At 63.6% G+C, this 55,117-nt stretch carries 56 protein-coding genes (2 of these 56 only partly in view); 31 read left to right on the top strand and 25 right to left on the bottom strand.

The window, feature by feature from the left end; translation table 11 throughout:
* Together GH663_RS01635 and GH663_RS01630 are read left to right on the top strand one after the other, a co-directional pair.
* A protein-coding gene (locus GH663_RS01635) for a formate dehydrogenase subunit gamma (protein WP_153129996.1) crosses the window boundary here: on the top strand, positions 1-893 show its 3' portion. 115 nt of this gene lie to the left of the window's left edge; the window shows 893 of its 1,008 coding nt (coding positions 116-1,008); its start codon lies off the left edge, out of view; its stop codon occupies positions 891-893.
* 16 nt (positions 894-909) lie between these two features.
* The gene (locus GH663_RS01630; protein ID WP_153129995.1) at positions 910-1,245 is read left to right on the top strand and encodes a formate dehydrogenase; all 336 of its coding nucleotides are present in this window, start codon (positions 910-912) and stop codon (positions 1,243-1,245) included.
* A 78-nt stretch (positions 1,246-1,323) separates the two neighbouring features.
* Here GH663_RS01630 and GH663_RS01625 read toward each other — a convergent pair whose 3' ends face one another.
* The 4 genes from GH663_RS01625 to GH663_RS01610 are packed head-to-tail and all read right to left on the bottom strand — an operon-like array spanning position 1,324 to position 4,941.
* The gene (locus tag GH663_RS01625; RefSeq protein WP_153129994.1) at positions 1,324-1,677 is read right to left on the bottom strand and encodes a DsrE/DsrF/TusD sulfur relay family protein; all 354 of its coding nucleotides are present in this window, start codon (positions 1,675-1,677) and stop codon (positions 1,324-1,326) included.
* Between the two features lie 14 nt (positions 1,678-1,691).
* On the bottom strand, positions 1,692-3,251 hold the full coding sequence (gene phnE, locus GH663_RS01620) for a phosphonate ABC transporter, permease protein PhnE (RefSeq protein WP_153129993.1): 1,560 nt from the start codon (positions 3,249-3,251) through the stop codon (positions 1,692-1,694).
* Positions 3,242-4,069 (bottom strand): phosphonate ABC transporter ATP-binding protein, encoded by an 828-nt coding sequence (locus GH663_RS01615; protein WP_153129992.1) that lies wholly within the window; start codon positions 4,067-4,069, stop codon positions 3,242-3,244. Before GH663_RS01615 ends, phnE begins: the two co-directional genes overlap by 10 nt.
* On the bottom strand, positions 4,066-4,941 hold the full coding sequence (locus GH663_RS01610; RefSeq protein WP_153129991.1) for a putative selenate ABC transporter substrate-binding protein: 876 nt from the start codon (positions 4,939-4,941) through the stop codon (positions 4,066-4,068). Before GH663_RS01610 ends, GH663_RS01615 begins: the two co-directional genes overlap by 4 nt.
* A gap of 239 nt (positions 4,942-5,180) precedes the next feature.
* Here GH663_RS01610 and GH663_RS01605 point away from each other — a divergent pair, with 239 nt between their 5' ends.
* From GH663_RS01605 to moeA, 4 genes are read left to right on the top strand one after another with little or no spacing between them, the layout of a single operon-like run.
* Positions 5,181-5,876 carry an ABC transporter permease gene (locus GH663_RS01605; protein WP_153129990.1) on the top strand — a complete coding sequence of 232 codons (696 nt, stop codon included), beginning with the start codon at positions 5,181-5,183 and terminating at the stop codon, positions 5,874-5,876.
* On the top strand, positions 5,876-6,595 hold the full coding sequence (locus GH663_RS01600; RefSeq protein ID WP_153129989.1) for an ATP-binding cassette domain-containing protein: 720 nt from the start codon (positions 5,876-5,878) through the stop codon (positions 6,593-6,595). The genes GH663_RS01605 and GH663_RS01600 overlap by 1 nt, the downstream gene beginning before the upstream one ends.
* A complete protein-coding gene (locus GH663_RS01595; RefSeq protein WP_153129988.1) occupies positions 6,571-7,377 on the top strand; it encodes an ABC transporter substrate-binding protein in 807 nt (268 codons plus the stop codon). Before GH663_RS01600 ends, GH663_RS01595 begins: the two co-directional genes overlap by 25 nt.
* 4 nt (positions 7,378-7,381) lie before the next feature.
* The gene (gene moeA, locus GH663_RS01590) at positions 7,382-8,614 is read left to right on the top strand and encodes a molybdopterin molybdotransferase MoeA (protein WP_153129987.1); all 1,233 of its coding nucleotides are present in this window, start codon (positions 7,382-7,384) and stop codon (positions 8,612-8,614) included.
* A 109-nt stretch (positions 8,615-8,723) separates the two neighbouring features.
* Here the strand turns inward: moeA and GH663_RS01585 are convergent, their stop codons facing one another.
* Complete coding sequence (locus tag GH663_RS01585) at positions 8,724-9,611, bottom strand: LysR family transcriptional regulator (protein WP_153129986.1); 888 nt, start codon at positions 9,609-9,611, stop codon at positions 8,724-8,726.
* 111 nt (positions 9,612-9,722) lie between these two features.
* Between GH663_RS01585 and GH663_RS01580 the strand changes: the two genes are divergently transcribed.
* From GH663_RS01580 to GH663_RS01570, 3 genes are all read left to right on the top strand, one after another.
* The gene (locus tag GH663_RS01580; protein WP_153129985.1) at positions 9,723-10,736 is read left to right on the top strand and encodes a zinc-binding alcohol dehydrogenase family protein; all 1,014 of its coding nucleotides are present in this window, start codon (positions 9,723-9,725) and stop codon (positions 10,734-10,736) included.
* A gap of 31 nt (positions 10,737-10,767) precedes the next feature.
* Complete coding sequence (locus GH663_RS01575; protein WP_153129984.1) at positions 10,768-11,853, top strand: NADH:flavin oxidoreductase/NADH oxidase; 1,086 nt, start codon at positions 10,768-10,770, stop codon at positions 11,851-11,853.
* A gap of 78 nt (positions 11,854-11,931) precedes the next feature.
* Positions 11,932-12,600: an HD domain-containing protein gene (locus GH663_RS01570; RefSeq protein WP_153129983.1), complete on the top strand. Its 669-nt coding sequence runs from the start codon at positions 11,932-11,934 to the stop codon at positions 12,598-12,600.
* Positions 12,601-12,637: 37 nt separating this feature from the next.
* On the opposite strand, the gene GH663_RS01565 is transcribed toward GH663_RS01570, so the two are convergent.
* A complete protein-coding gene (locus GH663_RS01565; RefSeq protein ID WP_153129982.1) occupies positions 12,638-13,645 on the bottom strand; it encodes an SRPBCC family protein in 1,008 nt (335 codons plus the stop codon).
* A gap of 297 nt (positions 13,646-13,942) precedes the next feature.
* On the opposite strand from GH663_RS01565, the gene GH663_RS01560 reads away from it, so the two are divergent.
* Positions 13,943-14,686, top strand: coding sequence for an alpha/beta fold hydrolase (locus tag GH663_RS01560; RefSeq protein ID WP_153129981.1), 744 nt, complete (start codon positions 13,943-13,945; stop codon positions 14,684-14,686).
* Positions 14,687-14,883: 197 nt separating this feature from the next.
* On the opposite strand, the gene GH663_RS01555 is transcribed toward GH663_RS01560, so the two are convergent.
* From GH663_RS01555 to GH663_RS01515, 9 genes are all read right to left on the bottom strand, one after another.
* On the bottom strand, positions 14,884-15,426 hold the full coding sequence (locus GH663_RS01555) for a HEPN domain-containing protein (protein WP_153129980.1): 543 nt from the start codon (positions 15,424-15,426) through the stop codon (positions 14,884-14,886).
* 40 nt (positions 15,427-15,466) lie between these two features.
* The gene (locus GH663_RS01550) at positions 15,467-15,949 is read right to left on the bottom strand and encodes a hypothetical protein (RefSeq protein ID WP_153129979.1); all 483 of its coding nucleotides are present in this window, start codon (positions 15,947-15,949) and stop codon (positions 15,467-15,469) included.
* A 178-nt stretch (positions 15,950-16,127) separates the two neighbouring features.
* Entirely contained in the window at positions 16,128-16,925 is a 798-nt protein-coding gene (locus GH663_RS01545; protein ID WP_153129978.1) for a DUF3800 domain-containing protein, read from the bottom strand.
* Between the two features lie 265 nt (positions 16,926-17,190).
* Entirely contained in the window at positions 17,191-17,571 is a 381-nt protein-coding gene (locus GH663_RS01540; RefSeq protein ID WP_153129977.1) for a DUF2784 domain-containing protein, read from the bottom strand.
* A gap of 71 nt (positions 17,572-17,642) precedes the next feature.
* The gene (locus GH663_RS01535) at positions 17,643-18,008 is read right to left on the bottom strand and encodes a hypothetical protein (protein WP_153129976.1); all 366 of its coding nucleotides are present in this window, start codon (positions 18,006-18,008) and stop codon (positions 17,643-17,645) included.
* A gap of 33 nt (positions 18,009-18,041) precedes the next feature.
* On the bottom strand, positions 18,042-18,404 hold the full coding sequence (locus GH663_RS01530; RefSeq protein ID WP_153129975.1) for a hypothetical protein: 363 nt from the start codon (positions 18,402-18,404) through the stop codon (positions 18,042-18,044).
* A gap of 21 nt (positions 18,405-18,425) precedes the next feature.
* Positions 18,426-19,772 carry an RNA helicase RhlE1 gene (gene rhlE1, locus GH663_RS01525; RefSeq protein ID WP_153129974.1) on the bottom strand — a complete coding sequence of 449 codons (1,347 nt, stop codon included), beginning with the start codon at positions 19,770-19,772 and terminating at the stop codon, positions 18,426-18,428.
* A 50-nt stretch (positions 19,773-19,822) separates the two neighbouring features.
* Positions 19,823-21,085: an Hsp70 family protein gene (locus tag GH663_RS01520; RefSeq protein WP_153129973.1), complete on the bottom strand. Its 1,263-nt coding sequence runs from the start codon at positions 21,083-21,085 to the stop codon at positions 19,823-19,825.
* Between the two features lie 63 nt (positions 21,086-21,148).
* A complete protein-coding gene (locus GH663_RS01515) occupies positions 21,149-21,838 on the bottom strand; it encodes an SIMPL domain-containing protein (protein WP_153129972.1) in 690 nt (229 codons plus the stop codon).
* A 126-nt stretch (positions 21,839-21,964) separates the two neighbouring features.
* Between GH663_RS01515 and pncC the strand changes: the two genes are divergently transcribed.
* Complete coding sequence (pncC, locus tag GH663_RS01510; RefSeq protein WP_153129971.1) at positions 21,965-22,465, top strand: nicotinamide-nucleotide amidase; 501 nt, start codon at positions 21,965-21,967, stop codon at positions 22,463-22,465.
* A 51-nt stretch (positions 22,466-22,516) separates the two neighbouring features.
* Here the strand turns inward: pncC and GH663_RS01505 are convergent, their stop codons facing one another.
* Complete coding sequence (locus GH663_RS01505; protein WP_153129970.1) at positions 22,517-22,957, bottom strand: DUF302 domain-containing protein; 441 nt, start codon at positions 22,955-22,957, stop codon at positions 22,517-22,519.
* A gap of 176 nt (positions 22,958-23,133) precedes the next feature.
* Here GH663_RS01505 and GH663_RS01500 point away from each other — a divergent pair, with 176 nt between their 5' ends.
* Entirely contained in the window at positions 23,134-23,529 is a 396-nt protein-coding gene (locus tag GH663_RS01500) for an Hpt domain-containing protein (RefSeq protein WP_170291311.1), read from the top strand.
* Positions 23,530-23,595: 66 nt separating this feature from the next.
* Here GH663_RS01500 and GH663_RS01495 read toward each other — a convergent pair whose 3' ends face one another.
* Together GH663_RS01495 and ubiB are read right to left on the bottom strand one after the other, a co-directional pair.
* A complete protein-coding gene (locus GH663_RS01495; protein ID WP_153129968.1) occupies positions 23,596-26,874 on the bottom strand; it encodes a DEAD/DEAH box helicase in 3,279 nt (1,092 codons plus the stop codon).
* 6 nt (positions 26,875-26,880) lie between these two features.
* Positions 26,881-28,401, bottom strand: coding sequence for a ubiquinone biosynthesis regulatory protein kinase UbiB (gene ubiB, locus GH663_RS01490; protein ID WP_153129967.1), 1,521 nt, complete (start codon positions 28,399-28,401; stop codon positions 26,881-26,883).
* Between the two features lie 224 nt (positions 28,402-28,625).
* Here ubiB and GH663_RS01485 point away from each other — a divergent pair, with 224 nt between their 5' ends.
* From GH663_RS01485 to trmB, 9 genes are read left to right on the top strand one after another with little or no spacing between them, the layout of a single operon-like run.
* The gene (locus tag GH663_RS01485) at positions 28,626-30,143 is read left to right on the top strand and encodes a GGDEF domain-containing protein (protein WP_153129966.1); all 1,518 of its coding nucleotides are present in this window, start codon (positions 28,626-28,628) and stop codon (positions 30,141-30,143) included.
* A 10-nt stretch (positions 30,144-30,153) separates the two neighbouring features.
* Positions 30,154-30,654, top strand: coding sequence for a DNA-deoxyinosine glycosylase (locus GH663_RS01480; protein WP_170291310.1), 501 nt, complete (start codon positions 30,154-30,156; stop codon positions 30,652-30,654).
* 51 nt (positions 30,655-30,705) lie between these two features.
* A complete protein-coding gene (argS, locus tag GH663_RS01475; RefSeq protein WP_153129965.1) occupies positions 30,706-32,469 on the top strand; it encodes an arginine--tRNA ligase in 1,764 nt (587 codons plus the stop codon).
* Positions 32,470-32,481: 12 nt separating this feature from the next.
* Positions 32,482-33,132, top strand: coding sequence for an SPOR domain-containing protein (locus GH663_RS01470; protein ID WP_153129964.1), 651 nt, complete (start codon positions 32,482-32,484; stop codon positions 33,130-33,132).
* A gap of 3 nt (positions 33,133-33,135) precedes the next feature.
* A complete protein-coding gene (locus tag GH663_RS01465) occupies positions 33,136-33,774 on the top strand; it encodes a thiol:disulfide interchange protein DsbA/DsbL (protein ID WP_153129963.1) in 639 nt (212 codons plus the stop codon).
* Positions 33,775-34,545, top strand: coding sequence for an SDR family oxidoreductase (locus GH663_RS01460; RefSeq protein WP_153129962.1), 771 nt, complete (start codon positions 33,775-33,777; stop codon positions 34,543-34,545). It begins immediately after the preceding gene.
* A 4-nt stretch (positions 34,546-34,549) separates the two neighbouring features.
* Complete coding sequence (gene thiS, locus GH663_RS01455) at positions 34,550-34,753, top strand: sulfur carrier protein ThiS (RefSeq protein ID WP_066887179.1); 204 nt, start codon at positions 34,550-34,552, stop codon at positions 34,751-34,753.
* Between the two features lie 15 nt (positions 34,754-34,768).
* Complete coding sequence (locus GH663_RS01450; RefSeq protein ID WP_066887182.1) at positions 34,769-35,551, top strand: thiazole synthase; 783 nt, start codon at positions 34,769-34,771, stop codon at positions 35,549-35,551.
* A complete protein-coding gene (gene trmB / locus GH663_RS01445; RefSeq protein WP_153129961.1) occupies positions 35,548-36,333 on the top strand; it encodes a tRNA (guanosine(46)-N7)-methyltransferase TrmB in 786 nt (261 codons plus the stop codon). The genes GH663_RS01450 and trmB overlap by 4 nt, the downstream gene beginning before the upstream one ends.
* 18 nt (positions 36,334-36,351) lie before the next feature.
* Here trmB and GH663_RS01440 read toward each other — a convergent pair whose 3' ends face one another.
* The gene (locus GH663_RS01440; protein ID WP_153129960.1) at positions 36,352-37,086 is read right to left on the bottom strand and encodes a hypothetical protein; all 735 of its coding nucleotides are present in this window, start codon (positions 37,084-37,086) and stop codon (positions 36,352-36,354) included.
* A gap of 141 nt (positions 37,087-37,227) precedes the next feature.
* Between GH663_RS01440 and GH663_RS01435 the strand changes: the two genes are divergently transcribed.
* From GH663_RS01435 to GH663_RS01420, 4 genes are read left to right on the top strand one after another with little or no spacing between them, the layout of a single operon-like run.
* Entirely contained in the window at positions 37,228-37,503 is a 276-nt protein-coding gene (locus GH663_RS01435) for a hypothetical protein (RefSeq protein WP_153129959.1), read from the top strand.
* Positions 37,504-37,515: 12 nt separating this feature from the next.
* Positions 37,516-38,433 (top strand): recombination-associated protein RdgC, encoded by a 918-nt coding sequence (locus tag GH663_RS01430; protein ID WP_153129958.1) that lies wholly within the window; start codon positions 37,516-37,518, stop codon positions 38,431-38,433.
* Positions 38,430-38,834: a YchJ family protein gene (locus GH663_RS01425; protein WP_153129957.1), complete on the top strand. Its 405-nt coding sequence runs from the start codon at positions 38,430-38,432 to the stop codon at positions 38,832-38,834. The genes GH663_RS01430 and GH663_RS01425 overlap by 4 nt, the downstream gene beginning before the upstream one ends.
* A gap of 39 nt (positions 38,835-38,873) precedes the next feature.
* The gene (locus GH663_RS01420) at positions 38,874-40,550 is read left to right on the top strand and encodes an ABC-F family ATP-binding cassette domain-containing protein (protein ID WP_153129956.1); all 1,677 of its coding nucleotides are present in this window, start codon (positions 38,874-38,876) and stop codon (positions 40,548-40,550) included.
* A gap of 64 nt (positions 40,551-40,614) precedes the next feature.
* Here GH663_RS01420 and GH663_RS01415 read toward each other — a convergent pair whose 3' ends face one another.
* Positions 40,615-41,517, bottom strand: coding sequence for a LysR family transcriptional regulator (locus tag GH663_RS01415; protein ID WP_153129955.1), 903 nt, complete (start codon positions 41,515-41,517; stop codon positions 40,615-40,617).
* A 139-nt stretch (positions 41,518-41,656) separates the two neighbouring features.
* Here GH663_RS01415 and GH663_RS01410 point away from each other — a divergent pair, with 139 nt between their 5' ends.
* The 3 genes from GH663_RS01410 to GH663_RS01400 all read left to right on the top strand — a co-directional run bounded on the left by GH663_RS01410 (position 41,657) and on the right by GH663_RS01400 (position 44,202).
* The gene (locus GH663_RS01410; protein ID WP_153129954.1) at positions 41,657-42,256 is read left to right on the top strand and encodes an FMN-dependent NADH-azoreductase; all 600 of its coding nucleotides are present in this window, start codon (positions 41,657-41,659) and stop codon (positions 42,254-42,256) included.
* A gap of 69 nt (positions 42,257-42,325) precedes the next feature.
* On the top strand, positions 42,326-43,192 hold the full coding sequence (locus GH663_RS01405; RefSeq protein ID WP_153129953.1) for a pirin family protein: 867 nt from the start codon (positions 42,326-42,328) through the stop codon (positions 43,190-43,192).
* Between the two features lie 83 nt (positions 43,193-43,275).
* Positions 43,276-44,202 carry a VTT domain-containing protein gene (locus GH663_RS01400; protein WP_153129952.1) on the top strand — a complete coding sequence of 309 codons (927 nt, stop codon included), beginning with the start codon at positions 43,276-43,278 and terminating at the stop codon, positions 44,200-44,202.
* Between the two features lie 30 nt (positions 44,203-44,232).
* Here the strand turns inward: GH663_RS01400 and GH663_RS01395 are convergent, their stop codons facing one another.
* On the bottom strand, positions 44,233-44,841 hold the full coding sequence (locus GH663_RS01395; protein ID WP_153129951.1) for a YIP1 family protein: 609 nt from the start codon (positions 44,839-44,841) through the stop codon (positions 44,233-44,235).
* Between the two features lie 302 nt (positions 44,842-45,143).
* On the opposite strand from GH663_RS01395, the gene GH663_RS01390 reads away from it, so the two are divergent.
* Positions 45,144-46,229, top strand: a complete 1,086-nt coding sequence (locus tag GH663_RS01390) for a DUF3616 domain-containing protein (RefSeq protein WP_153129950.1) — start codon at positions 45,144-45,146, stop codon at positions 46,227-46,229.
* A 293-nt stretch (positions 46,230-46,522) separates the two neighbouring features.
* Here the strand turns inward: GH663_RS01390 and GH663_RS01385 are convergent, their stop codons facing one another.
* From GH663_RS01385 to GH663_RS01370, 4 genes are all read right to left on the bottom strand, one after another.
* Entirely contained in the window at positions 46,523-47,872 is a 1,350-nt protein-coding gene (locus tag GH663_RS01385) for an ABC transporter substrate-binding protein (protein WP_211371036.1), read from the bottom strand.
* The gene (locus GH663_RS01380; RefSeq protein ID WP_153129949.1) at positions 47,869-50,841 is read right to left on the bottom strand and encodes an EAL domain-containing protein; all 2,973 of its coding nucleotides are present in this window, start codon (positions 50,839-50,841) and stop codon (positions 47,869-47,871) included. Before GH663_RS01380 ends, GH663_RS01385 begins: the two co-directional genes overlap by 4 nt.
* Positions 50,842-51,158: 317 nt before the next feature.
* Positions 51,159-52,283 (bottom strand): MBL fold metallo-hydrolase, encoded by a 1,125-nt coding sequence (locus GH663_RS01375; RefSeq protein ID WP_153129948.1) that lies wholly within the window; start codon positions 52,281-52,283, stop codon positions 51,159-51,161.
* 100 nt (positions 52,284-52,383) lie between these two features.
* Positions 52,384-53,391: a LysR family transcriptional regulator gene (locus GH663_RS01370; protein ID WP_153129947.1), complete on the bottom strand. Its 1,008-nt coding sequence runs from the start codon at positions 53,389-53,391 to the stop codon at positions 52,384-52,386.
* 137 nt (positions 53,392-53,528) lie between these two features.
* Between GH663_RS01370 and GH663_RS01365 the strand changes: the two genes are divergently transcribed.
* Together GH663_RS01365 and GH663_RS01360 are read left to right on the top strand one after the other, a co-directional pair.
* A complete protein-coding gene (locus GH663_RS01365; protein ID WP_153129946.1) occupies positions 53,529-54,359 on the top strand; it encodes an alpha/beta hydrolase in 831 nt (276 codons plus the stop codon).
* Positions 54,360-54,475: 116 nt separating this feature from the next.
* Positions 54,476-55,117 carry the 5' portion of an efflux RND transporter periplasmic adaptor subunit gene (locus GH663_RS01360; RefSeq protein ID WP_153129945.1) on the top strand. The gene runs 522 nt beyond the window's last position, so 642 of the gene's 1,164 nt are visible here — the first part of the coding sequence; it begins with the start codon at positions 54,476-54,478; the stop codon falls past the right edge of the window.

Genomic DNA, 55,117 nt, shown 5'->3' with positions numbered 1-55,117 from the left:
CCGAGCGGCAGCAGACCCAGCCCGGCAACAATGCGCCGATGTGGCGTGAGGTGCGCCAGGACAAGGCGCATTTCACCAACAATCCGGGCAACGAAGCCGGCGTGCTGATCCAGACCGGCGGCGACGCCTGGCGCCATCTGCGCAACGGTCCGCTGACGCTGTACGGCGGCTGGCTGGTCGTGCTGGTCGCCGCGGCCATCCTGATCTTCTACAAGATCAAGGGGCCGCTGACCAACCACGATCCGCTGACCGGCAAGCTGATCCAGCGTTTCCCGCGTTATGAGCGGGTCGTGCACTGGATCACGGCCGGCACTTTCCTGGTCCTCGCCGCTACCGGTCTCGCCATCTTGTTCGGCAAGCATGTGCTGATCCCGGTCATCGGCCACAGCCTGTTCGGCTACCTGATGGTGCTCGGCAAGAACGTGCACAATTTCATCGGGCCGCTGTTCGCCGTCTCGACGCTGGCGATGATCGCCATCTGGGCGCGCGACAACGTCTGGCAGAACATCGATGCGCTGTGGATCCGCAAGGCCGGTGGTTTGCTGACCGGCGAGCATGTACCGTCCGGGCGCTTCAACTTCGGTGAAAAGACCTGGTTCTGGATCGGTGTCACCATCCTCGGCCTGACCGTGGCGGTCTCCGGTTTCGTCCTCGACTTCCCGAACTTCGGGCAGGGCCGGGCCGACATGCAACTCGCCAACCTGGTTCATGCCGTGGCGGCCATCGTCATGTTGCTGCTCGCCTTCGGCCATATCTACATGGGCACCATCGGTGTTCATGGCGCGCTGGATTCGATGAAGACCGGCTACGTCGATGAAACCTGGGCTCGCGAGCACCACGAGGAATGGTACAGGGACGTCAAGGCCGGCAAATCCGGTCATCCGCAAGGTTAATGGGAGGAAGATCACGATGAAGCACAGCAAATTTGCCCTGATTCTGGCCCTGAGCTTGGCCAGTGCCGGCGCCTGGGCCAAGCTGCCGCCGCCGAGCGAAGAAGCCAAGGCCAAGGCCGAGGAAGCCAAGCTTGTCGCGGCCGAAAAGGCCAAGGCCGAGGCCGAGCAACTCGGCAAGGCGCAGGACCGCGTGGCCGAGAAATACATCAAGGAGCAGAAGGCCAAGGGCATTACCGTCAAGCCGACGCCGATCGCTCCGCCGGCACCGCCTGCGGCAGCCGCTCCCGCTCCTGCGCCGGCGGCACCGGTTGCTGCTGCGCCGGCTCCGGCGCCTGCCGCAGTGAAAAAATAGCGGCTGCAGCAAGCAGTCTGCCAAAAGAAAACCCGGCCTGAAGCGCCGGGTTTTCTTTTGCTCGGTAGTTGCCGAATATTAGAAGGTGATCACCTTGTCGGCGGCCAGCGTTGCCTCGGCCAGCTCGACCAACGTGCCGATGCTGACGCCGGGAATCTGCGGCAGTTCGGCCAAGCCGCGGGCAAGCGCGCAGGTCCGGCAGGAACGGATCTCGACGCCCTGGGCGACGAGTCCCTCGACCATGCCCTGCAGGCCGTTGCCGCTACCATCGACCTGATTGGGCAGGCCGAGCACGGTGGCGTCGGACATCAGGAAGATGCGGACCGCCGGTTTCTGGTCGTTGCCGGCCAGCGCCGTCGCCAGGCGCAGCGCGGACAGGCAGCGCTCGCTGCCGTAAGGTGGGGCGTGAATGATGATCAGGATGTGCTGCATGCATAAATCTCCGTTTATCGCAGGCGCTGGCGCAGCCAGGCACTGGTCTGGTCCACGGCAATCGACAGAATCAGCATGGCGATGATCACGGTCGACGCCTGGGCGTGGTGGAACAGCGAGAGTTCGAAATAGAGCAGTTGCCCCAGACCGCCGGCGCCGACGAAACCGAGGATGGCCGCCATGCGGATATTCATTTCCCAGCGGTACAGCGTATAGGCGATCAGTTGCGGCGCCGCGCCGGGCAGCGTGCCGTAGAGGAAGCTCAGGCCGGCGGGGGCGCCAGCCAGGCGAAGGGCGTGGCCGGGGGCGGCTGGTGCGTTGTCGAGGGCTTCGGCATAGAGCCGGCCGAGCACGCCGGTCGTGTGCAGGGCCAGGGCCAGCGCGCCGGCGAACGGGCCGAGGCCGACGGCGAGTGCGGTAATCGTCGCCCAGACCAGTTCCGGTACCGAGCGCAGCGTGTTGAGCAGGAAACTGAACGGCGCCCGCCATTTCGGCAGGGCGAGCAGCAGGCCGGCGACGGCGGCGAGCAAGGTGCCGACCACCGAAATGGCCAAGGTTTCCCAGATGCCCAGGCCGACGCGGGCCAGCCAGTCGCTGCTCAGGTCGGGCGGGAAGAAGCCGGCGACGAATTCGCCGATGCTGTGGGCGGCACCGGCGGTGAACAGCTCGCCAAAGTCGATTTCCAGCCAGTGGAAGCTGGCAATGACCGCGCTCGGCAGGACGAGCAGAAAACTGATGCTGCGCCAGCCGAAAGGCGAGGCGCGGGCGGCTGGTGGCGTGTCGAGCGCCCGGCGCAGCCAGCCGGAAACGCCGTCGGCGGCGAAAACTAGCAGCATGAAGGTGAGCAGGATGCTGGCTGCCTCGCCGCCGTTGAGCATCTTCATCGCCTGATCCATTAGCTGGCCAAGGCCGCCAGCGCCGACGAAGCCCATTACCACCGAGGCGCGAATGGCGCATTCCCAACGGTAGACGGTGTACGAAGCGAGTTCCTTCGAGGCCTGCGGCAACAGACCGTAGAGAATGGCGAGTAGCCGGCCGGCGCCGCTGCGGCGCAGGGCGTGGGCCGGTGCAGGATCGACCGATTCGAGGATTTCGGCATAGACCTTGGCCAGCATGCCGCCGTAGGTCAGGCCCAGCGCCAGCACGCCGGCCGCCGGACCAAGCCCGAAGATACGGACAAAGAGCAGCGCCCAGACCAGTTCGGGAATGCCGCGCAGCACGGTCAGCAGGCTGCGCGTCAGCGGGTTCAGCGTCGGTTGCTCGCGCCCGGCCGCGGTCGCCAGGTAGCCGAGCGGCACCGCGATCACGCAGGCCAGGGCCAGGCCGGCGGTGGCGATGGCCAGCGTTTCCAGCGTCGCCTTGCCGAGATAGGCGAGGAATTCGGCGCCCCGTTCCGGCGGCAGGAAGCCGGCCAGGAAGTGGCCGATGACCTTCAGGTTACTGCTGTCGAACAGGGCGCCGGGCTTGAATTCGGCGGCCCGGAACAGCGGCCAAAGGATGACGAGGGCTAGCAGGGCGCCGCTCAGGCGGCCGCGGGCGGCCGGGTCGCGCGGCGGGGCCGGATTCAGCAGCATGCGGCGCGCGTCGCCGGGTCGTTGGCGGCGGCCAGGGTGGTGAAACGTGGTTCGTTGGCCAGGGTCGGCAGGGTCTGGCCCTCGCTGGCGTAGAGGTCGTGCAACAGGGCTTCGCTGACTTCGCCGGCCGGCAGGTCGAAGGCGATGCGCCCGGCCTTGATGCCGACGATGCGCGGAAAGCAGTTGAGGGCGAGGTCGACCGCATGCAGGCTGGCGACCAGCGTCGCGCCGCGCGCTTCGGCATCAGCGGCCAGTTGGCGGGCGGTGGCCAGGGCCAGCGCCGGGTCGAGGGCGGAGACCGGCTCGTCAGCAAGGATCAGCTCGGCTTGCTGGTAGAGCACGCGAGCGATGCCGACCCGCTGCAACTGGCCGCCGGACAATTGATCGCAGCGGGCGAAGAGCTTGTCGGCGAGGTCGAGGCGTTCCAGCGTGGCGCGGGCGCCGGCCACGTCGAGTGGGTAAAGCAGTGAAGCGAGCGACTTCCAGGCCGGCCACTGACCGAGCTTGCCGGCCAGCACCGCCGTTACTACCCGCTGCCGGCCGGGAATCGGCGGCGCTTGATGGATGGTGCCGATGCGGGGGCGTAGCGCTTTGAGTCCTGCGGTCAACCGGAGATTTTGGCCAAAATCCAAAATCTCGGCTACACCCGCCGTTGGTGCCAGCGCCGTGCCGAGCACCGAGAGCAGCGAGGTCTTGCCGGCACCGGAGGGGCCGATCAGGGCGATCCGCTCGCCCTTGTTCGCCCGCAGCGTGATGTCGCTTAGCGCAGTGAAGCCGTTGGCGTGGGTCAGCCCAACGCCATCCAGCGCAAAACTCACTTGAGCAGGCCGGCCGAGTGGGCTGCCTTCTCGATACCTTCGTAGTTTTCCTTCTTGGTCGGGATGAACTTGGCGGCGCGTTGCAGGCCGAGAATTTCCTTGTGTTCCGGATTGGCCGGGTCGAGCTTGAGGAAAGCGTCGGTCAGTTTCTTGACCAGAGCCGGGTCAAGATCGCCGCGCACCGTCCAGTTGTAGTCGAAGTAGGGCGGCGTGGTGGCAAAGACGTGCACCTTGTCGGTGTCGACCTTCTTCTGCTCGACCAGCTTGTCCCAGACCGAAGCGTTGAGCACCCCGGCCTCGGCCTTGCCGGCGGCAACGAAGGCGACGGTGGCGTCATGGGCGCCGGAGAAGGCGACGTTCTTGAAATCCTTTTCCGGGTTCAGCCCGGCCTGCTGCAGGAAGAAGCGCGGCATCAGGCTGCCCGAGGTCGAGGACGGGGCGCCGAAGGCAAAGGTCTTGCCCTTGAGGTCGGACAGCGCCTTGATCGTCGGATCGGCGGTGATGAACCTGGAGGTGAACACCGCATCCTCGGCGCGCTGGACGATGGGGATGGCGGTGCCGTTGGTGCGGATCTTGGCCTGCACGAAGGTGAAGCCGCCCAGCCAGGCGAGGTCGATCTTCTTGGTCGCCAGCGATTCGACGACGGCGGCGTAGTCGGAAACCGGCGTGAAGACGACCTTCATGCCGGTTTGCGCTTCGAGGTATTTGCCGAGCGGGGCGAACTTGCGTTGCAGTTCGGTCGGCGCTTCGTCGGGAATGGCCGAAACGCGCAGCACGGCGTCGGCGGCAAGGGCGGAGGAGGCAAAGGCAGAAGCGAAGGCACAGGCAAGCGCCCCCTTCAGCGCCAGGCGGCGCGTGGCGGACAGGGTCATTTAAGGCTCCGATTTTTACAGCAACCGCCGCCGTGCGGATATCACGACAGCTTGAAAGGCGCCGCAGCGCCACCGTTTCAGTGCGGTACACCGACCGCCGGGGCATTATAACGGGCCGGAGGTGCTTGCTCGATGAGCCGGGCGTGGCTGAGCCCCAATCCGTCCCGCCTGAAGCACCCAAGGGGCCGATGGCGCCAGCATTTCCCGCCCTTGCGGCCCGGTGTTATCCTGCGCATCCCATGCTTGCCACGCTTTCCGACGCCCTCCTGCTGCTTGGCTGCTTCGACCACCGATTGCTCGAAATCGTCGGTCTGTCGTTGCGCGTCAGCCTGACCGCGCTGCTCATTGGCGCGCTGCTCGGCCTGCCGCTCGGTGCCTGGCTGGCGGTGGCCGGTTTTCGTGGGCGCGGGGCGCTGATCGTCGCGCTCAATGCGTTGATGGGGCTGCCGTCGGTGGTGGTCGGCGTGCTCGTCTATCTGGCCTTGTCGCGCAGCGGGCCGTTCGGCAGCCAGGGCCTGCTTTTTTCGCCGGCCGCGATGATCGTTGCCCAGAGCGTGCTGGTCGTGCCGCTGATTGCCGCCGTCACCCGGCAAATCGTCGAGGATGCCTGGCGCGAGTACGCGCCGGAGTTTTCCGTGATCGGCATTGGTCGACCGCAGGCGGTAATGCTGCTCCTTGCCGACTGCCGCTTTTCGCTGTCGGTCGCGATGCTGGCCGGCCTCGGCCGGGCGATGTCGGAAGTGGGGGCGGTGATGATCGTCGGCGGCAATATCGACGGCTACACCCGGGTGATGACCACGGCCATCGCGCTTGAAACCAGCAAGGGTGATCTGGCGCTGTCGATTGCGCTGGGCATCGTGCTGATGGCGATCATCTTCGGCCTCAATGTCGCGGCCCACTACGTCCGCTGCTGGGCGACGCGGCGGTACGGCTGATGTTTCCGCTGCGCATTGCCGGCCTGCGTTTCGCGCCTGAGGCACGGCCCATTCTCGATGGCCTCGACCTCGAATTGTCGGGCGAGGGGATCAGCGTCATCCTCGGTCCGAACGGCACCGGCAAGACGCTGCTGCTGCGCCTGCTGGCCGGGCTGCTGCCGGCTGATGGCGGGGCGATCGACTGGGGCGGTGCGGCGCAACCTGATGGCCGGCTGGCCATGGTTTTTCAGCAGCCGATGCTGTTGCGGATGACGGTGTTCACCAACGTTGAGTTCGCCTTGCGGCCGCAGGCGATGACCGCCGCCGAACGGCGCCGGCGGACGACCGAGGTGCTGGAGCGGGTCGGCCTGGCGCACCGGGCCCGGGATTGCGCCCGCCTGCTTTCCGGCGGCGAACGCCAGCGCCTGGCGCTGGCCCGCGCCTGGGCGATGCGGCCGCGCCTGCTGCTGCTCGACGAGCCGACGGCCAGCCTCGATCCGTCGGCCACCGAAGCGGTCGAGCGGATCATCCGCGAAGTGCGCACCGAGGGCGCCAAGGTGCTGATGACCACCCATAATCTCGGGCAGGCGACGCGCCTGGCCGACGACATCATTTTTCTCGCCGACGGCCGGGTGCAGGAACACGCCCCGGCCTCCCGTTTCTTTGCCCGTCCGCAATCGCCGGCGGCCCGGGCTTTCATGCAAGGAGAACTGCCATGGCGCATTGCTTTCGATCGTTGATCATGGCCCTCGGCCTGCTCATCGGTGTCGTTCACGCCGAGGAAACCCTGGTCGTCGCCTCGACCACCTCGACCGAGCAGTCCGGCCTGTTCGGCTGGATTTTGCCCAAATTCGAGCAGTCGACCGCCATCAAGGTCCGCGTCGTCGCGGTCGGCACCGGCCAGGCACTGGAGATCGGCCGTCGCGGCGATGCCGACGTGCTGTTTGTGCATGACCGAACGGCCGAGGACAAGTTCGTCGCCGAAGGCTACGGCAGCTACCGCAAGGACGTGATGTACAACGATTTCGTCTTCGTCGGTCCGAAGGACGATCCGGCCAAGATCCGCAACGCGGCCAGCGCCCTCAATGCCCTGAAGGCAATTGCCGGCAGCGGCCAGGCCTTCATCTCGCGCGGCGACAAGAGCGGCACGCACGCCGCCGAACTGCGCCTGTGGAAAGAGGCCGGCGTCGATCCGAAAACCCTGGCCGGCTACAAGGAAACCGGCAGCGGCATGGGGCCGACCCTGAACATGGCGGCGGCGATCAACGGCTACACGCTGTCCGACCGCGCCACCTGGGGCGCCTTCAAGAACCGCCGCGACCTCGATCTGGTACTGGCTGGCGACCCGGTGCTGTTCAATCCGTATGGCGTCATTCCGGTGAACCCGGCGCGCCATCCGCATGTCAAAAAGGAAGCCGCCGAGCGCTTCGCCCAGTGGCTGGTTTCGAAGGAAGGGCAGGAGGCGATTGCCGCTTTCCGCGCCGACGGCCAGCCGGTTTTCTTCCCCAACGCCAAGAAGTGACACGATGAGCGAGCACGCCAATCCTTCCCTGTCCGCTGCCGAAGCCTGTCAGCGCATGCTGGCCGAAATCACGCCGATTGCCGGCCATGAATTGGTGCCCGTGCGCAGTGCGCTGGGCCGCATCCTGGCCGCCGACATCATCGCGCCGCACGACGTACCGGCCCATGACAACTCGGCGATGGACGGCTACGCGATCCGCTTCGACAGCCTGGCGCCCGACGGCGAGACACGACTGAATGTCGTCGGCACCGCCTTCGCCGGCAACGCCTTCTCCGGCCAGGTCGGCAAGGGACAGGCGGTGCGCATCATGACCGGTGCCGTGCTGCCGGCCGGCGCCGACAGCGTCGTCGTCCAGGAAGTGACGCGCCTGGACGGCTCGGTGGTTATCGTCCCGGCCGGCCAGCGGGCCGGCCAGAATACCCGGCGAGCCGGCGAGGATCTCGCCCGGGGCGCCGTCGCACTGGCCGCCGGCAAACTGATCGGGCCGGCTGAGCTGGGCCTGATCGCCTCGCTCGGCATCGGCGAAGTGGCGGTCAAGCGCCGCTTGCGCGTCGCCTTCTTCTCGACCGGCGACGAACTGGCTTCGATCGGCCAGCCGCTGGCCCCCGGCCAGATCTACGACAGCAACCGCTACACATTGCACGGCCTGCTCGCCCGCCTCGGTGCCGACGTCATCGATCTCGGCGTCGTCCCCGACCAGCCGGCGGCGCTCGAAGCGACGCTGGTCGAAGCAGCCCAGATCGCCGATGCGATCATCACGACCGGCGGCGTGTCGGTCGGTGAAGCCGATTTCGTCCGTGAAATTCTCGCCAAGCTCGGCCAGGTCAAGTTCTGGAAACTGAACATCAAGCCCGGCCGGCCGATGGCTTTCGGCCGCATCGGTCAGGCCTGGCTGTTCGGTCTGCCCGGCAACCCGGTCGCCGTGATGGTCAGCTACACGCAGTTCGCGCTCGATGCGCTGCGCCGCCTGTCCGGCCAGGACCCGCTGCCGCAGCGCCCGTTGCTGACGGTGGTTGCCGCCAATCCGATCAAGAAGCAGCCGGGCCGGCGGGAATACCTGCGCGGCGCGATTGCTGCGGTGGACGGTCACTGGCAGGTCAAAACCACCGGCAACCAGGGCTCCGGCGTGCTGCGTTCGATGTCCGAGGCCAACTGTTTCGTCATCCTGCCGGAAGACTGCGCCGGCGTGCAGGCCGGCGACAGCGTCCAGGTCCAGCTCTTCGAAGGGCTGTTCTAGGGAGACGCTGAAATATTCGTCATCCCCGCGTAGGCGGGGATTCAGTTCGTTGATTTTTATGGATTCCCGCCTGCGCGGGAATGACATTTTTGAATAAATCAGGGCTGCTCTAAGCCGCGAAGGCGCCCTGCAGGAATTCGAGCAGGGCCTGCAGCCGGGCCGGCTGATACTGGCGGCTGGGATAGACGGCGAAGAGCGGTCCCGGTTCGCATTGCGCCTCGGGAAAGAGGTCGATCAGCCGGCCGCTGGCCAGATCGTCGGCGATGTCGAGCCGCGACTTGTAGACGATGCCGCAGCCCTGCAGCGCCCACTGGCGGACCATCGCCCCGTCGTCGGCGGCGCGGTCGCCGCTGACCACCACTTCCCGCGCCTGGCCCTGATCGAACAGCCGCCAGCGGTTGTAGGGCTCGCCGTTGCGGTAGAAGCAGATGCAGTTGTGCTCGGCGAGATCTTCGAAGTTCGCCGGCCGCCCGGCCCGCGCCAGATAGGCCGGCGCCGCGCACACCGCCCGGCTGTTGTCGCACAGCTTGCGGGCGATCAGCGTCGAGTCGCGGAGCAGGCCGTAGCGCAGCACGAGGTCGATCGGGTTGCGATAGAGGTCGTGGATCCCGTCCGAGAGGTGCATGATCAGCCGGATCTGCGGGTGGCGCTGGCGAAAGGGTTCGAGCATCCGGTCCAGGCGGTCGCGGCCAAGATCGGATGGAGCGCCGAGATGGATTTCGCCGGAGAGTTCCTCGCGCCCGTCGCGTAATGCGGCCAGCCCTTCCTCCAGGGCCAGCACCGACTGCCGGCAGTAGCCGAGAAAATCCTCGCCGGCCTGCGTTAACCGTAGTGAGCGGGTCGAGCGCTCGAACAACTGGCTGGCCACCTGCCGTTCCAGGCGCTTGATGGCGGCGCTGGCGGCGGCCGGCGTCAGGCCCAAGGCACGCGCCGCACCGCTGATGCCGCCGCTTTCGCTGACCCGGATGAAGAGCTGGATGTCGGCCAGATTGAGCATGCTGCCGCCTATTTTCAAAAATATTTTGATATTAAATCAAGCGAGCGGCGGATTATCAAGCGGCTGGCCGAGGCCTACACTCGCTGCATCCAAACTTCTGCAAGGTGCCCCATGAAAGCCATCGCTTACCGCCAACCCGGCCCGCTCGACGCTCCCGACAGTCTGCTCGACATCGAACTGCCGCGGCCGCAGGCCACCGGCCGCGACCTGCTGGTCGAGGTGCAGGCGATTTCGGTCAATCCGGTCGATACCAAGGTGCGCCGTAGCGCGGCCCCGGCCGCCGGCGAATACAAGGTACTCGGCTGGGACGCGGTCGGCATCGTCCGCGAAGTCGGGCCGGAGGTGTCGTTGTTCAAGGCGGGCGATGCCGTCTGGTACGCCGGCGCCATCGACCGGGCCGGCAGCAACAGTGAATTCCACCTGGTCGACGAACGCCTGGTCGGGCATGCGCCGCAAGGCATCGCGCCGGCCGAGGCGGCCGCTCTGCCGCTGACCGGCATCACCGCCTGGGAACTGCTCTTCGACCGCCTGCAAGTGCCGCTGGCCGGGGCCGGGCAGCCGGCCAGCCTGCTCATCGTCGGCGCCGCCGGCGGGGTCGGCTCGGTGCTGATCCAGCTCGCCCGCCAGTTGACCGACCTGACCGTGATCGCCACCGCCTCGCGGCCGGAAACCCGCGCCTGGGTCAGTGAACTCGGTGCGCATCAGGTGATCGACCATAGCCAGCCGATGCTGCCGCAAGTGGCGGCCCTGAAGCTGCCGCCGGTCGGCTACGTGATCAGCCTGACCCAGACCGACCGCCATTTCCCCGAACTGGTCGAAATTCTCGCGCCGCAAGGCAAGCTGGCGCTGATCGACGATCCGGAACCGATCGATGTCCGCCTGCTCAAACGCAAGAGCCTGAGCTTGCACTGGGAATTGATGTTCACCCGTTCGCTGTTCCAGACTGCCGACATGGTGGCGCAGCATCGCCTGCTCGACGAACTGGCGCGCCTGGTCGAGCAGGGCGTGATCCGCAGCACGGCACAGCAGCATCTCGGCCGGATCAACGCCGCCAATCTGCGCCAGGCCCACCGCATTCTCGAAAGCGGCCGCAGTATCGGCAAGATCGTGCTTGAAGGTTTTTGAGATGTCCGCCCACACAATTAAGGAAACGCCCATGAGCCAGCTGTTCACCCCCTATTCGATCGGCCCGCTGCGCCTGCCCAACCGCATCGCGATCGCGCCGATGTGCCAGTACTCGGCCGACAACGGCGAAGCGACCGACTGGCACCTGATGCACTACGGCAACTTGAGCCATTCCGGCGCCGGCCTGCTGATCATCGAAGCCACTGCGGTCGAACCGGAAGGCCGTATTTCGCCGGCCGATCTCGGCCTGTGGTCGGACGCCACGGAAAATGCCCTCGGCCGGGTGTTGACCGCCGTGCGCAGCCATTCCTCGATGCCGATCGCCATCCAGCTCGCCCATGCCGGCCGCAAGGCCTCCAACCATGTACCCTGGCAGGGCGGTGGCCTGGTGCCGCCCAGTGAAGGCGGCTGGCCGACCGTGGCGCCCTCGGCCATCCCGTTTCAACCCAATGAGCCGGCCCCGCAGGCGCTCGATCAGGCCGGCCTCGACCGCGTGCTGGCCGCTTTCGTCAGCGCCGCCCAACGGGCACAGCGGCTCGGCATCGATGCCATCGAAATCCACGCCGCGCATGGCTACCTGCTGCACCAGTTCCTGTCGCCCTTGGCCAACAGGCGCGACGACCAGTACGGCGGTTCGCTGGAAAACCGCCTGCGTTTCCCGCTTGCCGTCTTTGCCGCCGTCCGCGCCGCCGTGCCGACGCTGGCGCTCGGTATCCGCATTTCGGCGACCGACTGGGTGGCCGGCGGCTGGGATGTCGAGCAGAGCGTCGTCTTCGCCAAGGCCTTGCGCGAACTGGGCTGTGACTTCATCCATGTCTCCAGCGGCGGCCTGTCGCCGCAGCAGCAGATCACGGTCGGTCCGGGCTATCAGGTGGCGCTGGCCGAACGGATTCGCCGGGAAAGCGGCTTGCCGACCATCGCCGTCGGCATGATTACCGAAGCCGCCCAGGCCGAAGCGATCGTCGCCTCCGGCCAGGCCGACATGGTGGCGCTGGCCCGCGGCATCCTCTACGACCCGCGCTGGCCCTGGCATGCCGCCACCGAGCTCGGCGCCCAGGTGGTAGTGCCGCCGCAATACTGGCGTTCCTTGCCACAACCGGGAATCCGCGTTAAATAGGCAGTTGACCGCCGGGGTCGGGTTGGCGCCCGGCCCTTTTGCCAAACTTGCCGCCCGGGCCCGGGCAAACAGATGCCGATGAATGACCTCGATCCCTGGCGCGCGCGCCTGATGCAACTGGCTGTCGCCGATGCGGCGGACGACGGCGCGCACGACCTGAACCATCTGCACCGGGTCTGGAAAAACGCCCAGGCGCTGCTCAAGGACTACCCCGCTGCCGACGCCCTGATCGTGCTCGCCGCCTGCTATCTGCACGATCTGGTCAATCTGCCGAAGAACGATCCCCAGCGTCACCTCGCCTCGCGCCAGGCGGCCGTCCGGGCTTGCGACGAACTCGGCAAGCTCGGTTTCCCGGCCGACAAGCTGGCCGGGCTGGCGCATGCCATAGAGGCCCACAGCTTTTCAGCCGGCATCGCGCCGCTCACCATCGAAGCGCGCATCGTGCAGGACGCCGACCGGCTCGATGCACTGGGCGCCGTCGGCCTGGCCCGGCTCTATTACACCGCCGGCCGGATGGGCAGCGCGCTGGCCCACCCGAGCGACCCGCTGGGCCGGGCCCGGGCGATGGACGACCGAACCTACGCCCTCGATCACATCGAAGTCAAACTGGCGACCTTGCCGGCGACGATGAGCACGGCCGCCGGCCGCGCCATGGGCGAACGCCGGCTGGCCTGGCTGCGCGCCTTCCGCGACGATTTCGTCGCCGAATGGGGCGACGAATGGCGCGGCGACACGGCGGACGACTAGGCCAGCCACCAAATTCCTGCGCTTATGTGCCGCAACGTCAGTCGCCTCCGGGGTTCTGGTAACGCCGGGCGTAGAAGCGGCAACCCTCCATCAGCGCAATACCGAAGACAAGGTGGGTGAGCAGCGTCGCCCCGTCACGGCTGACGGCGAACCAAGGGAAAAGCGCGGTAAATCCATATAGGTTGATCACATAGATGGCCAGGCCGTACAGGGCGCCGGCCAGCGGACTCAGCCAGGCGTTCATCCGGTCATGAAGGGTGGCCGGAATCAGCGCGTAGGTCACCGAGAGCGCGAAGTGGATCAAGGTGGCAATCAGCAGGACTTCCAGCTGGGCCGTCGAGGGCGGCGGCAACACCGCCGGGCCCATGACGATGGCTGCGGTCAGGCGCGCATCGCGAAAGAGCGTTTCGAGAAGCGGGCGTTCGGCCATCCACCACAAGGCGAGTTGTGCCCCGGTGGCAATCACGCCGGCCCAGAAGCCGGCAAACAACAACATCGGCAGACTGATCCGTCCGCCTTCGTGCAGTTCTCTTGGCGCCGCCGAGTGGGCGCGACGAGCCGTCAGGTCGATGCTTTCCTGGTGCCGCAGCGATGCCTGCAGCCGGCGGGCCAGACCTGCCGCTCCCTGCGCCATCAGCAAACCATGATTCCGGATGAACATCGGGCGGGCCACCGGTTCGAGCAGTTTCCACCACCATTTCGTGGTCCGGACGTGCCACTCGAATTGAACGGTGCTGAGCGAATCCTGCTGGCGAAAATGCCAGCAGCCGGTGCCTTCGAGATCGCCTTCGGTCGTCCCTTCGATGTTCAGCAGGTTTTCGATACGGGTCGCATTGACCTCGAAAGTCACGGCATAAGGTAAGTCTCCCTGCCATGAATAGCGCCGCTTGCAGCCGATTCCCCGGGCATCGCCAGGCGCAGTCTGCTCTGCTTGCTGCAAGCCCGGCCACCAGTCCGGCCAGTGCAGCGAGTCGTAAATCGCCCCGTACACCTCGTCGAGCGGTGCTTCGATTTGCCAGGTAGTCAGCAAGTGATATTCAGCCATGCCACTTCCCAAGGGAGAAAGCGATGAACAAAGGGGCGAAATCAAACCTAACCGGCAATTCGCCAGCGATCTGTGTCCCAGCGCACCCAAGCCCGGCCGGCTGCGCAATAGGATGATCCTCCTGCGGGCCGAATTACGAGTTCTGTGTGCCGGCACACTGAGTTATTGCACCTATTGCATGCAAACTCAAGGCAGGCTTCGCATTCGGGCGACGCGCCACGGCTGTGCCGGAGATAGATCGGGCTTTGACACCTTCCCCGGCCAGGCGTGGCCCCATTGGCAATTCAGGAGAAAAGCATGCAACCAAATATCTTGTTGTTACCCGGCTTGCTCAATGACGCGAGCGTTTTTACCGAACAGGTGGCCGCTTTATCGACCGTGGCTACCGTCGAGGTGGGCGATCTGAGCAATGCCGAGACGATTGCCGAAATGGCGGCGAGCGTCCTCAAGCAGACCTCGGCCAAGCGCTTTGTGCTGCTTGGCCTGTCGCTGGGCGGCTACGTCGCCTTCGAAATCATGCGCCAGGCACCGGAGCGGGTGGCCGGACTGGTGCTGATGGATACGACGGCGCGCCCCGATACGCCGGAAGCCAGCGCCAAACGCAAAGTGCTGATCGAACTTGCTGCCAGCGACCTCGATGCGGTGACCGAACAGTTGCTGCCACTGCTCGTGCATCCCGACCGGATGAATCTCCCCGCCGTGCGGGGCGTCATCCAGTCGATGGCGAGCGGCCTGGGGGCGGAAGTTTTTGCCCGCCAGCAGCGGGCGATCATCGGCCGCCCCGACAGTCGCCCGACATTGGCCAGCATCACCTGCCCGACACTGGTGATCTGCGGCCAGGACGACCTGATCACGCCGCCCGAATTGGCGACCGAAATCGCCGAGGGAATCCGCCACGCCAAGCTGGAAATCATCACCCAGTGCGGCCACTTGGCGACACTTGATCAACCCCAGGCGGTCAGTGCTCTGTTGCTTGAGTGGATCAAGGGCAACAAATTTTCGTCGAATCGGGTGGAGCTTGGGTCGCAGGTCGTTCTCTAGCGTTAACGAGAGGCCTCTTGGCAGGTGGTGAGGAAAGGGGAGAAATTCCCTCAGTGGGAGGCAGCAGGCTCGCCCAAGATGTAAGTGCTACGGTCGACCAGTCAAATAGCATGAAAATGAAAAATGGGGCGGATCAAACCTGTGCCATTTTTTTTGCCGGAAATCAGGCTCGAAAAGGAGCTTTCTGTAGCTTAATGTTAGAGATTGTTATCAACATAAACGTCGGTGGCTTTTACAAGGTCTTTAATGAAGCGAATTACCTTTTCCAGTTCATCTCGCTTAATTAAATGTGCGACAGGCGAACCGTTATTTAGTGGTTTTGATCGGTGTACGGCATCTCCGCGCTTACCTATCCAACTGTTTAAAGTGGCTCGTGCTTTTTCGGGTTCATAGTTGGCCCATGACCATCCTTCGGTGACATCCACGCCAAGGTATTCTTGGAAAATACGTTTCGTTTTATCAGAGCTTGGGTTGTGGAATTGCTTCAGATCGGTGTACAACTTCTTTAAAACAAAATCACCGACGTAACTACCAGCGACGACACCCAGCTTTTTATTCATCTCTTCAAGAAGCCTATCCTCGACATAGGTTTCCCATGCTGTTAGCGCCATTACAAGGCCGGCACGTTTCAGCACTTCAGCATTCGCGGGAGGTGGATTTGTGTTGATTGAGTCAAAGTGCGCGAGCAGTTCTTCTGCGTCCTTGATGCCGAATTCAAAACCTTGGTATGCGCGGGACATTTAAATCTCTAACGTTTGAATGATTGGTTGTGCAGCATTTCTAAGCCCCCGAAAACAGCCGGAGTAACAAACTGACTACGACAATAATTGCCCCGAGCGCGACCAGAACCGGGCGCAACTTGAGCAGGGCTGCCATGGTGCCCCAGAGTCGGTTCCAGAACTTACTCGGCTGTTTTGTGACGCTATGGCAGACATAGCCCGAGTTCTCGAAGTGCTTGATCAGCGTTTCATACACCGGGGTAAGGTACCCACGCATCCACATGTGAACACCGTACGCATGCTTTGATGAACTGTTCACAACGATGATCCATTGCCAAGTGGCTCTTGCGCGAGCGCGATCATCTATCAGGTGCTCCACATCCGAGGCATTCGGCGACATGTGGGTGTAGTGGAGGATCGCACCGAAAGCGAACGGGACGATTAGACCTGGTGAATACTCGGCAGTCACCGCATCTCGGACGGCGATAGCGGCCCCATCTACTGTCTTGGACGTGCAGTCCAGTTCAAGGACGCCGCGGAACACGTTTGGCGTCCTTCGCACCCAAAGTGAAAGAGCGGGAGATTTCCCCGTTAGTGGTGCCGGTTCAAGCAATTCGGATTGTATGGGAAGCGGCATTTATGCGGCTCAACGTGAAAAATCATAGACCTGCGCGGCTTTTCGCGCAGGTCTAGTGGTTTGCAATGCTAGGAGCCTAGGCATGCTATCCCGTGATCGTTTGCTCAACAACTACTCCACACTCTGCAAAGAAATCCTTCATACCCTGATAGGTAGCACGGAATTTATTGGACTTAATAACCTTTGGGCTAAAGAAGATTCCCAGTTCCGATACGGTCGTTTGGCCGTCCTCTCTGAAAAGCATTGGGGAAATAAGCGGAATAACTTTCTTTGCCGTATCGCGAGCCTTTGAATCATTCCGAGTAAACCCATTCATTGAGAACCTGATCGATCCAAGAAGGATGTCGACCACGCTGGTGAAATTCGATTGCCCGATTGCCGAGTAATGAAAACCGACAATATTAGAAAGGCGCATTTCTTTTGAGTACGGCAACCCGGTGATCCCGACAGAGAATTTTTCGGCTAGATGGGTGTCGATTGCTTTGTCATCGAATCGATCAATAAGCACCAAGCCGGGAGACTTTTTGCGGTTTAGGAAACAATCGAAGTGATAACAGACGCGATTGATCTCATTTTGTCTAGCGTCTGCAGGGCTTGTAGCAATGTCATGCAAAATCAGCGAGATAAATAGGGTGGCTCTTTGACGTGCGACTGCTTCGATGATTGCTTGCTTTAACGAAATGAATTCATCGTGACTAAGATGCTTGGGGCCGGGATTGAACTTCAGACGAAATTCTCTGGGTACTTCGAATTTCGCTCGTATCTGATCTATCTCGAGGGATAAAGCCTGGGCAACATCTCCCGCGATAGCAATCCCACCATACGTAAAGAAATCACCGCTCCGCTCTTCTAGGTTTGTCTCATCGCAGTACAAGAGGTACATAGGGGTGGTGACTCCTAACTCTTAAGTAAGCCTCCCAAACCAGCAGGCTTTTCCATCAGTAAATAAATACAAAAACTCTTTGAATCATGGGGATGGTCTGAAATTAGGCTTCCCAAACGGCTGGCTTTATGCGGCAAAGACGCCGCCCACATTGTCGGATCGTATTTGCGAGCGGATTTATTGCAAGCGCAACAGCATAAGGAGCGAGGGTTTCTATGTCCAGTGGATAAGCCTTGCATCCTGTTCAATGGCGAGGTTCGGCGAATTAGCTATCACCGCGGCGCGATGAACGGCGACGGTAGAAGAGCCAAGCGTAGATTGCCGCATTGATGACGACGATCACGGCGGCCAGCGCGAACTGGATTTCCCGGGTCAGCCCGGTCGGGTAGATGATGGGCAGGAGATAGTGCTCGATGAAGCTTTCGCTGTAGCCCGCTTCGCCGGCCTTGAGGCGCAGGTAATTCTCGGCGGTGGTCAGTGGGCAGAGGCGGCCGGTGAGTTCCACAAAGACGCCCCAGGCTGCGGCTGGAAGGTGGATGAGGGGTAGCCATGACCAGCGCGCCGCCCCGGTTGCGCCCGCGATGACGAAGACGATGAAGGCCAGGTGAAGGAGCAGGACGGTTTCGGCGGCCAGGCGGTAGAGCATGGAGGGCTACCTCACTGGATCCCCGCCTGCGCGCCCCGCAGGAAGTACCCTTGGGGTGCGGGGATGACCATTTATTCAGCGTTTCCCTGGGCCGGCGCTGTATCGGCATTCCGCTTCGGCATCTGCTCGAGTATGCAGCGGATGCCGGGCGAATCGGCCGGGGCGGCGTAGGAGCCTTGCAGCGCGGTGACGTAGCTCTGCTCGGAAATCTTGCCGTGGTAGTAGCGCGACGTGATATCGAGGAAATAAGGGTCCGTCGTCGTCGCATTGGGCATCAGCCGGTTGATGCTGACGGCGCCGAGACGGAGGCCCCAGCATTTGACCCGGACCTGCTCGAGAAAGACATCGAAGCTGCGCTCGGGGCGCCAGGCATCGGTGGCGCAGCCGGTGAGTAGGAGGGCGGTCAGAAGCAGCTTGGAGAATTCGGCAACTTTCATGTTGGACTCCAAAACAACAGCGGGTTTTCGCGCCTAGAACAGCCGGTAATGCCGGAAGGCGCCGGGGGCGTGCGAGAGCAGCGTCGACAGGATCAGGATAAACCAGAAGATGGGCAAGGCCCAGGCCGGTTGCAGCGCCATCAGGCCGACCAGCAGCAGTTTGAGCAGCACGCCGAAGCCGGCCGTTTCGCGCAGTTGGGCCGGGTTGGCCCAGCTATCGATGGCGAACATGCCGAAGCCCGAGACGAACAGCACGCTGGCGCCGAGGCCGAGACTGCCGGCCCCGAGCAGGGCGCCACCGAGCAGGACCAGGCCGAGCAGATGGACGGTGCGCAGGGCGACGTTCAGCCAGCGTTTGCCGGGAAAGTCGCGGATGTTGTCGCGGGGGCGGCGCATGGGTGTCCGATCAGGCTGCGCTTAGCGCGGCCGTGCCTTGGCCGCCGGCTTTTTCGCCGGGCCGGCCGTTTTGCCCGGGGCGCTGCGCCCGCCGCCACGGCGGCCCGACTTGGCCGGCGCATCGTCGAAACCGACCCAGTTGCCCGGTACGCCCTTGGCTGAACGGCCGCCCGGGACCTTGGGCTTTTTCGGCTTTTTGACCAGTTGACCGGCGGCATTGGTCATCGGCACCCGGTGATCGGGTTCGAAGCCGGGTTCTTCCTCGCGTTCCAGCGTTTGCTTGGTCAGCGTCTCGATGGCGGCGAGCAGCGGTGCTTCGTCGGCACAGACCAGCGAGATCGCTTCGCCGCTGGCGCCGGCGCGGCCGGTGCGGCCGATGCGGTGGATGTAGTCCTCGGCGACGATCGGCAGGTCGAAATTCACCACCTGCGGCAGATCGTCGATATCGAGGCCGCGCGCCGCGACATCGGTGGCGACGAGAATCTGCACTTCGCCCGCCTTGAAGCTGTCGAGGGCGCGCTGGCGGCTGGCCTGCGGCTTGTCGCCGTGGATCGCGTCGGCCTTGATCTTCTTGGCAAGCAGGTTGGCGACCAGTTCGTCGGCACCCTTCTTGGTCTTGACGAAGACCAGCACCTGGCCCCACTTGCGATCTTTCAGCATGAACAGGAAGAGTTCACCCTTGCGCTTCTTGTCCACCGGCACCACCCACTGCTTGACCGCCTTGACCGTGCTGTTGCGCGGGCTGACTTCGATGCTCAGCGGGTCGCGCAGGCGGCCCTTGGCCATGCTGCGGATTTCGTCGGAGAAGGTGGCGGAGAAGAGCAGCGTCTGCTTCTGCTTGGGCAGCGCGGCGAAGACGGTGGACAGCTCCTGCGCGAAGCCGAGGTCGAGCATGCGGTCGGCCTCGTCGAGAATGAGGATCTCGACCTGCTTGAACTTGATGGCGTTCTGGCGGAAGAGGTCGAGCAGGCGGCCCGGCGTCGCGACCAGGATATCGACGCCGCGGCGCAGGCGCATCATCTGCGGGTTGATGCTGACCCCGCCGTAGGCGGCGTAGGTGCTGACCGCGAGGTGCTCGCCGTACTGGCGGAAGCTGGACTGCACCTGTTCGGCCAGTTCGCGGGTCGGCACCAGGACGAGGGCGCGGATCGAGTTGCTCGCCGCTTTTTCGCCTTCGCTCAGGCGCTGCAGCACCGGCAGCGCGAAGCCGGCCGTCTTGCCGGTGCCGGTCTGCGCCGCCGCCATCAGGTCGCGCCCGGCCAGCACGGCGGGAATGGCCTGGATTTGCACCGGCGTCGGCGTCTTGTAGCCGAGGGTGTCGAGGGCTTGCAGCAGCGGGGCGGCGAGGCCGAGGGAGGCGAAGGTCATGGTCGTGGTGGCGGCGGGAGCGGGGAAAGGGTGGAGTTTACCCGCTTCGCTCAGCCAAAGCGTCGCGCTGCGTCAACGGCGAGGCCGGCGCCGATGCTGCCGAACAGATCGCCTTCGACGGCGCGGGCTTTGGGGAGCTGGGCGGCGATGCGCTGGCGCAAGGCGGGAATGCCGCTCGAACCGCCGGTGAAGAAGATGCTGTCGATGCGGTCGGCGGCGATGCCGGCCTGCGGCAGCAGGCGGGCGACGGTCGCTTCGACCTTTTCGACCAGTTGCGTACTGGCCAGTTCGAATTCGAGGCGGCTCAGCGTGTGCATCTCGCCGGGCGAGAAGGCTTCCAGCGTCAGCGGCGCGCTGTCCTGGTCCGACAGCGCGATCTTGGCCTGCTCGATCTGGTGCGCCAGCCAGTGGCCGGCCTTGTTCTCGATCAGCGCCAGCAGGCGTTCGAGGCGTTCCGGCTCCAGTGCGTCGATGTAGAGGCGCTGCTGCTCGGCCCAGACCTGGCGGGTGTAGGCGAAATTGATGGTGTGCCAGGTGGCGAGGTTGAAATACAGGCTGGCCGGCATTTCGCGGCCGCTCTTCAGGGCGCTGCGGTAGCCGAGCAGGGGCATGACGCTGCTCAGGCTGAGCTGGCGGTCGAAGTCGGTGCCGCCGATATGGACGCCGCCGTTGGCCAGCACGTCGCTGCGGCGGTCGGCCTGTCTGGCGCGCTCGGGCGACAGGCGGACGATGGAGAAGTCGGAGGTGCCGCCGCCGATGTCGGCGATCAGCACGATCTCTTCGTGGTGCAGGCTGGTTTCGTAATGGTAGGCGGCGGCAATCGGCTCGAACTGGAAGCTGATGTCGCGAAAACCGATGGCGCGGGCGATGTCGCCGAGCGTGCTTTCGGCCAGCTGGTCGGCCGCCGGGTTGTCGTCGACGAAGAAGACCGGGCGGCCGAACACCGCTTCGTCGAAACGGCGGCCGGTTTGCGCCTCGGCCCGGCTTTTCAGGGTGCCGATGAATTCCTTGAGCAGGTCGCGGAAGACGATGGCGCGGCCATTCACTTCGGTGCGGCCGTCGATCAGGCTGCTGCCGAGCAGGCTTTTCAGCGAGCGCATCAGGCGGCCTTCATAGCCGTCGAGGTATTGCCCGAGTCCGGCCCGGCCGAAGCTGACGCTGTCTTCCTCGGCATTGAAGAAGACGACCGAGGGCAGCGTCACCTTGTCGTCTTCGAGCGCCAGCAGCGTCGGGCGGCCGGGGTTCAGCCAGCCGACGGTGGAGTTGGAGGTGCCGAAGTCGATGCCGCAGGCGCGGGCGGGTGAAACGTGCATGAAGGGGCCGGGAAAATGTGGGGGCGCGCGATGCTACGCGGGGCCTCCGGCAAAGTCCAGAAACTAATCGGCCAACTCGATTTCGCCGCTGATGCTGCTCGAAATCTGGCTTTCGCCGGCCTCCAGCGGCACCGGGGCGGCATCGCCGGCCATTTCCATCTTCGCCGCGCGCAACATCGGCATCGGCGGCACCTGGCCGCTTTGCTGGATGTTCAGGCGCTTGATCTTGTAGGGCTTGCCGAGCGTGCCGGCGACCAGTGCGGCGCGCGCCTCGAAGGCGCGAATCGCGTCCTGGGTGACGCCTTCCTCGACTGTCCGGCGGGTCGCCGGCGACGGCATCTGGCTGACATTGCCGAGTGCCAGCTTCATCTGCTGCAGTTTGGCCAGCAGTTCGGAGAGCGTGGCGCCATCCTTCGACTCCAGCACCAGTTCCGAACGCATGCGCCAGGCGTCGATCTTGCGATTGTTGCCGTACACCGGGTAGGTGTGCTGGTTGCCGCTTTTGACCGAAACGCCGGCCTTGCCCTTGATCAGGCGCAGCGCCTCGGCGATTTCCTGATTGACCCGCTTCGCCAGTTCGGCCGGGTCGGCGGCATTGGCTTCGGCATAGACGACGGCACGCAGCAGGTCGTTGGCGGCCGGTCGGCTGGCTTCGGCCGACAGTTCGATCAGCGTGCCGGCCTGGGCGGCGGGCAGCAGCAGGCTGCCGGCGAGCAGCGGGACGGCAAGCAAGGCGAAGGTTTTGGCAGGCATGGTGGGGAGTCTCACGGTCGGTAGGGTGCATCGAATTATGCACCTGTCAGACGATGCGGCCGGCGTGAAATTAAGGCGGCGGGGATCGTCACAAAACGGCAGTGGGCGAATGCTAAAATTTGCCCGATGAATGAACTTGAAACCCTCTCCGAACGTCTTGGCACAACGCTTCTCGCCCGCGGCGAATGGCTGGCCGCCGCCGAATCCTGCACCGGTGGCTGGCTGGCCCAGTCGGTAACGGCGATTGCCGGCAGTTCCACCTGGTTCGACCGCGGCTTCGTCACCTATTCCAATGCCGCCAAGGTCGAGATGCTCGGCGTGCCGGAAACGACGCTCGAACGGCACGGTGCGGTTTCCGAAGCGACCGCCCGGGCCATGGCGCAGGGCGTGCTGCGCAACAGCCGGGCCGACTGGGCGGTGGCGATTACCGGCATCGCCGGGCCGAGCGGCGGTTCGCCGGACAAGCCGGTCGGTACCGTCTGCTTCGCCTGGGCGCAGAAAGACAAGGGCTGCGAGGCGCAGGTCTGCCAATTCGCCGGCGACCGCGCCGCCGTCCGCGAGCAGTCGGTACGCCATGCGCTGAACGGCCTGCTGAAGCGGGTGATGGCGGCCAGCATGCTGGCCTGACGGCTCGCTTTTAGGGCAGTCCTGCGGTCGACGGCCGTAAAAGGCCGATTTTCAGCGGCCGGCTTCGCCGGCAATTTCACCAAGCAGCGCTTCGATGGCCGGCGCCGCCTTGCCCTGCGGCTTGCGGTAGGCGACCCAGGTATGTGCCGTCTCGCCGGGCAGCGCATAGACGGCGATCGAAAACGGGCAGAGCACGATGTTGTGCGGGTCGGCCTCCATCATTCGGCGCGACAACCCGGCCGAGCAGAATTCGATGATCTCGGCTTTGGCGAAGACCGGCCGGTTGGTCCCGAGATCGGCCCCGGTGCGGGCCAGCATGTCGGCGATATGCGCGGTGTAATTGACGACCAGGCCGCGGTTTTCGATGCCGAGGACAATCGCTTCGCGGGTCTCCTCGAAGCTGCTGCCGACCTGGCGGCGCACCATCCAGTCGTCGGCCAGGGCGCTACCGGCGGTAAAGAGCAAGGCGAGCAGGGCGAGTGGACGGCGCATGACAGACCTCAATCAGGATTCGTTGATGGACGGATTGTACGCCGGCCGGCCCGGCGAAAAATATGCCGTTTTGAATGTGCCAGAGTGCGGGCTGGTCGGGGATAATCCGGCCCATAAGGGTGGCCGGTCAGTTGCTGGCGACGATTGTTGGCGGGGCCGGTACTGGGGGAATTGTTATGTCAAATGAAAATGCTGCGGTCGTCCTCGATACGGCGCTCGGCTTGCACTCGATGAATGGCAACGTCCGGCTTTATTGCCGTCTGCTCAAGGTCTACCGCGACGAAAGCGCGATCAGCCTGCCGGCGCTGCACAGCGCACTGGCCGAGGGCGATGCCGAGTCGATCGAACATCTGGCCCACCGCCTGAAGGGCGGCAGCGGCACGCTCGGCCTGCCCACCGTCCAGCAGGCGGCACAGGCGCTGGAACTGGCCGCCAAGCAAGGCGCCGCCGCCGGGCAGTTGACGGCCTTGCTGCTCAGCCTGGAGAGCATTCAGCAGCAGGGTATCGAGGCGATTGCCGAGTATCTCGCGCTGGCCGATACCGCCACGCCGGAAGGCGGCAGCGCTTCCTGAAGCAGGGCCGTTCCCCGAGTCCTGCGGTCGACCTCGTTAAACCGGCAAAAATGCCGGCGGCCCGCTTTAGCCGGGTAGAGGCTCGAACAGTGCGGCGAGGTCGTCGGTGCCGAATTTGACGTCCACGCGGTGGTCGTCGGACAGGATGCCGGCCGCCAGTTCAGCCTTGCGTTCCTGCAGCGCGAGAATCTTTTCCTCGATACTGCCGCCGACGATCAGCTTGTAGACGAAGACCGGCTTGTCCTGGCCGAGGCGATGCGCCCGGTCGGTAGCCTGGTTTTCGACGGCCGGATTCCACCACGGATCGTAGTGGATGACGGTATCGGCCGCGGTCAGGTTGAGACCGACGCCGCCGGCCTTCAGGCTGATCAGGAAGATCGGCACATCGCCGTCCTGGAAGCGGCGGATCTGCGCTTCGCGGTCGTCGGTGCTGCCGGTGAGCAGCGCGTAGGGAATGCCGATTTCGTTCAGTTCGTCCTCGATCAGCGCCAGCATGCTGGTGAATTGCGAGAAGACGAGAATCTTGCGGCCTTCATCGACCAGTTCCGGCAGCATCGCCATCAGCAGGTCGAGCTTGGCCCGTTCCTTGACCTTCTTGGCGGCATTGGCCTTGACCAGGCGCGGGTCGCAGCAGACCTGGCGCAGTTTGAGCAGGGCATCGAGGATGACGATCTGGCTACGCGCGAAACCGCGGTTGGCGATTTCGTCGCGGACCTTGGCATCCATCGCGGCGCGCACTGTTTCGTAGAGGTCGCGCTGGCTGCCTTCCAGTTCGACCGAACGGATGATGATGGTCTTCGGCGGCAGTTCCTGGGCGACGTCTTCCTTCTTGCGGCGCAGGATGAAGGGCCGGATGCGGCGGGCCAGCAGGTCGCGGCGCTGGGTGTCGCCGACCTTCTCGATCGGTGTCCGCCAGTGCTTGGTGAACTGCTTGCTGGTGCCGAGGAAGCCGGGCAGCAGGAAGTCGAACTGGCTCCACAGCTCGCCGAGGTGGTTCTCGAGCGGCGTACCGGTCAGGCACAGGCGATGCCGGGCGTCGATCTTGCGCACCGCTTCGGCGCTCTGGCTCTGGGCGTTCTTGACCGTCTGCGCCTCGTCGAGGATGAGCAGGTGGTAGCTGTGCTGCATCAGCACGTCGGCGTCGCGCCAGAGCAGCGGGTAGGTGGTCAGCACGACGTCGTGCTCGGCGATTTCGCCGAAGCGGCTCTTGCGTTCCGGGCCGTGCAGCGACAGCACCTTGAGGCCGGGCGCAAAGCGGGCGGCTTCGTTCTTCCAGTTGAAGATCAGTGAGGTTGGCAGGACGATCAGCGTCGGCTTGTCGAGGCGGCCGCCTTCCTTTTCCAGCAGCAGGTGGGCCAGCGTCTGCGCCGTCTTGCCGAGGCCCATGTCGTCGGCCAGGATGCCGGACAGGTTCTGCTCGCGCAGGAACTGCAGCCAGGCCAGGCCTTCCTTCTGGTAGGGGCGCAATTCGAGGCCGAGGCCGGCCGGCGGTTCGATATCGACGATGCCCTGCGCCGCACGCAGCTTGTCGGCCAGCGCCAGAACGTCGCTCTGGCCCTTGAACTGCCAGCGGCTGGTGTCGTTCAGTTCGGCCAGGCGCGGCGCGTCGAAGCGTGACAGGCGCAGCGTTTCGCCGCCGCTGAAACCGTCGAAGAGGTCGATCAGCGTCGCCGCCAGCGGCTTGATGCGGCCGGCCGGGACGCGCAGGCGTTTGCCGCGCGCGGTGTGCAGTTCGACCGGTTCCTCGTCGGGGATGAAGGCCAGCTGCAGCGCTTCCAGCCAGCGTGCATCGCGCCGGAAGAGGCCGGCCAGCAGCGGGGCCAGCGGCAGGCGCTCACCTTCAACGATGATGCCCATGTCGAGGTCGAACCAGCCGTTTTCCGATTCGATGAGGTCGGCTTCCCAACCTTCGACATCGAGCACGTGATGACGGAAGTCTTCCGGGAATTCGACCTGCCAGCCGCCGGCTTTCAGACGGTCGATGCCGTTCTGCATGAAGACGGTCCACTGGCCTTCGTCGACCAGGCCGTAGATGCCCTGCGGCGGGCTGCCGAAAGTGGACAGCGTATGGCCGGGAATCTTCTCCAGGCCGCTGCCGGAAAGCACCTGCAGGGCGGCCGCTTCGGCTTCCGGCCGGCGTTTCAGGCGGACCGTCTCGCCTTCCGGCAGGGTGATGAATTCGTGGCGTTCTTCCGGCCGGATTTCAGCATCGGCGTAACGGAAGATGACGCGGGCGATGTCGAACGGACCGCCGCTGAAACTCTGCGGATAACCGCGCCAGGCGCGGTAGCCGTGGGTGTGGATGGTGTCGAGCTGGAGGATGGCCTGCAGCGGCGCGTCGATCAGGCGCAGGCGGGCGCTGGCGTCCTCGGCCGGCGGCGGCAGTTCGGGCGCCAGTTCGGACAGCGCCTCGGCGACCAGCGCCGCTTCCTTGGCCGACAGCGGCGGCAGGTTGAACAGCTTGCTGACCACGTCCGGGTTGCCGGTGACTTCGAGAGCGCCGGTTTCGCCGGCATTGAAATCGAGGTACCACGGCGGGTCGACCGGCACGACCATGTCGGCCGACGGTTCGGGCTTCAGGTAGGGGCGCTGGAAGCCGGCCGCGTCGACCTGCCAGCCGATACTGGCCGGCCGGCTGCCGCCGGCGTGCAGCGGCAAGGCCAGGTCGTCCTGCGAATAGAGGCGATGGCTGGCCGCCATCCGCTGCAGCGCCTCGGCGCCGTGCCGGGGGCCGAGGCCGAAGGCGCGCAGGCCACTTTCCTGGCCGCGATCGGCCCAGATCAGGCGCAGGATGCCGAGATCTTCTTCATTGACGAATTGCGGCGGCGTGACCAGCGCGCGGTCGACCTTCCACCATTCCTCGGCGTTTTCCGGGTACTTGCCCTTGCGGATCTCGATGCCGAAATAGCGCTTGTCGGCCGTCCATTTCAGGATGTAGAACAACTGCTGGCGGACGCCGCTCGGCCGCGCCTTCTTCTTGGCGACGGCGACCGAGGCGCGCCTCAGGTCCTCGACCCAGGAGAGTACACCGGGGCTGACCCGTTCGACCGGATTGCGTTCCTCGATGGCCTTGAGCAGCGTTGCCGCGACGTGCTTGCAGTCCACGCCGACCGGGCAGGTGCAGCCGCTGATCAGCGAAACGTTGCCGTTCTTGTGCTGGACGAGGCGGGCGATCGAGGTATAGGGCTTGCGGGCCGAGCCGGGCACGACGGCGCGCAGGCGCTCTTCCTCGACATCCAGTTCGCGGATCAGGTCGACATAGGGGCGGGCCTTGGCGACTTCGGCTTCGCCGAGCCATTCGATGACATCGGCCTCGGTATAGGTGCTCAGGGTGACGGCAGACATTCCGGCTCAGCGAAACAGCGCGGCGGCCAGGCAGGCCAGCAGCAGGGCGATGATGGCGAGCCAGCGGTTCTGCTGGCGCTGGGCGGCGATCAGTTGCTCGAGTTGGGGCTGCAGGTCGGCCTTGTGCGGTTGGGCCAGCGCCTGATGGACGAGGCGGGGCAGTTGCGGAATGGTTCGCGCCAGATAGGGCGCTTCCTGCTTGAAAGTCTTGACCAGGCCGCGCCAGCCGACCTGTTCGCTCATCCAGCGTTCGAGGAAGGGCTTGGCGGTTTTCCACAGGTCGAGTTCGGGGTCGAGCTGGCGGCCGAGGCCTTCGATGTTGAGCAGCGTTTTCTGCAGCATGACCAGTTGCGGCTGGATCTCGACATTGAAGCGGCGCGAGGTCTGGAACAGCCGGAGCAGGATCTTGCCGAAGGAAATGTCCTTCAGCGGCCGGTCGAAGATCGGTTCGCAGACGGCGCGGATGGCGGCCTCGAACTCGTCGACCCGGGTGTCCTTCGGCGCCCAGCCGGATTCGATGTGGGCTTCGGCGACCCGCTTGTAGTCGCGGCGGAAGAAGGCGAGGAAGTTCTGCGCCAGGTAGTTCTTGTCGCTGTCGGTCAACGTGCCGACGATGCCGAAATCAAGCGCGATGTAGCGGCCGTCGGCATGCACGAAGATGTTGCCGGGGTGCATGTCGGCGTGGAAGAAGCCGTCGCGGAAGACCTGGGTGAAGAAGATTTCGACGCCGGCTTCGGAGAGCTTCGAGAGATCGATGCCGTCGGCGCGCAGCTTGTCGATCTGCGAGATCGGCGTGCCCTTCATGCGCTCCATGACCATCACCGTCGAGGTGCAATGGTCCCAATACACTTCGGGCACGATCAGCAGCTTCGAATCGGTGAAATTGCGCCGCAGTTGCGAGGCGTTGGCCGCTTCGCGCATCAGGTCCAGCTCGTCGCGCAGGTACTTGGCGAATTCGGCGACCACCTCGCGCGGTTTCAGGCGCTTGCCGTCGGACCACAGCTTTTCGAGGAGCAGCGCGAAATTGTCCATCAGCGCCAGATCGTGGTCGATGACCGACATCATGTTCGGGCGCAGAATCTTGACGGCGACTTCATGGCCGCCGTCTTCCTCGCGCAACTTGGCGAAATGGACCTGCGCGATCGAGGCCGAGGCGACCGGCACCGGGTCGAATTCGGCGAAGACTTCGCTGGCCGGGCGGCCGTAGGCTTTTTCGATCTCGGCCAGGGCAAGCTGCGAATCGAAGGGCGGCACGCGGTCCTGCAGGCGGGCCAGTTCGTCGGCGATGTCGGTCGGCATCAGGTCGCGCCGGGTGGACAGCACCTGGCCGAACTTGACGAAAATCGGGCCGAGCGCTTCGAGGGCCAGGCGCAGGCGCAGGGCGCGCGGCGCCGAGAGGTCGCGCCAGAACTGCAGGGCGTTGGCGAGGCGAACCAGGCGGCCGCTCGGCTCGTGTTCGAGCACCATTTCGTCCAGGCCGAAACGGCTGGCGACAGAGGCGATCTTGAGCAGGCGGAGGAGACGCATGGCGGCAGGGGATGCCGGTCGGGCCGGGCAATGAAGCGAAACGAGCATGTTAACACGTGGTCGGCCGTTGCGGCCCCGTGTTTTCGACTTTGCCGAGCTTGGTCGGGGCGGATTGTGCCATCCTTGTACATTGATGCAGACGGCGAAATGCAATAGCGATAAACTCCGCGGGCGGGGCGTTTGCCCCGATCTGTTTCCAGCTGAAACCTTTCCAGATTGCTTCGATGAGCGAACCGAAACACCCCTCCGAAATCGCCCGGGAGGCGTTGAAACGCCTGGCGGCTCGCCATCTGGCGCCGACGCCGGCCAACTACCAGGCCTGCTACAACGAAATCGCCAATCTGCCCAATATCGTGCCTTTCCCGGAGCCGCCGCTGCGCCAGTTGGCGGAGTCTCTGGTGGCGCGCAGTCCTGAACAGAAGCTGTCGCTCGAGCAGCTCGGCGCGGCGATATCACGGCGCAGTTGGCAGGGCGTGCAGGATGCGCTGCTCGGCTTCGTCGCGGCTGCCAGCGGGCCGGCCAAGGAACCGGAACTGAAGATTCTGCCGGTGCTGCCGGTCGAGTTCGCCGCCAAGCTGGCGCGCTTCGTCGAATGCGTGCTGCCGGCGCTCGGCGACGACAACGAGCGGGTCAGCGAGATGTCGAGCGAGTTCCTGCTCGCCCTACGCCAGCCCGAACTCGACCTGCCGGCGGTGCAGGGCATGCTGGCCAATCTGAGCCATCAGGTGCTGTTCGCCGCCGAGGAACAGGTCGAGATCAAGGAGTCGCTGCTCAAGCTGCTGCACCTGATCATCGAGAATATCGGCGAATTGAGTCTCGACGACAGTTGGTTGAAAGGCCAGGTCGACGGCTTGCTGGCGACCGTCGTGCCGCCGCTCAGCCTGCGCCATCTGGACGAGATGGAGCGCCGCCTGCGCGACGTGATGGTCAAGCAGAGCGAGGCGAAAAGCCGCTCGATCGAGGCGCAGGAGGAAATGCGCCAGATGTTGAGTGCCTTCATCGAGCGCCTGGCGACGATGAGCGAGTCGAGCGCGACTTTCCAGGGACGGATCGAGGAAAGCGCCCGCCTGATCGAAGGCATCCAGCGCGTCGAGGATCTGGCGCCGCTGCTCAAGGACGTCATCGGGGCAACCCGGGCGATGGTCGATGAAACGGCGCAATCGCGCCAGCAATTGCAGATCTTGCAGGAGAAGGTGCTCAACACCGAGGCCGAGCTGGTCCAGTTGCACCTCGAGCTCGACAACGCCAGCGCGCTGGCCCGCCACGACCCGCTGACCGATGCGCTGAATCGCAAGGGGTTGGACGAGGCGCTGGTTCGCGAGATCGCCAACATGCGGCGCAAGGAAACCCCCTTGTCGCTAAGCCTGCTCGACATCGACAATTTCAAGAAGCTGAACGACCGCCTCGGCCACGAGGCCGGCGACGATGCGCTGATCCACCTGGCCAATGTCGCCCGCAAGTGCATGCGGCCAACCGACACGCTGGCCCGTTACGGCGGCGAGGAATTCGTCATCCTGATGCCGGATACGCCGCTCGAGAACGGTATCGAGGTCATGACCCGGCTGCAGCGCGAACTGACCAAGGCCTTCTTCCTGTCCGGCCGCGAAAAGGTGCTGATCACCTTCAGCGCCGGCGTCGCCCAACTGGCGACCGAGGAGTCCGGGGCCGATGCCATCAAGCGGGCCGACCAGGCGATGTATCTCGCCAAGCGGGCCGGCAAGAACCGGGTGATGGCCGGCTGAGCCTTCGTCGATGGATTTGTCGTACGGTTTTCCGCCGGTCGCCAATGGCCAGGCTCGCCTGCTGATCCTCGGCAGCATGCCGGGCCAGGCCTCGCTGCAGGCGGCCCAGTACTACGCCCATCCGCGCAATGCCTTCTGGCGGATCATGGGCGACCTGCTCGGCGCCGGTCCCGAACTGCCCTACGCGCAACGCCTGGTTCGCCTGCAGGCGGCCGGGGTCGCGCTGTGGGACGTCATTGCCGCCTGCCAGCGCGGCGGCAGTCTGGACGCGGACATTGTCGGCGCCTCGGTCCGGGCCAACGATTTTTCGGCTTTTTTGGCCGTGCACCGCAGCATTGAGCGGATTTTCTTCAATGGCGCCGCTGCCGAAGCGAGTTTTCGCCGGCATGTGCTGCCCGGCCTGGCCGAGCGGCCGCTCGCCCTGCATCGGCTGCCATCGACCAGTCCGGCCCATGCCGCGCGCAGTTACGCCGACAAGCTGGCCGCCTGGTCGGTGATAGTCGCCAAATAAACGGGCAGCGGCATCGTATAATCGACGTTTTGCTTTTTAAGCTGCAAATCAATGGCCCAAGACGTCAAAACCCAGCTGACCGCCCTGTTGCAACAGGCGCTGGCCAGCGTTGCCCCCAGCGCAACCGATACCCCGATTCATCTCGAACGCCCGCGCGATCCGACGCACGGCGACTTCGCGACCAACCTGGCGATGCAACTGGCCAAGGCGCTGAAGAAGAACCCGCGCGAAATCGCCCAGCAGCTGCTCAATGAATTGCCGGCCTCGGCGCTGGTCACCAAGGCCGACGTGGCCGGGGCCGGTTTCATCAATTTCACGCTCGACGCCGGCACCAAGACCGACGTCGTCAAGGCCGTGCTGGTCGAAGCCGAGAATTTCGGCCGCTCGACGGTGGGCGGCTGGCAGAAGGTGCAGGTCGAATTCGTCTCGGCCAATCCGACCGGGCCGCTGCACGTCGGCCACGGCCGCGGTGCCGCCTACGGCGCTTCGCTGTCCAGCCTGCTGACTTTCGCCGGCTGGGACGTGACCCGCGAGTACTACGTCAATGACGCTGGCCGCCAGATGGATATCCTCGGCCTGTCGACCTGGCTGCGCTATCTCGAACAGCACGACGTGATCGTGCCTTTCCCGCCCAATGCCTACCAGGGCGCTTACGTCCGCGACATGGCGGCGCAGTTGAAGCATGCCCATGGCGACAAGTACGTGCGCAGCGCCGAGGCCGTGCTGGCCGGCACGCCGGGCCTGCCGGAAGCCGCTCGGGCTGACGACGAAGCCAAGCAGCAGCGCGAACTGCATCTCGATGCGCTGATCGCGCAGGCCAAGGAACTGCTCGGCCCGGACTGGGAGTATGTCCATCAGCACGCCTTGAATGAGCAGCTGGCCGACTGCCGCGACGATCTGAAGGAGTTTGGCGTCGAGTTCGAGGTCTGGTACTCCGAAAAAGCCTTGTACGACACCGGTCTGGTCGCCCGCTGCGTCGATCTGCTGGAAAAGAAGGGTCACCTCTACGTCCAGAACGGCGCCCGCTGGTTCAAGTCCACCGCCTTCGGCGACGAGAAGGACCGCGTTGTCCAGCGTGAAAACGGCTTGTACACCTATTTCGCCTCCGACATCGCCTACCACCTGAACAAGTTCGAGCGCGGTTTCGACAAGGTCATCAACATCTGGGGCGCCGACCACCACGGCTACATCCCGCGCGTCACCGGCGCCATCAAGGCACTGGAACTCGATTCGGACAAGCTGCAGGTCGCCCTCGTCCAGTTCGCCGTGCTTTACCGCAACGGCCAGAAGGCTTCGATGTCCACGCGTTCCGGCGAGTTCGTCACGCTGCGCGAACTGCGCAAGGAAGTCGGCAACGATGCCTGCCGCTTCTTCTACGCGCTGCGCAAGTCCGACCAGCACCTCGACTTCGACCTCGATCTGGCGAAGAGCCAAACCAACGAAAATCCGGTCTATTACATCCAGTACGCCCACGCCCGCATCTGCTCGGTGGTCAACCAGTGGGCCGGCGATGCCGCCGCGCTGGCCGGCGCCGACCTGTCGCTGCTGAGCAATCCGCGCGAACTGGCCATCGCCAATCAACTCGCCCAGTTCCGCGAAGTGATCGAGACGGCGGCGCGCGATCTGGCGCCGCACATGATCGCCTTCTACCTCAAGGATCTGGCCGGCGAGTTCCACGGCTGGTACAACGCCGAGCGCATGCTGGTCGATGACGTCGCGCTGCGCGACGCGCGTGTCGCGCTGGCCACCGCCGTGCGTCAGGTGATCCGCAATGGCCTGGCCATCCTGGGCGTCAGCTGCCCGGAATCGATGTAAGGAAAACGCTCGATGAGTCGCGATATGAAACCCCGCCGCAACCAGCCGGCCAAGAAGAAATCCGGTGGCGGCACGCTGATCGGCATGTTCATCGGCCTCGTGCTCGGCGTCGGGGTCGCGGCCGGGGTCGTCTGGTACCTGAACAAGTCGCCATTGCCCTTCAACAAGCAGGTCCAGGCCCCACCGGCCAAGCCGGAAGGCACCGTGCCGGCGAACGGCAAGGCGACGCCGCAGAACGGCCAGCCGATGGCGTTGCCGGGCAAGCCGGGCGACCCGATTCCCGAGAAGCGCTTCCAGTTTTACGACATTCTGCCGGGCAAGGCCGATGCGGTGCCGGACAAGGCCGCCAAGCCCGAGGCCAAGCCGGAAGAGCCGAAGAAGGAAGAAAAGAAGGAAGAAGCCAAGAAAGAGGAGCCGAAGGAAAGCAAGACGCCGCTCTTCCTGCAGGCCGGTTCCTTCAGCACGGCGCAGGATGCTGACAACCAAAAGGCCAAACTGGCGTTTATGGGGATAGAGGCCGTCATCCAGCAGGTGATGATCCAGGATAAAACCTTCTATCGCGTCCGGGTCGGCCCCTACACCAAGCTCGATGAATTGAACAAAACGCGCGCCGAACTGGCTAAGGCCGGGATTGACGCCCAACTTGCCAAAAACAAGGAGTAACGCATGAAGTTTGCCCGTCGTATTTTCCTCAGCGCGGTGCTGGGCGCTGCCTTGACCGTTTCGATGTCCTCGTTCGCCCAGTCGGCCGGCAAGGATTACACGCCGATCAGCCCGGTCCAGCCGACCGAGGATGGCGCGAAGATCGAGGTGCTCGAGTTCTTCAGCTACGGTTGCCCGCACTGCAGCGACTTCAATCCGATTCTCCACGCCTGGGCCGGCAAGTTGCCGGCTGACGTTGTCGTCAAGAAGGTGCCGGTGACCTTTGGCCGTGCTGCCTGGGGCAATGTCGCCAAGCTTTACTACACCCTGGAAATCACCGGCGACCTCAGCCGCCTGGAAGCCGATGTCTTCAAGGCCATCCATCAGGAACGTGCCAACCTGTTCGACGAAAAGACCTTGACCGAATGGGTCGTCAAGAAAGGCGTCGATCAGAAGAAATTCACTGAAACCTTCAGCTCCTTCGGCGTCATGAGCAAGGTCAAGCGCGCCGACCAGATGGCGCAGGCCTACAAGATCCAGGGCGTGCCGGCCCTGGCCGTCGAAGGCAAGTACCTGGTCGGTGGCAAGGACTTCAACGAAGCGCTGGCCATTACCGACAAGCTGATTGCCAAGGCACGCAGCGAGAAGTCCGGCAAGAAGTAATTGACCCAGAAGGTCTTCATCACGGGCGCCTCGTCGGGTATCGGCGAGGCGCTTGCCGTTTACTACGCCGCGCAGGGCGCAACGCTGGGCCTGGTGGCACGGCGCCGCGACTTCCTGGACGGGCTGAACCAACGCCTCGGCGGGCGCCACGCCTGCTATGCGCTCGACGTCGCCGATGCGCCGGCACTGCACGACGCGGCGACCGACTTCATCTTCCGCTTCGGGGCGCCTGACATCATCATCGCCAATGCCGGCGTTTCTGCCGGGACGCTGACCGAGTGCGAGGAGGATCTCGACATCTTCCGCCGGGTGATGGATACCAACGTTTTCGGCATGGCGGCGACTTTCGCGCCGTTCATTCCGGCCATGCGCGTCGCCGGCGGCGAGCGGCGCCTGGTCGGCATCGCCTCGGTCGCCGGCATTCGCGGCCTGCCCGGGGCGGAGGCCTATTCGGCCTCGAAGGCGGCGGCGATCACCTACCTGGAAAGCCTGCGCCTCGAAATGCGCCCTTACGGCATCAAGGTGGTGACCATTGCCCCGGGCTACATCGAAACGCCGATGACGGCGGTCAACCCCTACAAAATGCCCTTTTTGCTGCCGGTCGACCAAGCGGCCGAACGCTTTGCGGCAGCCATTGCGCGCGGCACTACCTACACCGTCATCCCGTGGCCGATGGGCGTTGTCGCCAAGCTGTTGCGCGCGCTACCCAACTGGCTCTACGATCGCCTGTTCACAAGCGCCCCGCGCAAGCCGCGCGGCTTGTTAAAATAGCCCGATGCTAGACCTCAAGATCAATGGCGAAGTCCGCCAGTTTCCCGCAGCGCTGACCGTGACCGGCCTGATCGACCAGCTCGGTTACACCGGCAAGCGCATCGCCGTTGAACGCAACGGCGAAATCGTCCCGAAAAGCCAGCATGCGACGACGCAGCTCGCCGCCGGCGACCAACTCGAAATCGTCGTCGCCGTCGGCGGCGGCTGAACCGGAGCACACTCCATGCATCAACTGACCATCGCCGGCAAGGCGTACCGTTCCCGCTTGCTGGTCGGCACCGGCAAGTACAAGGATTTCGCCGAAACGCGCGCCGCCATCGACGCCTCGGGCGCCGAAATCGTCACCGTCGCCATCCGCCGCACCAACATCGGCCAGGACGCCAGCCAGCCCAACCTGCTCGACGCCATTCCGCCGTCGCAATTCACCATCCTGCCCAACACCGCCGGCTGCTACACCGCCGACGACGCCGTGCGCACGCTGCGCCTGGCGCGCGAGCTGCTCGACGGCCACCCGCTGTGCAAGCTGGAAGTGCTCGGCGATCCGACCAACCTCTTCCCGAACATGCCGGAAACCCTGAAGGCCGCCGAAACGCTGGTCAAGGAAGGTTTCCAGGTCATGGTCTACTGCGCCGACGACCCGATCCAGTGCAAGATGCTGGAAGAAATCGGCTGCGTCGCGGTGATGCCGCTCGCTTCGCTGATCGGTTCCGGCATGGGCATCGTCAACCCGTGGAACCTGCGCCTGATCATCGACAACGCCAAGGTGCCGATCATCGTCGATGCTGGCGTCGGCACCGCATCGGACGCGACCATCGCGATGGAGCTGGGCTGCGACGGCGTGCTGATGAACACCGCCATCGCCCACGCCAAAAATCCCGTACTGATGGCCAGCGCCATGAAAAAGGGCATCGAAGCGGGTCGCGAGGCTTTCCTGGCCGGCCGCATGGCTCGCAAATACTACTCGGCCGACCCGTCGTCGCCGACTTCCGGACTGATCGGCTCATGAGCAACGCCCCCCTGATTGAAAGCGGCGCCGAAGGCGTCTACGAAAGCGGCCGCGAAGGCCATGGCCACATCAAGAGCTTTGTGCGTCGGGCCGGCCGCATGTCGGAAGCGCAGCAGCGTTTCTACGCCGACATGATGCCGAAGATCGGCCTGGTCTATGCGCCGCAGCCGGTGGACCTGAACGCCTTCTTTGGTCGCGATAACCCGAAAGTGCTGGAAATCGGCACCGGCATGGGCGAGACGACGGCGAAGATCGCCGCGGCGCATCCCGAGATCGATTACCTCGGCCTCGAAGTGCATGTGCCGGGCGTCGGCGCGCTGTGCAAGCAGATTGCCGAGCGCGAGCTGAAGAACCTGCGCATCGGCCAGCACGATGCCGTGGAAATCGTCCGCGACATGTTGCCGGAAGGTTCTCTCGCCGGCATTCACATCTTTTTCCCCGATCCGTGGCACAAGACGCGCCACAACAAGCGTCGCCTGATCCAGTCGCCCTTCGTTGCGCTGCTCGCCTCGCGCCTCAAGCCGGGCGGCTACATTCATTGCGCCACCGACTGGGAAAACTACGCCTTGCAGATGCTCGACGTCCTGGGACGCGAGCCCAGCCTGGAAAACAGCGTCGCCAACCCGTCGACCGCAGAATTGGCCGCCGCACTCGAAGCCGACCGTGCCGAAGGCCTGGCCGGTTTTGCGCCGCGGCCGGAATACCGGCCGCTGACCAAGTTCGAAAACCGCGGCCTGCGTCTCGGCCACGGCGTCTGGGACGTCATTTTCCGGAAGCGCTGAGCTTCCGGAGTATCGGAATCAGGCCGGCTTCGCCTTGCGGCGCCGGCCGAACAGCCCGAGGCCGCCGAGGGCGGTAGCCAGCAACAGGGCGCTGCCCGGTTCATCAACAGCGTTGGCGGCGAGGCTGGCCGGCAGCTGGGTGGCGACCAGATAGTCCTGGTAGCCGGCGCTGCTGCCAACGCCACCCGATTTGCCGCTGGTATAGAAGGTGAAGCTGTAATTGTTGCTGCCGAATTGCCCGTCGATCTGGTTCAGCATGCCGTTCGCCAGCGAGACCAGGTTCTGCGTCGTCTGGTTGGTGGTGCGGACCAGGCCGCTGCCATCCAGCTTCAGGTCGCCGTCGGCAACGATTTCCCAGAGGGCGAGTTGGAAGGCGGCTGCGGCGTTGGCGCCGCCATTGTTGAGCTTCAGCGTGCTGGCGTAGGACTCGGAATACAGCTCGCGGATGTAGTTGGCCTTGGTCGTGCCGAAAACGCCGTCGAGGCTGCTGGTCAGGTAGCTCTGCTTGGTGGTCGGCGACCATTCCCAGGGATCGACGCAGAAGGCGAGGGCGCCGATGGCGTTGTCGATGCTCAGGGTTTGCAGGCCGGCCCAGTAGTTGGCGGCGCCGGACTGGATCGGCAGGATCAGGCTGGTGGTCGATTGGCCGTTGGTCAGGCCGCTTTCCATGAGCAGTACCGGGGTGGCCGAAGCGGTGGCGGCGACGAGGCAGGCAGCGGCACCGAGCAGGCTTTTGAGCGGCAGTTTTTTCATCAGAGGGCTCCCCGAGCAGGTTTGTATTTGTTGGGATCGAGCATAAGGGCGCGCATTAAAATCGCCTGTGAAATGCCTCACGGTCGTCGCGAGTTGGCCGGGCTGTTAAACTCTCGCCCCGATTTGTCTCAGGAATACCCGATGCTCGTTTTGAATGCCGAGCGGACCAGCGCCATCGTCATTCGACACGATGGCCAGAACGTCCGGCTGGTGCCGATGAAGGCCGGGCGCTTGACGGTCAGCCGCTGCACGCGGGCGCGCTTCGACAGCGAATGGCGCGCCGCCGACCTCCCGCTGGCGCCGGCGCTGGACGATTTTCTCGCCCATGCCAACCGTCAGGGCGCCACCGTCGAAGCCCTGAAGGGCCTCGAAAACCTGGCCCAGCGTGACCGCTGGGTGGTTAGCAACCTTTTTTAAGAGTCCGGAATTATGTGGTTCAAGAATCTTCAGCTTTACCGTCTGCCGACGCCGTGGAACATCGACCTCGCCAAGTTCGAGGAACAACTGGCGCGCGCCCCTTTCGTCAAATGCCCGAGCAACCAGCCAATGTCGCGCGGTTGGGTCTCGCCGCGCCGTGACGGCGCGCTGGTCTTCTCGCTTGGCCGCCAGTGGATGATTGCGCTCAGCGTCGAACAGCGCCTGCTGCCGTCCTCTGTGGTCAATGAGGAGGTCAAGGAACGGGCCGAGGCGATGGAAGCCCAGCAGGGCTACGCGCCGGGCCGCAAGCAGTTGAAGGACCTGCGCGACCGCGTCACCGAGGAACTGATGCCGCGCGCCTTCACCCGCCGCCGCACCACCTACGTCTGGGTCGATCCGCAGAACGGCTGGTTCTGCGTCGATGCGGCCAGCCCGGCCAAGGCCGAGGAAGTGATCGAGCATCTGCGCCAGTGCCTCGACGAGTTCCCGCTCTCCATGGTCCATACCCAGGTTTCGCCGCAGAGCGCGATGGCCGACTGGCTGGCCGGCGGCGATGCTCCGGCCGGTTTCACCATCGACCGCGACTGTGAACTGAAGGCGGTCGGCGAGGAAAAGGCGGCCGTCCGCTACGTCCGCCACCCACTCGACGGCGACGAGATCAGCGGCGAGATCAAGGCCCACCTGGCCAGCGGCAAGTTGCCGACCAAGCTGGCGCTGACCTGGGACGACCGCATTTCCTTCGTGCTTGGCGAAAAGATGGAAATCAAGCGTCTCGCCTTCCTGGACCTGTTGAAGGATGAGGCCGAGAAGAGCGCCGAACGGGCCGACGAGCAGTTCGATGCCGATTTCGCGCTGATGACCGGCGAATTTGCCCGCTTCCTGCCGCAACTGATCGAAGCGCTCGGCGGCGAAGTCGTCGACACGCCGTGAAAGCCGGCGACGCCTGCCCCTGCGGCAGCGGCAGGCGTTATGCCGAGTGCTGCGGTCGACTGCATGAAAAGGGCGAAAATGCCCCGACCGCCGAGGCGCTGATGCGTTCGCGCTACAGCGCCTTCGTGCTCGGTTTGGCGGATTACCTGCTGGCGACCTGGCACGCCTCGACCCGGCCGGCCGAACTCGACCTCAGCGACGAGGCCGGCACCAAGTGGCTGGGCCTCGACGTCAAACGGCACCAGCAGCAGGACGCGCAGCACGCCATCGTCGAATTCGTCGCCCGTTACCGGGTGGCGGGGCGTGGTCATCGTTTGCACGAAACCAGCCGCTTCGTCCGCGAGGACGGCCGCTGGTTCTATCTCGATGGCGACATCGACCCCGGCAGTTCCGCTGCCTGAATACCGGGCCATTGGCCCACCTGAAGAAAAGAATTTCTCATGATCATCCTCAAGAACGTCACGCTGCGCCGGGTTTCCAAGGTGCTGCTGGACAAGGCCTCGGTCACCATCAATCCCGGTGAAAAGATCGGCCTGGTCGGCCGCAACGGGGCCGGCAAGTCCACGCTGTTCGCGCTGCTCAACGGCACGCTGCATGAGGATGGCGGCGACTATTCGATTCCCAAGCAGTGGCGCATGGCGCAGGTGGCGCAGGACATGCCGGAAACGGCGCAGAGCGCGACCGACTTCGTCATCGACGGCGACACGACGCTGCTCGCTGCCCGCAACGAGGTGCACGACGCCGAAGCGAGCGACGACGGCATGCGCATGGCGGAAGCCTACATGGCGCTCAACGACGCCGGCGAGCACGATGCCGAAGCGCGCGCCCAGTCGTTGATCCTCGGCCTCGGCTTCAAGGTTTCCGAACTGAACAACCCGGTCGACAGCTTCTCCGGCGGCTGGCGGATGCGCCTGCAACTGGCGCGCGCCCTGATGTGCCCGTCCGACATCATGCTGCTCGACGAACCGACCAACCACTTGGACCTCGACGCCCTGGTCTGGCTCGAAGCCTGGTTGAAGCGCTACCCGGGCACGCTGATCATGATCAGCCACGACCGCGAATTCCTCGACGCCATCACCGGCGTCACGCTGCACATCGACAACGCCAAGCTGGTCCGCTATGGCGGCAACTACAGCAAGTTCGAAGACATGCGCGCCGAGCAGATGCTGCTGCAACAGGCGGCGATGGCCAAGCAGGCCGACAAGATCGCCCACCTGCAGTCCTTCATCAACCGCTTCAAGGCCAAGGCCAGCAAGGCCAAGCAGGCGCAGAGCCGGGTCAAGGCGCTGGAACGGATGGAGAAGATCGCGCCGGTGCTGGCCGATGCCGAATTCACTTTCGAGTTCCAGGAGCCGCAGAACCTGCCCAACCCGATGCTGTCGATGGTCGATGTCGCGATCGGCTATCCGCCGCCCGAAGACGCCCCGGCCGGCACGCCGCCGACCGTCATCGTGCGCGGCATCAACCGCTCGGTGCAGGCCGGCCAGCGCATCGGCATCCTCGGCGCCAACGGCCAGGGCAAGTCGACGCTGGTCAAGACCATCGCCCGCGACCTCAAGGCGGTGAGCGGTGAGGTCACCGAAGGCAAGGGGCTGAGCATCGGCTACTTCGCGCAGCAGGAACTCGACGTGCTGCGGCCGCAGGACACGCCGCTCGAACACATGGTGCGCCTCGCCAAGGAAGCCATCGCCGCCGGGCGCAGCAACGTGCCGGGCCGCGAGCAGGAACTGCGCAATTTCCTCGGCACCTTCAATTTCGGTGGCGAGATGGTCAAGCAGGCGGTCGGTACCATGAGCGGCGGCGAGAAGGCGCGTCTGGTGCTGTGCATGCTGGTCTGGCAACGCCCCAACCTGTTGCTGATGGACGAGCCGACCAACCACCTCGACCTCAACACCCGCGAAGCGCTGGCCGTCGCCCTCAACGAGTTCGAAGGCACCGTGATGCTGGTCAGCCACGACCGCGCCCTGCTCCGTTCGGTCTGCGACGAGTTCTGGCTGGTCTCCAAGGGCGGCGTCGCGCCGTACGACGGCGACCTCGACGACTACCAGCAGTACCTGCTCGACGAAGCGAAGCGGGTCCGCGAAGAGGCGGCAGCGGCCCACAAGCTGGCCCGTTGAGCGACGGGGCCGGTGGCCAAACCAAAGCGGAACCGATTGCCGGTTCCGCTTTTTTTTCGCCGGATTATTGCCCTCTGGCGAGGGTCGACCGCAGCATTTCGATGAAAGCCGTGGTCCGGGCCGGCACCAGCCGGCGGCCCGGCATTACCGACCAGATGGTGACACCGGGCAGTTGCCAGTCGGGCAGGATGCGCTTGAGCAGGCCGCGCTCGACCCAGGGGGTGGCAAAACGGTCGGCCAGGCCGACGATGCCCATGCCGTGCGTTGCCAGGTCGCGCTGCAGGCTGGGCGAATTGGCGGCCAGCGGGCCGTGCGGGGTGCCTTCCCAGAGCTCGGCGCCGCGGCTCAGGCGCCAGGGCAGGGCGTCGCCGGTGCCGCCGATCATGCCGAGGCCGGCGTGCCGGGGCAGTTCGGCCGGCGTGCCGGGTTCGCCATAGCGCTGCAGGTAGGCCGGGCTGGCGTAGAGGCCGTTTTGCAGTTCGCAGAGTTTGCGGGCGACCAGCGTGCTGTCGTCGGGCAGGCGGCTGGCGGCGCGGATGGCGAGGTCGAACCGTTCGGCGATCAGATCGACCCGGCGCGGCGACAGATCGAGTTCGAGGCGCACTTCCGGATAGCTGCTGGCGTATTCGAGCAGCAGCGGCGTCAGGTCGAGTTCGGCGAAATCCGGCAGCAGCGACACGCGCAGCACGCCGCGCGGCATGCCCTGGCGGTGCTGGGCCATGGCCGAGGCGGCTTCGGTTTCCTCAAGCAGGCGCTTGGCATGGTCGAGGATCCGTTCGCCGAATTCGGTAATCGTCAGCCGTCGCGTGCTGCGCGTCAGCAGGCGTTCGCCGAGCTTTGTTTCGAGTTGCGTGATGCGCCGCGACAGCGTCGATTTCGGCAGACCGGTCCGCTCGGCGGCGCGGGCGAAGCTGCCCGTCTCGATGATGTGGGCGAAGAGGATCAGATCGTTGGCATCGAGGCTCATGCTCATCCTTAATGTTCCATATTTGGAACAATGATACCCATTTCAACGGCTTCCGGACCACCGCTGCGACCAATAGAATTCACTCCATGGTCTCGGCAACACTGACCTCGAACCCCACCCCGAACTGGAGAACACGATCATGAAAATCCTGCAAATCAACGCCAGCGCCCGCTCTGCCGGTGCCAACTCGACCCGCCTGGCCGATGCCGTGACGGCCCGCCTGCTCGCCCAAAATCCGCACGCCAGCGTCGAGCTGCGCGATCTGGCCAGCCATCCGCACCCTGTGCTCGACGAACCGGCACTGGGCGCCTTGTTCACGCCGGTCGACCAGCGGACGCCGGAGCAGGCCGCCCGGGTCGCCCTCGACGACGCGCTGATCGCCCAGGTCCAGGCGGTCGATGCCATCGTGCTCGGCGTGCCGATGTACAACTTCGGCGTGCCGGTTCAGTTGAAGACCTGGATCGACGCCATTGCCCGGGCCGGCGTCACCTTCCGCTATACCGCCAACGGTCCGGAAGGCCTGCTCAAGGGCAAGAAGGTTTACGTCGCGCTGGCCCGCGGCGGCCTCTACCGCGACACCCCGGCCGATTCACAGGTGCCTTACCTGAAGAGCGTGCTCGCCTTCCTCGGCCTGACCGACGTCGAGTTCATCTACGCCGAAGGCCTGGCGATGGGCGCCGATGCGGCGAGCAAGGCCTTTGCCGAAGCCGAGGCACATCTCGGCGCCTTGTTTGCCTAAACAGTCATCAGGGGTGCCGGCTGCCGCAGCCGGCGCCACCTTTCCGCAATACCGATCAGGAGCCGCATCATGACGACACAAACTTTCCGCACCGTCGAACGCCTCGTCCAGGGCATGCCGACTTCCGATGGCGCCGGCGTGCGCCTGACCCGCGTGCTGACCCAGAACCTGCAACGCCGCCTCGACCCCTTCCTGATGCTCGACGCTTTCCGCAACGAGAATCCGGACGACTACATCGGCGGTTTCCCCGATCACCCGCACCGCGGCTTCGAGACGGTCACCTACATGATCGCCGGCCGCATGCGCCATCACGACAGCGTCGGCAACGAAGGCCTGCTCGGCCCGGGCGGCGCCCAGTGGATGACGACTGGCAGCGGCCTGATCCATTCCGAACTGCCCGAGCAGGAAGAGGGGCTGATGGAAGGTTTCCAGCTCTGGCTCAACCTGCCGGCCAAGAACAAGATGATCGCGCCGAGCTATCGCGACATTCCGCCGGCCGCCATTCCGGAATATGTCAGCCCGGACGACGTGCGCGTTCGGGTCATTGCCGGGGCCAGTCACGGGGTGGAAGGCGCCGTCCAGCGTCCGGATACCGAGCCGCTCTATCTCGACGTGCACCTGCCTGCCGGCAGTCGCTTCGTGCAGCCGATTGCCGCCGGGCACAACGCCTTCACCTACACCTACCGGGGCAGCGTCAGCATCGGCGGGGTGGCGGTGCCGGATCGTCACATGGCCATTCTCACCAACAACGGCGCGCCGGAACTCTGCGTCGAAGCGACTGAGGATAGCCGCCTGCTGATCATCGCCGGGCAACCGCTGAACGAGCCGATCGCCCAGGTCGGACCGTTCGTGATGAATACCGGTGCGCAGTTGCACGAAGCGATGCGCGACTACCAAGCCGGCAAGTTCGAGGCGGCGGCAGTGCGTTCCTTGTGAACCAAGCTTGCGGTGGACGGTCGTAACGGGGGATTATTCCCCCGTAAAGCCGCAACCCTTAACAGCCGCGAAAGGCGCTCCCGATGGACATCTCCCAGCTCAGCGAATCCCTGCAGCGCGATGCCGTCTGGGTCGTCTTTCTCAACGTGCTGCTGCAGCAGATCGGTCTCCCCGTGCCGGCCGTGCCGACCCTGCTGCTGGCCGGCAGCCTGGCCGTCAGTTCCGGGCAATGGGGCAAGGTCCTGGCGGCGGCCATCGTCGCCTCGGTCATTGCCGACTGGATCTGGTACCTGGCCGGGCGGGCCTATGGCTATCGCGTCCTGTCCGGCCTCTGCAAGCTGTCGATCAACCCCGGCTCCTGCGTCAGCCAGACCGAATCCCGCTTTGTCCGCTGGGGCCTCGGCTCGCTGGTCATCGCCAAGTTCATTCCCGGCTTCTCGACGGTGGCGCCGCCGATTGCCGGCTCCTTGCGGATGGCGTTGCCCGGCTTCCTGCTCGCCGCCGCAGCCGGTGCCGCCTTGTGGGCCGGGCTGGCGCTGGGCGCTGGCTGGGTGCTGCGCCAGGAAGTGCAGCGCGCCATTGCCCTACTCGACCGCCACGCCGGCAATGCGCTGAGCGTGGTCGGCGGCCTGCTCGTTGTCTGGCTGGGCTGGAAACTGTGGCAGAAATACCGCTTCCGGCAGTTCTCGGCCGTGCCGCACATCACGCCGGATGAACTGCTGGCCGCGATGGCCGGCGAGCAACCGCCGCTCGTCCTCGATCTGCGCGGCCACAGCATGGTGGCCGAAACCGGGCCGATCGTCGGTGCCACCGTCGCCGAACACGATCGCTTGCTCGATGCGGTCGGCGACTGGCCGCGCAACCGGCCCATCGTCACCCTCTGCGCCTGTCCGGAAGACGCCGGCGCCGTACAGGCGGCACGCCGCCTGCTCAAGGAAGGCTATCTCTCGGTCCGCCCGCTGAAAGGCGGCTACGAAGCCTGGATGGCTGCGGTCGACCTCGATTCCTGAGCATTTTTGCTCAGTAGTGGGCCGCTCCACCTACATCATCGTCGACCAGACCCCCAGCATCATGCTGAGCGCCATGGCGCTGACCACCAGCAAGGCGATCCAGGCCAGGATGCCGGCGCCGATCGCCATGTTGGCGATGTAGTGCGCCTTCGTTTTGTCTTCGATGTGGAACAGCGGGCCAACGCCGTGCCGGATCAGCATGATCGAGGCAACCCACGCCGCCGCGCCGACTGCCAGGACGAAGCCCAAGCTCGGCACCAGCAACGACAGTGAAGCCAGCCACAGCGGAGCCGGCGCAATGGCGGCCAGCGCGTAGGCGCTGTCGTAGCCGGGATCGTGGTCGCGGCTCATCGAAATGCGCTGCAGGAGCATGGCCATGTAGCCGACCATCAGAATCTGCGCGCCATAGAAAACGACGCCCGACACGACGAGCTGCATCGGCGTCAGGGCCGGGACCGAAAGCGGGAAGACGACGCCCGGGTGAACCAGTTCAGCGAAGGCATAGAGCACCGGTGGCAACAGCGCCATCGGCATCACCAGGCTCTTCAAGAACCAGCGCGCCGAGAAATGCGAGCGATCAATATCTTCCCAGCCCGTTTTTTCGGAAACGAGCATGCCGGGAATTTGAGACATCAACATGATCAACCTCCTTGACCCGCCGGAAACGCTGAGATCCACGCCGGAACTACGGCGATGGTCGGGTACAACGACTTAGACAGCAGGCGCGGGGCGAGTTCCGGGGGCGGCTGGGCGGGCTATTTGTGTGAACAGGCCGAGCCGACGATTGGCTACTTGAAATCACAAACCCGCTGTTTTTTTCCTGTTTGCCAATTCAAACAGTAGTCGTGCAACCGGGGGAACTTAAACGCCAAGTTGAGTCGAATACTTGCCAATTGGCTTTTGTTCCCGAGCGGGAAGCCCCTTAAGGAAAGACAAATAGCATGCCAAAAAAACTTATTAAAAATGCCATTCGTCTGGATTTTCCGCCGGAGGCTTTGGTTCATACCAATCTTTCCGGCGCTGCGTTTTCCGGTGAATGCTTGTGGGTCGCCGGCGACGAGGCCTGCAGCATCGACCGCCTGTGCCGCCTTGATCCAGCAGGAAGCGAATTGCTGCGCTTCGGCGATGGGCTGAGCTTTCCGCTGTCGGAACTGCTGGACTTGCCCGGCGCTGCGGACGAGGAAGCCGACCTCGAAGGCATGGCCGTGGCTGACGGCTACCTTTGGGTAGTGGGCTCGCATGGGCTCAAGCGCAAGAATGCGAAAAGTGATCGGGACAACGCCGAAAACGCCAAGCGGCTGGCCAAGGTCACGCTCGACGGCAACCGCCGCCTGTTGGCCTGCCTGCCAATTGAAATGGATGACGCCGGTAAGCCCTGCCTTGTTCGAGAGACCAAAGATGGTCGCCTGGCACGACGGCTGAAAGGGGATGCCGAATCCAACCTGCTTACCGAGGCTTTGGCGGATGACCCTCATTTCGGGCCGTACATGGCCATACCCGGCAAAGATAATGGCTTCGATATCGAAGGGCTGGCGGTGGACGGCAAGCGCTTGCTGCTCGGGCTGCGTGGCCCGGTCTTGCGCGGTTGGTCTGCGCTGCTCGAAATTGCGCTCGAAACCAAGGGCGAAGAACTGCGGCTGGCGCCACTGGATGGTAGCGGCAGCCTGATCCGCAAGCATTTCCTGCAACTGGAAGGGCTCGGGATTCGGGATCTGCATTTTTCCGGTGATGACCTCTACATCCTGGCCGGGCCGACGATGGTGCTGGATGGTGATATCCGCGTCTTCAAATGGCCGAACGCCAAGCCCCTGCTCGCCACCAACCACGAACCGGTACGTTTCGAAGCCGCCCTGAACGAAATGCTATCCCTGCCCCACGGGCACGGCACCAATCGTGCAGAGGCACTTTGCCAATTGCCAACCGAGCTCGCCTCGCAAACGCCAAGTTGGCTGGTGCTTTACGACGCGCCCGGCCTCGACCGCAAGGATGGCGAATACACCGTTTTCGGCGATGTTCTTCATCAATGATTGAGCTTCGGCTCAACTTGGGAAGCCATAGGAAAGCCGGGCTGCACCGTACGTATCCTTGATGTCAGCGATTTGCGTCCCACTGGTTGTTGAAGCGAGGCAGGTGACTGGAAGCTTCGGCCAACATCCAGCCGGTTACCGAAATGCTTCTGTGGGCTGTTGATCACCCTAAGCCGACCTTAGGCCCGCACTTCGTCTATGTCGGGAATGAGGCGGCAATCCGACGTACAGTTGTGCTTCGCGTTGGACATCGATGGTCGTAATTGGGTTAGTGAAGGTTTTTCAGCCTGATCTTAGTCTGCTGCTTTCAAGTAACCGCCGAGAACCATCTGGCGCTTTGCGGTGTATTGTCCCTTGGAGAGTGCTTGGTCAATGCTAATTTGACCGGTTAGAGCCTCTGCGATCAACTTTCCCAGAACATCTCCGATGAAACGAAATTCCGGAATAACGGCAAATTGCACTCCCATATAAGGGCTTTGGAGCAATGTGGCGTCTCGTGGATTTGCAGAGTTGATAGATTCAAGTTCCAAACTTGCCCATGGAGCGGCTTTCCGAAACTCCGGTACAAGGTAGGTAGATTTACGCGTTCCAGATGGCACCATTCGCCAACCGTATTTGGATGCAACCAGCTTCACGTATTCACGTGATGTCGCCCAACTGATGAACTGCTGAGCGGCCGCTTCCCGAGAGGCGTCAATCGTCCCCGGTATAGCTAATGCCCATGACCATAGCCATTGAGAGCCCTTGGCAGTCATGGCAGAAGGGGATGGCGCAAAGCCTACCGTTTTTGCCCATGGTCCGTTCTGCGGATCGGAAACAAACCCTGCGGCCACACTCGCGTCTACCCACATTGCACATTTCCCAGCCCGAAACAAAGCGAGATTTTCGTTGTACCCCATCAATGCGGCATTCTTTGGGCCATATTTACGCAATAAGTCGATGTAAAACTCAACAGCCTTCCGCCAAGGCTCGCTGTCAAGTTGCGGCCGCCATCCCATGTCAAACCATTGCCCACCAAAGGCATTTACCATCGTCGTCACCAAGGTGACGTTTTCGCCCCAACCGGGGCTTCCACGCAGACAAATCCCGTGTACGCCATTGGCAGGATCATTCAGTTTTGCAGCGAGCTTCGCCACGTCAGCCCAACTCGGCCTCGCTGGCATCTTGAGTCCGGCTTTGTCCATCAAATCCTGACGGAACATGAGAATTGAACTTTCACCGTAAAGGGGGGCAGCATAAAGTTTCTTGTCACTCGACAGCCCTTCGCGGATGTTTGGCAGCAAATCATCCACGCCGTAGTTGGAATCCGGCTTGATTTCCCGCAGCCATCCACGCTGGGCCCAGATGGGAACTTCGTACATGCCGACGGTGATGACGTCGATTTGCCCGGATTGGGTGTCAATGTCGGCACTGACATAGCGACGCAACTCGTTTTCACTGAGCGTTAGCCAGCGAATCCGGATATCCGGGTGGGCCTTCTTGAAATCGCTGCTGAGTTCCTGCAGTTGCAGCATCTGTCCGTTATCAACAGTCGCAATCACCAAGGTGACAGCCTGCGCAGGCTGACCAAGCATTAGCAGGCAAAGCACAAGTGCCTTCAGCAGACCGCTGGACCATGACTCAGGGGGGCAATGAAGCATCATGGTCGTGCCGCTCCTTCATTCATTTCACGCAACGCCGCTTCGAATTCAGCTAACGGCAATGGTTTGCCAAACAGATAGCCTTGGTAGGCATGGCATCCGTGGGCCTCAAGATATGCTTTCTGATCGGGTGTTTCGACTCCTTCGGCAATCACATCGAGTCCCAGGCCACGCCCCATTGCGATGATGGCTTGAGCCAGCATACCGTCGCGTCGATTTGATGGCAGATTGTCGACGAATGATTTGTCGATCTTGAGTTGCGTAATCGGTAGCCTAGTCAAATACCGCAATGAGGAATTTCCGGTCCCGAAGTCATCGATAGAAATGTGGAAACCGCACTCTCTGAGCTTTTGCAGCTTGGCGATAGACTTGTCGAAATCATCGATCGCCAAGCTTTCAGTCACTTCCAGTTTCAGTTTGGTCGCATCAATTCCAGTTCGCTTCAGTTCGTCTTCGATGTCCTCGACGAAACGATCCGAATTGAACTGCCTCGGACTGACGTTGACGGCAAGTCTCAATGAACGCAGGTCATCATGCAGGGTCCAGCGTAAGAGTTGATTGCAGGCTGCCTCTATGACCCACGAGCCGATAGCCAGTATCAGCCCGGTTTCTTCCGCAAGCGGAATGAATTCACTTGGCGGGATCACGCCGCGCTCTGGATGAATCCAGCGTATCAGGGCCTCGGCACCAATCGGTCGTTCGCTGGCGTCAACCTGAACTTGATAGTAAAGCTCAAGTTGCTTGTTCGAGATGGCTTCCCTCAGTTCATTTTCCATCCAATGGCGCCGTTCCGTCTCAGACTGGAGAGCTTGCTCAAAGAAAGATACTGTGTTCCTGCCGCCTTTCTTGCTCTTGTACATGGCCATCTCGGCTTGACGCAGTAGCGTCTCCACGCTGGTGCGTTGGCAGAAGAACAACGTAACCCCTATGGATGCCGTACAAACCAGCTGTAGGCCATTCAGACTTAGCGGTTCGGCTATCCTCTGTCGAATTTTGTCGGATATGGCCAAAGCGCGACTAGCCGCTGCGCTAGGGTCTGCTCCCAAATATTCGAGCATCAGCATGAAGCTGTCGCCGCTGAAGCGGCACAGCGTCTCAGCCTCTTGCGAAACCAGGCGGATTCTGTGCGCCATCTCGACAAGCAACTGATCCCCCAATGCATGGCCGAGCGCATCGTTGATCTTCTGAAAGAAATCCAGGTTCAGCATGATGACAGCACCAAGTTCTTGCTGCTTTTCGCTGTTATGCAGCGCATGGGCCAGTCGGTCTTCGAACAAAGAACGATTCGGCAGATCGGTAAGCTGGTCGAACAACTTGAGATGATTGGCCAGCTCGCGAGCTTGCTTCTCTGCAGTGACATCCTGAAGGCTGGCTACAAAATGGATGACGTTATCCCTTTCATCTCGTACCGCCGTGATGGATATACGGGCCACAAACAAGTTCCCGCTCCGGTGCCTGTCGGTAATCTCACCGGTCCAGTAACCTTCTGATTCCAGTTGGCGCCACATCTCCTGATAGAAACCCGGTTCGTGCAGCCCCGATTTGACGAGTCGTGGCGTCTGCCCAATGGCCTCCGTGGCGCTGAAGCCGGTAATCCGGGTATATGCCCTATTGACCCTTTCTATAATCGCGTTGCGGTCCGTAATGATCATGCCGTCATGGCTCTCGAAGGCTACGGCTGCAATTCGCAACTCGCGTTCGGCCCGGCGACGCTCGGTGACGTCGCGGGCCACAGCGAGGATACCTGCCTGTTCATTTCCGTTGGCGGCAAACGGTATTTTGATGACTTCCAGTTCTACGACCTCACCGGAGGCATTTGCCACAGTTGTCTCGTACCTAATTGGATTACCGCCCTGCAAAACTTCCTGATCGCGCCCCCTTACGCCTGCAACGAAATCCTGGTCAGGAAAAATTTCCTTGTCGGTTGAACCGATGACCTGCTCGCGAGGACTCCCGGTCATAGAAAGAAAAACGGCGTTGCAATCGACATAGACACCACGATTGTCCTTGAGCACCATGGCGTCAGGACTGTTATCGAAGATTGTCCGTAATTGCGCCTTCTCAATTGCCAACTGACCCGCAGTTTTTTTCAGTAGCTCATTATTCAATCGGATTTCCGCTGTTTTTATCGCTACAGCACGGCGCAGTGCGCGAATCCACACATAGCCGGCAAAGAGAACCAACAGCGTAACGCCGATCACGGCAAACGCGATTTGCAGGTAGGGCTTAAATTGAATCGGATACTTGAACCACTTTGCCCGCAGCGCTTCCCGTTCGGCAGTGGTGATGGCTTGCATCCCCTTGCTGACCATTTCGAAGGTTCCAGCATTACCTTTTGCTACCGCCCAATGAAACTCACCCTCGTAAAGGGTAAAGGCTTTAGCGAATCGAATCCGGTCGCTATAAAGGTAGAGGAAATAATTAGCGGGTTCCTCATCCATGCAAAACATCTTGATGCTGCCGGATTGCGCAGCCGCCAGAATGGATTCGTAATTGGGAAAAGCTTTAAGATTGACCACCCCCAAACTGGTCAGTTTGTCGATGCAGGCGTCACCTCGTTGAACGGCGACCGAAAAGCCCTGCATCGAATTGGCATCGACAATCCCATTAATCGACGGGTGCACGTAAATGCCCACCGGTAGCTTTGCATATGAGGGGGAGTAGTCATAGAGCTTCTCCCTTACCGGGGTGCGAAATATCATGTCTATGACATCAGCCCCGCCGTCCAGCAGAGTGCGTTGCGCCTCAGACCATTGCATCGCCGTGAATTCGACTTTGACCCCTGTTTTTTTCTCCCAGAGTTTCCAAATGTCGACTACATACCCCTCGATCTGACCACCTTGACCTTGAAATACATAAGGAGGGTAATTGTTATCGGTGACGACACGCAGGGTGTTCGCCCATGCACCTGTCCAAACGACCAAAAAAATCAGGCTGAGTGAGAATCTCCATGTTTTCCTGTTTTCACGCATCTGCTCCCCCCTCAATACCTGATCGCCTTCCGATCCACAAAAACTCATCACGCCACGTTATATATTTAACGAAATTGACATAACTTCCATATGTGACAGAATTTTTGGCAAGCAGTTCCGCTTGTTCGTCGGATTACTGACGCATTGCAGTAATAGACAAAATGAAAGCTCAACGTCTGCCCGGGCCGAATTTCAGGCCAACCAAAAACTGCTGGGCGGGCAACTGATCTGATTGGTCGGGCGCATCTGATGCGGCAGTCACTGCAAGGCAGCCTTGGGCCGGGCGCCGAAGCGAAGATGCCGGAATCCGTTGCCGACTACCCTTGCCGCCAAGGCAAGCCGTGGTAGCGCCAGCCGCCCTTGCACCCCCGGTGGGCGTGTTCGTCGGGTTCGCCTTCGAAGCCTTCGAGGATGTTGTAGGCCTCAAGTCCGAGTTCGGTCGCGCAGATCGCGGCGGCGATTGAGCGGACGCCGCTGCGGCAGAGCATGAGGGCTTTCTTGCCGGCCGGAACGGCCAGGACCAGTCCATCGGCAAAGCCGGCGTTGACTGCCATGCCCGGCCATTGTTTCCAGGGCAGCGCCACGGCGCCGGGCACAAAGCCGACCCACTCGCGTTCGGCATCGCTACGCACGTCGATCAAGACAGCGTCACCGGCTTGCCACCATTGGTAGGCGAGTTGCGGCGAGATGTCTCCGGCGTAGCTGTTGGCGGGGCGAACGCCATGCAGTTCGCCGCCGCCGGCATCGTGGCGGTGGCCCGAGGTCAGGTTGGCTGGTACGGCTTCGTCGATTCGGCGGGGGCGCGGCAGGTTCAGGGAGTTCATCAGCTCGACGAATTCCGCTTTGGTTTTTCCGGCAATCCGGACGTTGCTCCGTTTTTCCGCGCCGATCGTCGTGTTGCTGCGGCCCTGGTAGTCATGCCCCGGCCAGACGGTCGTTGCGTCGGGCAGCGCAAAGAGCACCCGGGTCAGGCTGTCGTAGAGCGCTTCCGGACTGCCGGACTGGAAATCGGTTCGGCCGCAGGCGTTGATCAACAGCGTGTCGCCGGTAAAGACATGGTTCCGCCAGAGATAGCAGGTGCTGCCGGCGGTGTGGCCGGGGGTGTGGAGGGCTCGGATTTGTTCCTGGCCGAAGGACAGCACGTCGCCATCCTTGATCTGCATGGCGGCGGTCGTAATGCCGCAGCCGGCCGGTGCTGCCGTGCGCGCTCCGGTGTGCTCGGCCAACAGCCAGGCGCTGGTGATATGGTCGGCGTGGCCATGCGTTTCGACCGCCCAGACCAGTTTGATGGCGTGCTCAGCGAGCACGGCGAGATCCCGTTCGAGTTGTTCGTCGACCGGGTCGATAATCAGGCCTTCGCGCGACACCTGATCAAACAGGATGTAGGTGTAGGTACTGGAGGCGGGATCAAAAAGCTGGATCAACTCGGGAGGCGAGCCCATTGTCCATCTCCTTTGCAAAGCGGCATTCCCCATCTCAAGCGAGAGAGGCGCACTCCAAGTTAGTGCGGATTTTTCGGCCGAGGTTCAGGCCGCGTGGCGGCTAACCGGTTTGCTCCGCGATATTCTGAAAGGCGATCTCGGTGCGGAACGTGTTGTAGCCGGTCTTGGCGTTGTAGCTGCATTCGCCGCTGCCGTGATCGACGCCGCCGAGCAGGGGGCAGGCGCCGAACAGCTCAGCCACCCAGTCGACAAAGGCACGGACCTTGGCCGACAGGTGGCGGTTCTGCATATAGGCCACCGAGATCGGCATCGATGCCGGCGATAGCTGCGGCAAGACTTCGACCAGCGCCCCCGATTCGAGATGCGGCAGGACCATGAAGCGCGCCGTCTGGATCATGCCGAAGCCCTGCAAGGCGCAGGCGACATAGGCTTCGATGTCGTTGACCGAGACGTTGCCGCGCATCGCGACCGGTACGGACTGGCCGTCGACGATGAAGTCCCAGTCAAAGTTGCGGCCGGTGCGGTGGGAGAAATATTGCACGGCGACATGGTGCTGCAGGTCGTCGATGCCCTGTGGCACGCCGTAGCGCTCGAGGTAGTCCGGCGTGGCGCAGCTGATCAGCTTGAGGGCGCCGATACGCCGGGCGACCAGCGTCGAATCCTGCAACTCGCCGACCCGGATCACGCAATCGACCGCCTCGCGCACCAGGTCGACCATGCGGTCGCCCATGCCGATGACCAGCTCGACTTCCGGGTAGCGGGCGTGGAACTCGCTGAGCCGGGGAATCAGGATCAGGCGGCCAATCGGCGAGGGCACGTCGATCCGTAGCCGCCCCTTCGGCCCGTTCGCGACATCGCGGAATGAGGACTCGGTTTCCTCGATCTCGCCGAGGATACGGGCGCAGTGCTCGTAGTAGGCGGCACCGTCCGGGGTCAGGCTGATCCGCCGCGTCGTGCGGTTGAGCAGGCGGACCTGCAGCAGGGCTTCGAGGTTCTGGATGATGGTCGTCACCGTCGCCCGTGGCAGGCCGAGGTTGTCGGCGGCGCGGGTGAAACTGTTGGCATCCACCACCCGGGTGAACACCTGCATGGCTTGAAAACGGTCCATCGTCGTCCTTCCTGAGTCACTGCGATTGTTTGCTGGTGCTGAATAGTATTGTCGAGATTTGCGTATTTATCCAGCCACAGACAACACAGAAAATAGCTCCATCCCAATTTTCGGCAGGTCCACCTGCCCCGGATGCGATGCCAACCAGCACCTCGACAACCCAGCTGCCAGCGCAAGAGCTGAGCATTTCCGGCCCGGCCGGGCCGCTCGCCCTGCGCCTGTATCGGCCAAGCCGGGGGGCGGTCGTCCTGCCCGTCGTTCTCTATTGCCATGGCGGCGGTTTCGTCGGCGGCAGCCTGGACGACGCCGATGCGCCGGCTGCCTTTATCGCCGAACAGACGCCGGCCCTGGTTGTCGCCGTCGATTACGCGCTGGCCCCGGCCCGGCCTTTTCCGGCGGCGCCGGAAGATACGTACGCCGCGGCGCTGTGGCTGGCCGAACATGCCGCCGAACTGGGCGGCGACCCGCTGCGGCTGGCGGTGGCCGGCGACGATGCCGGCGGCAACCTGGCCGCCGCCCTGACCCTGATCGCCCGCGACCGCAACGGTCCGGCCATTGCCGCCCAGGCCCTGGTCGGGCCGATGCTCGACCCGAGCATGAGCCGGCTCGGCGATGGCGCCCGCCTCAATTCCGACCTCAGCGCCGCGACCTGCGCCGACTGCTATCGCCAATACCTGCCGCAGCCGCGCCAGCGCCTGCATCCCTACGCTTCGCCGTTGGTCTCGGTGCGCCAGGCCGGTTTGCCGCCGGCGCTGATCGTTACCGCCGAATGCGACGTGCTGCACAACGAAGCCGAGAAATACGCCGCGGCGTTGATCGCGGCCGGCGTGCCGACCCAGGTCGTGCGCTTCGCCGGCATCAACCACGCCAGCTTGGCCGCTCACCGGCCGGCCCTGGCCGAAATCGCCCATTTCCTGCGTCGTCGGCTGTGGGATGGCGCGGCACCGGCGCATCCATTGAATTTGTAGCAACAGGCAAGGATTAGCGAGCAATGGGCATCCGCCCTCCCGCCATCGCTCCTTACGATGCCCGCCTTCCCCGAATACGACAGAACCCCAACTTTCAAAACTCCAGAGGATTCATCATGCCCCAACGCCAAAAACGCCTCGTTCTCGCCGCCGCCCTGGCCGGCCTGTTCAGTCTCGGCGGCGGTCTTGCCGTCTATCACGGCCAGGCCGGCGCCGCCCCGGCGGCTGCCGCACCCGCCGCCGCCACGGTCGATGTCGCCGAAGTCGCCAGCCGCGCCGTCACCGAATGGCAGCAATACTCCGGCCGCCTCGAAGCGGTCGAGCGGGTCGAGATCCACCCGCAGGTCTCCGGCATTCTGACCGCCGTGCATTTCAAGGACGGCAGCCTGGTCAAGAAGGGCGAGCTGCTGTTCACCATCGACCCGCGCCCCTTCGCGGCAGAAGTCGCCCGCGCCGAAGCGCAATTGGCCGCGATGGATGCCCGCGTTGCCTACACCGCCAGCGACCTGGCGCGCGGCGAACGCCTGCTGGCCGAGAACGCCATCGCCCGCCGCGATTTCGACGAGAAGCAGAACGCCGCCCGCGAAGCCAAGGCCAATCTGCAGGCGGCCAAGGCGGCGCTCAACGTCGCCCAGCTCAATCTCGAATACACCCGCATCACGGCGCCGATTGCCGGCCGCGTCTCGCGCGCCGAAGTCACCGTCGGCAACCTGGTCGCTCCCGGCAACGGCCCTGCCCTGACTTCGCTGGTCTCGGCC

It is taken from the genome of Dechloromonas hortensis, from assembly GCF_009469765.1.
Lineage (GTDB): Bacteria > Pseudomonadota > Gammaproteobacteria > Burkholderiales > Rhodocyclaceae > Azonexus > Azonexus hortensis.
This window is presented reverse-complemented; position numbering and strand designations above follow the sequence as displayed.

Bases quoted from the DNA above. Each gene is read 5' to 3' on its own strand.
- GH663_RS01555 (WP_153129980.1), bottom strand. From the start codon at position 15,426: ATGTCCCGCGCATACCAAGGTTTTGAATTCGGCATCAAGGACGCAGAA.
- GH663_RS01505 (WP_153129970.1), bottom strand. From the start codon at position 22,957: ATGCGCCGTCCACTCGCCCTGCTCGCCTTGCTCTTTACCGCCGGTAGC.
- GH663_RS01520 (WP_153129973.1), bottom strand. From the start codon at position 21,085: ATGCACGTTTCACCCGCCCGCGCCTGCGGCATCGACTTCGGCACCTCC.
- GH663_RS01385 (WP_211371036.1), bottom strand. From the start codon at position 47,872: ATGATGCTTCATTGCCCCCCTGAGTCATGGTCCAGCGGTCTGCTGAAG.
- GH663_RS01430 (WP_153129958.1), top strand. From the start codon at position 37,516: ATGTGGTTCAAGAATCTTCAGCTTTACCGTCTGCCGACGCCGTGGAAC.
- GH663_RS01605 (WP_153129990.1), top strand. From the start codon at position 5,181: ATGCTTGCCACGCTTTCCGACGCCCTCCTGCTGCTTGGCTGCTTCGAC.
- GH663_RS01480 (WP_170291310.1), top strand. From the start codon at position 30,154: ATGGATTTGTCGTACGGTTTTCCGCCGGTCGCCAATGGCCAGGCTCGC.
- GH663_RS01540 (WP_153129977.1), bottom strand. From the start codon at position 17,571: ATGCTCTACCGCCTGGCCGCCGAAACCGTCCTGCTCCTTCACCTGGCC.
- GH663_RS01530 (WP_153129975.1), bottom strand. From the start codon at position 18,404: ATGCGCCGCCCCCGCGACAACATCCGCGACTTTCCCGGCAAACGCTGG.
- argS (WP_153129965.1), top strand. From the start codon at position 30,706: ATGGCCCAAGACGTCAAAACCCAGCTGACCGCCCTGTTGCAACAGGCG.
- ubiB (WP_153129967.1), bottom strand. From the start codon at position 28,401: ATGCGTCTCCTCCGCCTGCTCAAGATCGCCTCTGTCGCCAGCCGTTTC.
- GH663_RS01365 (WP_153129946.1), top strand. From the start codon at position 53,529: ATGCCAACCAGCACCTCGACAACCCAGCTGCCAGCGCAAGAGCTGAGC.
- GH663_RS01585 (WP_153129986.1), bottom strand. From the start codon at position 9,611: ATGCTCAATCTGGCCGACATCCAGCTCTTCATCCGGGTCAGCGAAAGC.
- GH663_RS01515 (WP_153129972.1), bottom strand. From the start codon at position 21,838: ATGCCTGCCAAAACCTTCGCCTTGCTTGCCGTCCCGCTGCTCGCCGGC.
- thiS (WP_066887179.1), top strand. From the start codon at position 34,550: ATGCTAGACCTCAAGATCAATGGCGAAGTCCGCCAGTTTCCCGCAGCG.
- phnE (WP_153129993.1), bottom strand. From the start codon at position 3,251: ATGCTGCTGAATCCGGCCCCGCCGCGCGACCCGGCCGCCCGCGGCCGC.
- GH663_RS01410 (WP_153129954.1), top strand. From the start codon at position 41,657: ATGAAAATCCTGCAAATCAACGCCAGCGCCCGCTCTGCCGGTGCCAAC.
- GH663_RS01420 (WP_153129956.1), top strand. From the start codon at position 38,874: ATGATCATCCTCAAGAACGTCACGCTGCGCCGGGTTTCCAAGGTGCTG.
- GH663_RS01535 (WP_153129976.1), bottom strand. From the start codon at position 18,008: ATGAAAGTTGCCGAATTCTCCAAGCTGCTTCTGACCGCCCTCCTACTC.
- GH663_RS01545 (WP_153129978.1), bottom strand. From the start codon at position 16,925: ATGTACCTCTTGTACTGCGATGAGACAAACCTAGAAGAGCGGAGCGGT.
- GH663_RS01400 (WP_153129952.1), top strand. From the start codon at position 43,276: ATGGACATCTCCCAGCTCAGCGAATCCCTGCAGCGCGATGCCGTCTGG.
- moeA (WP_153129987.1), top strand. From the start codon at position 7,382: ATGAGCGAGCACGCCAATCCTTCCCTGTCCGCTGCCGAAGCCTGTCAG.
- GH663_RS01625 (WP_153129994.1), bottom strand. From the start codon at position 1,677: ATGCAGCACATCCTGATCATCATTCACGCCCCACCTTACGGCAGCGAG.
- GH663_RS01370 (WP_153129947.1), bottom strand. From the start codon at position 53,391: ATGGACCGTTTTCAAGCCATGCAGGTGTTCACCCGGGTGGTGGATGCC.
- trmB (WP_153129961.1), top strand. From the start codon at position 35,548: ATGAGCAACGCCCCCCTGATTGAAAGCGGCGCCGAAGGCGTCTACGAA.
- GH663_RS01570 (WP_153129983.1), top strand. From the start codon at position 11,932: ATGAATGACCTCGATCCCTGGCGCGCGCGCCTGATGCAACTGGCTGTC.
- GH663_RS01415 (WP_153129955.1), bottom strand. From the start codon at position 41,517: ATGAGCCTCGATGCCAACGATCTGATCCTCTTCGCCCACATCATCGAG.
- GH663_RS01465 (WP_153129963.1), top strand. From the start codon at position 33,136: ATGAAGTTTGCCCGTCGTATTTTCCTCAGCGCGGTGCTGGGCGCTGCC.
- GH663_RS01495 (WP_153129968.1), bottom strand. From the start codon at position 26,874: ATGTCTGCCGTCACCCTGAGCACCTATACCGAGGCCGATGTCATCGAA.
- GH663_RS01575 (WP_153129984.1), top strand. From the start codon at position 10,768: ATGAGCCAGCTGTTCACCCCCTATTCGATCGGCCCGCTGCGCCTGCCC.
- GH663_RS01470 (WP_153129964.1), top strand. From the start codon at position 32,482: ATGAGTCGCGATATGAAACCCCGCCGCAACCAGCCGGCCAAGAAGAAA.
- GH663_RS01500 (WP_170291311.1), top strand. From the start codon at position 23,134: ATGTCAAATGAAAATGCTGCGGTCGTCCTCGATACGGCGCTCGGCTTG.
- GH663_RS01380 (WP_153129949.1), bottom strand. From the start codon at position 50,841: ATGCGTGAAAACAGGAAAACATGGAGATTCTCACTCAGCCTGATTTTT.
- GH663_RS01560 (WP_153129981.1), top strand. From the start codon at position 13,943: ATGCAACCAAATATCTTGTTGTTACCCGGCTTGCTCAATGACGCGAGC.
- GH663_RS01440 (WP_153129960.1), bottom strand. From the start codon at position 37,086: ATGAAAAAACTGCCGCTCAAAAGCCTGCTCGGTGCCGCTGCCTGCCTC.
- GH663_RS01395 (WP_153129951.1), bottom strand. From the start codon at position 44,841: ATGTTGATGTCTCAAATTCCCGGCATGCTCGTTTCCGAAAAAACGGGC.
- rhlE1 (WP_153129974.1), bottom strand. From the start codon at position 19,772: ATGACCTTCGCCTCCCTCGGCCTCGCCGCCCCGCTGCTGCAAGCCCTC.
- GH663_RS01595 (WP_153129988.1), top strand. From the start codon at position 6,571: ATGGCGCATTGCTTTCGATCGTTGATCATGGCCCTCGGCCTGCTCATC.
- GH663_RS01485 (WP_153129966.1), top strand. From the start codon at position 28,626: ATGAGCGAACCGAAACACCCCTCCGAAATCGCCCGGGAGGCGTTGAAA.
- GH663_RS01630 (WP_153129995.1), top strand. From the start codon at position 910: ATGAAGCACAGCAAATTTGCCCTGATTCTGGCCCTGAGCTTGGCCAGT.
- GH663_RS01600 (WP_153129989.1), top strand. From the start codon at position 5,876: ATGTTTCCGCTGCGCATTGCCGGCCTGCGTTTCGCGCCTGAGGCACGG.
- GH663_RS01375 (WP_153129948.1), bottom strand. From the start codon at position 52,283: ATGGGCTCGCCTCCCGAGTTGATCCAGCTTTTTGATCCCGCCTCCAGT.
- GH663_RS01450 (WP_066887182.1), top strand. From the start codon at position 34,769: ATGCATCAACTGACCATCGCCGGCAAGGCGTACCGTTCCCGCTTGCTG.
- GH663_RS01405 (WP_153129953.1), top strand. From the start codon at position 42,326: ATGACGACACAAACTTTCCGCACCGTCGAACGCCTCGTCCAGGGCATG.
- pncC (WP_153129971.1), top strand. From the start codon at position 21,965: ATGAATGAACTTGAAACCCTCTCCGAACGTCTTGGCACAACGCTTCTC.
- GH663_RS01435 (WP_153129959.1), top strand. From the start codon at position 37,228: ATGCTCGTTTTGAATGCCGAGCGGACCAGCGCCATCGTCATTCGACAC.
- GH663_RS01565 (WP_153129982.1), bottom strand. From the start codon at position 13,645: ATGGCTGAATATCACTTGCTGACTACCTGGCAAATCGAAGCACCGCTC.
- GH663_RS01390 (WP_153129950.1), top strand. From the start codon at position 45,144: ATGCCAAAAAAACTTATTAAAAATGCCATTCGTCTGGATTTTCCGCCG.
- GH663_RS01580 (WP_153129985.1), top strand. From the start codon at position 9,723: ATGAAAGCCATCGCTTACCGCCAACCCGGCCCGCTCGACGCTCCCGAC.
- GH663_RS01610 (WP_153129991.1), bottom strand. From the start codon at position 4,941: ATGACCCTGTCCGCCACGCGCCGCCTGGCGCTGAAGGGGGCGCTTGCC.